56 protein-coding genes and 1 riboswitch (1 of these 57 running past the window's edge) are annotated in these 54,878 nt (G+C 73.2%); of the genes, 25 read left to right on the top strand and 31 right to left on the bottom strand.

Going from position 1 to position 54,878, the window contains the following annotated elements:
• The 8 genes from ACIRFL_RS33380 to ACIRFL_RS33345 form a co-directional block, all read right to left on the bottom strand.
• Positions 1-528 carry the 5' portion of an amino acid adenylation domain-containing protein gene (locus tag ACIRFL_RS33380; RefSeq protein WP_404036004.1) on the bottom strand. 2,751 nt of this gene lie to the left of the window's left edge, so 528 of the gene's 3,279 nt are visible here — the first part of the coding sequence; its start codon is at positions 526-528; its stop codon lies off the left edge, out of view.
• Positions 525-1,796, bottom strand: a complete 1,272-nt coding sequence (locus ACIRFL_RS33375) for an ATP-grasp domain-containing protein (RefSeq protein ID WP_404036001.1) — start codon at positions 1,794-1,796, stop codon at positions 525-527. The genes ACIRFL_RS33380 and ACIRFL_RS33375 overlap by 4 nt, the downstream gene beginning before the upstream one ends.
• On the bottom strand, positions 1,793-3,265 hold the full coding sequence (gene argH, locus ACIRFL_RS33370; protein WP_404035998.1) for an argininosuccinate lyase: 1,473 nt from the start codon (positions 3,263-3,265) through the stop codon (positions 1,793-1,795). The genes ACIRFL_RS33375 and argH overlap by 4 nt, the downstream gene beginning before the upstream one ends.
• Positions 3,262-4,335 (bottom strand): cysteine synthase family protein, encoded by a 1,074-nt coding sequence (locus tag ACIRFL_RS33365; RefSeq protein ID WP_404035995.1) that lies wholly within the window; start codon positions 4,333-4,335, stop codon positions 3,262-3,264. Before ACIRFL_RS33365 ends, argH begins: the two co-directional genes overlap by 4 nt.
• 225 nt (positions 4,336-4,560) lie before the next feature.
• Positions 4,561-5,514 carry an ATP-binding cassette domain-containing protein gene (locus ACIRFL_RS33360; protein ID WP_404035992.1) on the bottom strand — a complete coding sequence of 318 codons (954 nt, stop codon included), beginning with the start codon at positions 5,512-5,514 and terminating at the stop codon, positions 4,561-4,563.
• A gap of 151 nt (positions 5,515-5,665) precedes the next feature.
• Complete coding sequence (locus ACIRFL_RS33355; protein ID WP_404035989.1) at positions 5,666-6,508, bottom strand: response regulator transcription factor; 843 nt, start codon at positions 6,506-6,508, stop codon at positions 5,666-5,668.
• Between the two features lie 472 nt (positions 6,509-6,980).
• The gene (locus tag ACIRFL_RS33350; protein ID WP_404035986.1) at positions 6,981-7,622 is read right to left on the bottom strand and encodes an HAD family acid phosphatase; all 642 of its coding nucleotides are present in this window, start codon (positions 7,620-7,622) and stop codon (positions 6,981-6,983) included.
• Between the two features lie 366 nt (positions 7,623-7,988).
• Complete coding sequence (locus ACIRFL_RS33345; protein WP_404036042.1) at positions 7,989-8,396, bottom strand: CoA-binding protein; 408 nt, start codon at positions 8,394-8,396, stop codon at positions 7,989-7,991.
• Positions 8,397-8,586: 190 nt separating this feature from the next.
• Here ACIRFL_RS33345 and ACIRFL_RS33340 point away from each other — a divergent pair, with 190 nt between their 5' ends.
• The 5 genes from ACIRFL_RS33340 (at position 8,587) to ACIRFL_RS33320 (ending at position 14,844) form a co-directional block, all read left to right on the top strand.
• Entirely contained in the window at positions 8,587-9,345 is a 759-nt protein-coding gene (locus ACIRFL_RS33340; RefSeq protein WP_404035983.1) for a hypothetical protein, read from the top strand.
• Positions 9,342-9,884 (top strand): SixA phosphatase family protein, encoded by a 543-nt coding sequence (locus ACIRFL_RS33335; protein WP_404035981.1) that lies wholly within the window; start codon positions 9,342-9,344, stop codon positions 9,882-9,884. The genes ACIRFL_RS33340 and ACIRFL_RS33335 overlap by 4 nt, the downstream gene beginning before the upstream one ends.
• A gap of 51 nt (positions 9,885-9,935) precedes the next feature.
• Positions 9,936-10,562 carry a YigZ family protein gene (locus tag ACIRFL_RS33330; protein WP_404035978.1) on the top strand — a complete coding sequence of 209 codons (627 nt, stop codon included), beginning with the start codon at positions 9,936-9,938 and terminating at the stop codon, positions 10,560-10,562.
• 125 nt (positions 10,563-10,687) lie between these two features.
• On the top strand, positions 10,688-11,851 hold the full coding sequence (locus ACIRFL_RS33325; protein WP_404035975.1) for an exonuclease SbcCD subunit D: 1,164 nt from the start codon (positions 10,688-10,690) through the stop codon (positions 11,849-11,851).
• Positions 11,848-14,844: an AAA family ATPase gene (locus ACIRFL_RS33320; RefSeq protein ID WP_404035972.1), complete on the top strand. Its 2,997-nt coding sequence runs from the start codon at positions 11,848-11,850 to the stop codon at positions 14,842-14,844. The genes ACIRFL_RS33325 and ACIRFL_RS33320 overlap by 4 nt, the downstream gene beginning before the upstream one ends.
• Before the next feature lie 128 nt (positions 14,845-14,972).
• Here the strand turns inward: ACIRFL_RS33320 and ACIRFL_RS33315 are convergent, their stop codons facing one another.
• The gene (locus ACIRFL_RS33315) at positions 14,973-15,419 is read right to left on the bottom strand and encodes an Lrp/AsnC family transcriptional regulator (RefSeq protein ID WP_404035969.1); all 447 of its coding nucleotides are present in this window, start codon (positions 15,417-15,419) and stop codon (positions 14,973-14,975) included.
• A gap of 142 nt (positions 15,420-15,561) precedes the next feature.
• Between ACIRFL_RS33315 and ACIRFL_RS33310 the strand changes: the two genes are divergently transcribed.
• Both ACIRFL_RS33310 and ACIRFL_RS33305 read left to right on the top strand, forming a co-directional pair.
• Entirely contained in the window at positions 15,562-16,035 is a 474-nt protein-coding gene (locus ACIRFL_RS33310) for a rhodanese-like domain-containing protein (RefSeq protein ID WP_404035966.1), read from the top strand.
• Positions 16,036-16,111: 76 nt separating this feature from the next.
• On the top strand, positions 16,112-16,627 hold the full coding sequence (locus tag ACIRFL_RS33305; protein ID WP_404035963.1) for an immunity 21 family protein: 516 nt from the start codon (positions 16,112-16,114) through the stop codon (positions 16,625-16,627).
• A 106-nt stretch (positions 16,628-16,733) separates the two neighbouring features.
• On the opposite strand, the gene ACIRFL_RS33300 is transcribed toward ACIRFL_RS33305, so the two are convergent.
• The 4 genes from ACIRFL_RS33300 to ACIRFL_RS33285 form a co-directional block, all read right to left on the bottom strand.
• Positions 16,734-18,425 (bottom strand): DUF885 domain-containing protein, encoded by a 1,692-nt coding sequence (locus tag ACIRFL_RS33300; protein WP_404035960.1) that lies wholly within the window; start codon positions 18,423-18,425, stop codon positions 16,734-16,736.
• A gap of 140 nt (positions 18,426-18,565) precedes the next feature.
• The gene (locus tag ACIRFL_RS33295) at positions 18,566-20,014 is read right to left on the bottom strand and encodes a GNAT family N-acetyltransferase (protein ID WP_404035958.1); all 1,449 of its coding nucleotides are present in this window, start codon (positions 20,012-20,014) and stop codon (positions 18,566-18,568) included.
• 237 nt (positions 20,015-20,251) lie between these two features.
• Positions 20,252-21,838, bottom strand: a complete 1,587-nt coding sequence (locus tag ACIRFL_RS33290) for an alkaline phosphatase D family protein (protein WP_404035955.1) — start codon at positions 21,836-21,838, stop codon at positions 20,252-20,254.
• A gap of 285 nt (positions 21,839-22,123) precedes the next feature.
• Positions 22,124-22,966 carry an alpha/beta fold hydrolase gene (locus ACIRFL_RS33285; protein WP_404035952.1) on the bottom strand — a complete coding sequence of 281 codons (843 nt, stop codon included), beginning with the start codon at positions 22,964-22,966 and terminating at the stop codon, positions 22,124-22,126.
• Positions 22,967-23,147: 181 nt separating this feature from the next.
• Here ACIRFL_RS33285 and sigJ point away from each other — a divergent pair, with 181 nt between their 5' ends.
• Positions 23,148-24,032, top strand: a complete 885-nt coding sequence (sigJ, locus tag ACIRFL_RS33280) for an RNA polymerase sigma factor SigJ (protein WP_404035950.1) — start codon at positions 23,148-23,150, stop codon at positions 24,030-24,032.
• A gap of 235 nt (positions 24,033-24,267) precedes the next feature.
• Positions 24,268-25,029 (top strand): GntR family transcriptional regulator, encoded by a 762-nt coding sequence (locus tag ACIRFL_RS33275; protein ID WP_404035947.1) that lies wholly within the window; start codon positions 24,268-24,270, stop codon positions 25,027-25,029.
• Positions 25,030-25,053: 24 nt separating this feature from the next.
• On the opposite strand, the gene ACIRFL_RS33270 is transcribed toward ACIRFL_RS33275, so the two are convergent.
• The 3 genes from ACIRFL_RS33270 to ACIRFL_RS33260 form a co-directional block, all read right to left on the bottom strand.
• On the bottom strand, positions 25,054-26,211 hold the full coding sequence (locus tag ACIRFL_RS33270; RefSeq protein ID WP_404035944.1) for an ROK family transcriptional regulator: 1,158 nt from the start codon (positions 26,209-26,211) through the stop codon (positions 25,054-25,056).
• 100 nt (positions 26,212-26,311) lie between these two features.
• A complete protein-coding gene (locus ACIRFL_RS33265) occupies positions 26,312-26,977 on the bottom strand; it encodes a response regulator (protein WP_404035941.1) in 666 nt (221 codons plus the stop codon).
• 14 nt (positions 26,978-26,991) lie between these two features.
• Positions 26,992-28,146, bottom strand: coding sequence for a sensor histidine kinase (locus tag ACIRFL_RS33260; RefSeq protein ID WP_404035939.1), 1,155 nt, complete (start codon positions 28,144-28,146; stop codon positions 26,992-26,994).
• A gap of 106 nt (positions 28,147-28,252) precedes the next feature.
• On the opposite strand from ACIRFL_RS33260, the gene ACIRFL_RS33255 reads away from it, so the two are divergent.
• The 3 genes from ACIRFL_RS33255 to ACIRFL_RS33245 are packed head-to-tail and all read left to right on the top strand — an operon-like array spanning position 28,253 to position 30,389.
• Positions 28,253-29,173: an ATP-binding cassette domain-containing protein gene (locus ACIRFL_RS33255; RefSeq protein ID WP_404035936.1), complete on the top strand. Its 921-nt coding sequence runs from the start codon at positions 28,253-28,255 to the stop codon at positions 29,171-29,173.
• A gap of 2 nt (positions 29,174-29,175) precedes the next feature.
• Positions 29,176-29,904, top strand: a complete 729-nt coding sequence (locus tag ACIRFL_RS33250) for an ABC transporter permease subunit (RefSeq protein WP_404035932.1) — start codon at positions 29,176-29,178, stop codon at positions 29,902-29,904.
• 41 nt (positions 29,905-29,945) lie between these two features.
• Positions 29,946-30,389 (top strand): hypothetical protein, encoded by a 444-nt coding sequence (locus tag ACIRFL_RS33245; RefSeq protein WP_404035929.1) that lies wholly within the window; start codon positions 29,946-29,948, stop codon positions 30,387-30,389.
• Here ACIRFL_RS33245 and mug read toward each other — a convergent pair.
• From mug to ACIRFL_RS33210, 7 genes are all read right to left on the bottom strand, one after another.
• Positions 30,367-30,930, bottom strand: a complete 564-nt coding sequence (mug, locus tag ACIRFL_RS33240; RefSeq protein WP_404036039.1) for a G/U mismatch-specific DNA glycosylase — start codon at positions 30,928-30,930, stop codon at positions 30,367-30,369. The genes ACIRFL_RS33245 and mug overlap by 23 nt on opposite strands.
• Positions 30,931-30,974: 44 nt before the next feature.
• Entirely contained in the window at positions 30,975-32,417 is a 1,443-nt protein-coding gene (purB, locus tag ACIRFL_RS33235) for an adenylosuccinate lyase (RefSeq protein WP_404035926.1), read from the bottom strand.
• A 72-nt stretch (positions 32,418-32,489) separates the two neighbouring features.
• Complete coding sequence (locus ACIRFL_RS33230; RefSeq protein ID WP_404035923.1) at positions 32,490-32,831, bottom strand: DUF4326 domain-containing protein; 342 nt, start codon at positions 32,829-32,831, stop codon at positions 32,490-32,492.
• A gap of 10 nt (positions 32,832-32,841) precedes the next feature.
• The gene (locus tag ACIRFL_RS33225) at positions 32,842-33,651 is read right to left on the bottom strand and encodes an SGNH/GDSL hydrolase family protein (protein WP_404035920.1); all 810 of its coding nucleotides are present in this window, start codon (positions 33,649-33,651) and stop codon (positions 32,842-32,844) included.
• 64 nt (positions 33,652-33,715) lie between these two features.
• On the bottom strand, positions 33,716-34,729 hold the full coding sequence (locus ACIRFL_RS33220; RefSeq protein ID WP_404035917.1) for a hemolysin family protein: 1,014 nt from the start codon (positions 34,727-34,729) through the stop codon (positions 33,716-33,718).
• Positions 34,726-36,066, bottom strand: a complete 1,341-nt coding sequence (locus ACIRFL_RS33215; protein ID WP_404035914.1) for a hemolysin family protein — start codon at positions 36,064-36,066, stop codon at positions 34,726-34,728. The genes ACIRFL_RS33220 and ACIRFL_RS33215 overlap by 4 nt, the downstream gene beginning before the upstream one ends.
• A gap of 312 nt (positions 36,067-36,378) precedes the next feature.
• The gene (locus tag ACIRFL_RS33210; RefSeq protein WP_404035911.1) at positions 36,379-36,804 is read right to left on the bottom strand and encodes a GNAT family N-acetyltransferase; all 426 of its coding nucleotides are present in this window, start codon (positions 36,802-36,804) and stop codon (positions 36,379-36,381) included.
• 228 nt (positions 36,805-37,032) lie between these two features.
• On the opposite strand from ACIRFL_RS33210, the gene ACIRFL_RS33205 reads away from it, so the two are divergent.
• The 3 genes from ACIRFL_RS33205 (at position 37,033) to ACIRFL_RS33195 (ending at position 38,924) form a co-directional block, all read left to right on the top strand.
• On the top strand, positions 37,033-38,211 hold the full coding sequence (locus ACIRFL_RS33205; protein ID WP_404035908.1) for an acyltransferase family protein: 1,179 nt from the start codon (positions 37,033-37,035) through the stop codon (positions 38,209-38,211).
• 91 nt (positions 38,212-38,302) lie between these two features.
• Positions 38,303-38,545 (top strand): toxin-antitoxin system HicB family antitoxin, encoded by a 243-nt coding sequence (locus ACIRFL_RS33200; RefSeq protein WP_404035905.1) that lies wholly within the window; start codon positions 38,303-38,305, stop codon positions 38,543-38,545.
• A 4-nt stretch (positions 38,546-38,549) separates the two neighbouring features.
• Positions 38,550-38,924 carry a fic family toxin-antitoxin system, toxin component gene (locus ACIRFL_RS33195; protein WP_404035902.1) on the top strand — a complete coding sequence of 125 codons (375 nt, stop codon included), beginning with the start codon at positions 38,550-38,552 and terminating at the stop codon, positions 38,922-38,924.
• Positions 38,925-38,979: 55 nt separating this feature from the next.
• Here ACIRFL_RS33195 and bioD read toward each other — a convergent pair whose 3' ends face one another.
• From bioD to bioB, 3 genes are read right to left on the bottom strand one after another with little or no spacing between them, the layout of a single operon-like run.
• Complete coding sequence (bioD, locus tag ACIRFL_RS33190) at positions 38,980-39,714, bottom strand: dethiobiotin synthase (RefSeq protein WP_404035899.1); 735 nt, start codon at positions 39,712-39,714, stop codon at positions 38,980-38,982.
• A 1-nt stretch (position 39,715) separates the two neighbouring features.
• The gene (locus ACIRFL_RS33185; RefSeq protein ID WP_404035896.1) at positions 39,716-40,996 is read right to left on the bottom strand and encodes an adenosylmethionine--8-amino-7-oxononanoate transaminase; all 1,281 of its coding nucleotides are present in this window, start codon (positions 40,994-40,996) and stop codon (positions 39,716-39,718) included.
• Positions 40,989-42,176 carry a biotin synthase BioB gene (bioB, locus tag ACIRFL_RS33180; RefSeq protein WP_404035893.1) on the bottom strand — a complete coding sequence of 396 codons (1,188 nt, stop codon included), beginning with the start codon at positions 42,174-42,176 and terminating at the stop codon, positions 40,989-40,991. Before bioB ends, ACIRFL_RS33185 begins: the two co-directional genes overlap by 8 nt.
• Positions 42,177-42,322: 146 nt before the next feature.
• Between bioB and ACIRFL_RS33175 the strand changes: the two genes are divergently transcribed.
• Entirely contained in the window at positions 42,323-43,450 is a 1,128-nt protein-coding gene (locus ACIRFL_RS33175; RefSeq protein ID WP_404035890.1) for an 8-amino-7-oxononanoate synthase, read from the top strand.
• Positions 43,451-43,525: 75 nt separating this feature from the next.
• On the opposite strand, the gene ACIRFL_RS33170 is transcribed toward ACIRFL_RS33175, so the two are convergent.
• Both ACIRFL_RS33170 and ACIRFL_RS33165 read right to left on the bottom strand, forming a co-directional pair.
• Positions 43,526-43,750 (bottom strand): DUF397 domain-containing protein, encoded by a 225-nt coding sequence (locus ACIRFL_RS33170; protein WP_404035887.1) that lies wholly within the window; start codon positions 43,748-43,750, stop codon positions 43,526-43,528.
• Between the two features lie 9 nt (positions 43,751-43,759).
• On the bottom strand, positions 43,760-44,620 hold the full coding sequence (locus ACIRFL_RS33165; protein WP_404035884.1) for a helix-turn-helix domain-containing protein: 861 nt from the start codon (positions 44,618-44,620) through the stop codon (positions 43,760-43,762).
• Between the two features lie 212 nt (positions 44,621-44,832).
• On the opposite strand from ACIRFL_RS33165, the gene ACIRFL_RS33160 reads away from it, so the two are divergent.
• The gene (locus tag ACIRFL_RS33160; RefSeq protein ID WP_404035881.1) at positions 44,833-45,291 is read left to right on the top strand and encodes an ATP-binding protein; all 459 of its coding nucleotides are present in this window, start codon (positions 44,833-44,835) and stop codon (positions 45,289-45,291) included.
• Between the two features lie 107 nt (positions 45,292-45,398).
• Here the strand turns inward: ACIRFL_RS33160 and ACIRFL_RS33155 are convergent, their stop codons facing one another.
• From ACIRFL_RS33155 to ACIRFL_RS33145, 3 genes are all read right to left on the bottom strand, one after another.
• On the bottom strand, positions 45,399-45,872 hold the full coding sequence (locus ACIRFL_RS33155; RefSeq protein ID WP_404035878.1) for a C40 family peptidase: 474 nt from the start codon (positions 45,870-45,872) through the stop codon (positions 45,399-45,401).
• Between the two features lie 3 nt (positions 45,873-45,875).
• Positions 45,876-46,086: riboswitch (cyclic di-AMP (ydaO/yuaA leader) on the bottom strand.
• 339 nt (positions 46,087-46,425) lie between these two features.
• Complete coding sequence (locus tag ACIRFL_RS33150) at positions 46,426-46,734, bottom strand: hypothetical protein (RefSeq protein WP_404035876.1); 309 nt, start codon at positions 46,732-46,734, stop codon at positions 46,426-46,428.
• Positions 46,735-46,741: 7 nt separating this feature from the next.
• On the bottom strand, positions 46,742-47,374 hold the full coding sequence (locus ACIRFL_RS33145) for an ATP-dependent Clp protease proteolytic subunit (RefSeq protein ID WP_404035873.1): 633 nt from the start codon (positions 47,372-47,374) through the stop codon (positions 46,742-46,744).
• A 98-nt stretch (positions 47,375-47,472) separates the two neighbouring features.
• Here ACIRFL_RS33145 and ACIRFL_RS33140 point away from each other — a divergent pair, with 98 nt between their 5' ends.
• The 8 genes from ACIRFL_RS33140 to ACIRFL_RS33105 all read left to right on the top strand — a co-directional run bounded on the left by ACIRFL_RS33140 (position 47,473) and on the right by ACIRFL_RS33105 (position 54,739).
• Complete coding sequence (locus ACIRFL_RS33140) at positions 47,473-47,751, top strand: type II toxin-antitoxin system Phd/YefM family antitoxin (RefSeq protein ID WP_404035871.1); 279 nt, start codon at positions 47,473-47,475, stop codon at positions 47,749-47,751.
• Between the two features lie 672 nt (positions 47,752-48,423).
• Entirely contained in the window at positions 48,424-48,726 is a 303-nt protein-coding gene (locus ACIRFL_RS33135; RefSeq protein WP_404035868.1) for an urease subunit gamma, read from the top strand.
• A 13-nt stretch (positions 48,727-48,739) separates the two neighbouring features.
• Complete coding sequence (locus ACIRFL_RS33130) at positions 48,740-49,051, top strand: urease subunit beta (protein WP_404036036.1); 312 nt, start codon at positions 48,740-48,742, stop codon at positions 49,049-49,051.
• Positions 49,044-50,765: an urease subunit alpha gene (locus ACIRFL_RS33125; protein WP_404035865.1), complete on the top strand. Its 1,722-nt coding sequence runs from the start codon at positions 49,044-49,046 to the stop codon at positions 50,763-50,765. Before ACIRFL_RS33130 ends, ACIRFL_RS33125 begins: the two co-directional genes overlap by 8 nt.
• Positions 50,765-51,439 (top strand): urease accessory protein UreF, encoded by a 675-nt coding sequence (locus ACIRFL_RS33120; protein ID WP_404035862.1) that lies wholly within the window; start codon positions 50,765-50,767, stop codon positions 51,437-51,439. Before ACIRFL_RS33125 ends, ACIRFL_RS33120 begins: the two co-directional genes overlap by 1 nt.
• A 128-nt stretch (positions 51,440-51,567) precedes the next feature.
• Entirely contained in the window at positions 51,568-52,245 is a 678-nt protein-coding gene (gene ureG, locus ACIRFL_RS33115) for an urease accessory protein UreG (RefSeq protein WP_404035859.1), read from the top strand.
• Positions 52,233-53,024 carry an urease accessory protein UreD gene (locus ACIRFL_RS33110; RefSeq protein ID WP_404035856.1) on the top strand — a complete coding sequence of 264 codons (792 nt, stop codon included), beginning with the start codon at positions 52,233-52,235 and terminating at the stop codon, positions 53,022-53,024. Before ureG ends, ACIRFL_RS33110 begins: the two co-directional genes overlap by 13 nt.
• Positions 53,025-53,143: 119 nt before the next feature.
• Positions 53,144-54,739, top strand: a complete 1,596-nt coding sequence (locus ACIRFL_RS33105; protein ID WP_404035853.1) for an alpha/beta hydrolase — start codon at positions 53,144-53,146, stop codon at positions 54,737-54,739.
• The last annotated feature ends 139 nt before the right edge of the window (positions 54,740-54,878 follow it).

Below are 54,878 nucleotides of genomic sequence, written 5' to 3'. Positions count from 1 at the left end.
GAAGTGGGCCTGGTCGTAGACCAGCCGCAGCGCCAGTCCGGCGGGGTCCCGGTCGAAGGCCGCCTTCAGCACGACGCCGTCGTCGAGGCCGCCGTCCCCGGCAGCCGCGTCGGAGCGGTCGTCGCAGGACGCGGTGGCCGGCGGGGCGAGGCCCGACAGGTCGAACACCACCTCGGGGCGGGCCTCCGCGTGGTGCGCCGCGGCCAGCGCCTGACCGGCGAGGGCGGCGAGCTGGGCCCAGGAGGAGTCCGTGACGGTCAGGCGCAGCGGCGCCTCGGCCCGGTCGGCCGCCGGGACCAGGCCGATGAGCAGGTCGGGTTCGGCGGCCACCGTCGCCAGAACCCGGGCGTGCGCGGCGAGCAGCAGTGCCGGCAGTCCCGCGCCGGTGTCGGCGGCGCGCTCCATGAGGGCCCGGGTGAGCGAAGCGGGCAGCTCCTCCCGGTGCTCAGCCGCCCCGTGCTCGTCGCTGCCCGGCATGGTCCATCTGGGGATTCTGGTGTACGTCTGCTGAGTGCGGTGCCCGCTCATCGGCCCCCGTTCCCTTCCTCCGGCGTCGCCGGCTCCTCCAGTTCGATCCTGATCAGTCGTGCGGCCGGCTCCGCGCGGGACGCCGCCTGCGCGGCACTGGTGCCCGTGGCGACCACACAGCCCAGGCGGTCCTGGAACGAGTGCGTGATCCGCACCTGCCGGCCGATGACCGTGGTGGGCACGGCCACCACGACTCCCGGCGCCGCGCCGGCGTCCTGGACCCCGCTCACGGACGTGACCCGTCCCTCGCCGGTCGCCATGACGAACCGCACGGCGGCGTGGCCGGCCGCGGCTCCGGAGGCCGCGGGAGGCGCCGTGTCCTGGCCCGCGGCGCGGGCGATCACGGCGTCCACCAGGTCCGTCCCGGTCGCGGCCCGCACGGCGACGGGGATCATGCCGCCGGCGAGCCGGGGGTTGACCTCGATGATCACGGGACCGTCGGCGGACCGGCGGATCTCGGTGTGGGCGGCACCCCAGCCGAGCCCGAGGGCCTTGAGGGCCGCCAGCGCCGTGTCGCCGAGTTCGGCAGTGGTCCCGGGGTCCACGGGGGCGGGGACGTCGTGGCCCGTCTCCACGAAGTGCGGCGCGGGGCCGGTGCGTTTGGCGACGACGGTGACGACGTCGCCGTCGAAGGTCTCGACGGAGAACTCCGGCCCGTCGACGGCGGCCTCCACCAGAATGCGGCCCGGCACGGCGTTGCCCCGCTCGTCCGTCGCCCGGTCGAGCAGCCGGCGCGCCCACTCCTCGGTCTCCGCCCGGTCCCGGCACAGCCGTACGCCGAGGGATCCGGAGCCGCTCACCGGCTTGAGCACCACCGGATGCCCGATGGTCTCGGCCGCCTCCACCGCCGCGGCCACGTCACGGACCGCGGTCCAGGCGGGCACCGGCACCCCGTGGGCGGCGAGCGCCGCCCGCTGGAGGTCCTTGGCCCGGCAGCGGGCGATCGCGTCGCCGTCGGCTGCGGGCAGTCCGAGCCGGGCCGCCGTCCGGGCGGCGTCCGCCACGAAGTACTCGGAGCTGGAGATGACCCCGGCCAGTCCGGCGCCCTCCGCCAGACGCCGACAGGCCGCCACCACGGCCTCCAGGTCCGAGGTGTCCAGGACCAGGGTGTCGACGGCGTCCTCGGTGACGTAGGGATACCGGCCGGGGGCCCGGGTGAGCAGCACCGGCCGCAGCCCTCGGGCCCGTGCCGCCGCGCAGAACTCCCGTCCCGTCCCGGTGGTGTTGCTCTCCAGAAGGGCGAACCAGCGGACCGCCGTACCGTTCATCGCTCTGCTCCCTTGTCCCCTGCGCCGGTCACGGCGGCGACCGCCGTGTCGAGGGCGTGTTCCGCCCGCGCCAGCCGGGCACGGTACCGGGCGAGCCGCGCGGCGTGCTCCGTGCACCGCTCCCGGAGTTCGTGGACGACGCTGTCGCACGCCCCGGGGCCACCACCCCGGTCGTGCTCGGCGACGAGCTCGGAAAGCGGCGGAACGTCCGCGCTCACATCGGCCCGCAGGCCCTCCGGCAACGCGATCTTCGTCAGCTCGGACTCGCCGGCCTCGACGGCCTCGCGTACCGCGGCGCCCACCACATGGTGCGCGGTGCGGAACGGAATGCCCTGCCGCACCAGCCGGTTGGCGATCACGGTGGCCGTCACGAAGCCCTCCCGGGCCCGCTGCTCCATCCGCCGGCCGTCCGGGCGGGCACCGCTCACCAGCACCTGGGCCAGCAGCACACTGTCGCGCACGGTGGCCAGCGCCGACCAGGCGCCGCCGACCGCCTCGGTGCCGACCTCGATGGAGTTGGTGAACGGCGTCGACTTCATGGCGGCGGCCGAGGCGGCCCATGCCCCCACGGCGGTCGCCGACTTGGCCTTCACATGCTCAAGGAGGAACGCGTTGCGCTTCTGCGGCATGGCCGAACTGCCGCCCACCAGCCGCTCGGGGAACTCCACGAAGCCGAACTCCTGGGTGCTCCACAGCTGCAGATCGGTGGCGAGCCGGCTCAGGGTGAGCCCCGCACCGGCCGCCGCAGCGAGGGCACGCAGCAGCGTGTCCCGTGAGGCCACCGCGTCCATGGCGTGCAGCGGCGGCCCGTCGAAGCCGAGCAGTTCGGCCGTGCGGGCCGGATCGATGGGCAGGTCCGTGCCCGACACGGCGCCGGCGCCGAGCGGACAGCGGCTCTGCTCCTCGACGGTGTGCCGCAGCGCCACGATGTCCCGGTCAAGCGCGGTCGCGATCCCGGCGAGGTAGTAGCCGTAGGTGACGGGCATCGCCGGCTGGAAGTGGGTGTAGACCGGCATGACCACGTGCCGGTGGGCGCGGGCGCGGGAGAGCAGTACGCCCTGGAGGCGCAGCAGTTCGCCGAGCAGGTCCGTCAGGTCCTCGCGCAGCCGCATCGCGGTGATGGTCGCCTTGATGTCGTTGCGCGAGCGGCCGGTGTGCAGCTTGCCGCCGACGTCCGCGCCGAGCCGTTCGATGAGGTGGCTCTCGTACATCAGGTACAGGCCGCGCGGCGCGGGCCGGTCGTACAACTCCCGGAACCCGTCGGCGCGCAGTGCGGTGACGGCCCGCAGCAGGGCGGCGGCCGCGTCCCGGGGCAGCAGCCCGCACTCGGTGAGCATCACCACGTGCGCGAGGTCGATGACCGAGGTGTGGCCGAGTTCCCGGCGGATGTCGTCCGGCCCCGGTTCGCCGTAGACGACGCGGGCGGTGCGGGCGCCGAGCGTGCGGGTGAGCCGGCCCGTGCCGCTCATGACAGCACCGGGTCGGGCAGGGATCCGCCGGAGCGCGGCACGGTGCCGTGCACGTCCTCGTAGGTACGCCGCCCCCAGAGCATCCGGGTCCAGCTGTGGCCGGCGTCGGCCGGCGAGTCGACCAGGACCGGCTCGGCGGGCGGGTGGGGCAGCGCGTGGCCGTTCTCGGCGAGCCAGGCGTCGTCGTACACGGTCGCCTGGTAGCGGTAGCCCTCGTCGGGGAGCAGCACGACGCACAGTCCGTCGGGGTTGCGGTCGGCCCACCACCGGGCGGCCAGGTAGGCGGCGCCGCTGGTCGGCCCCTGGAACAGTGCGTGGGTGGCGTGCAGTCGCCTGGTGCAGGCGTACGCCTCGGGCGCCGAGCACCAGTGCACCTCGTCGAAGGTGGAGTGGTCGAGGTTGGCCGGCCACAGGCTGTTGCCGAGGCCGCGCAGGGCGCGGGGCCCGTCGGGCTGGCCGAAGAGGACGCTGCGGTGGCTGTCGACGCCGATGGCCTGAGTGTGCGGGGTCAGTTCGCGCAGTCCGCGGGTGGTGCCGCACATCGAGCCGCCCGAACCGACCGGCCCGACCAGGCAGTCCACGGTGCCGAGCGAGCGGGCGATCTGCTCGGCGACCACCCCGTAGGAGCGCGGGTTGTCGGGGTTGCTGTACTGCTCGGGGCAGAAGGTCGAGGGGAGTTCCGCGCGGAGCTCGGCGAGCCTGCGCAGCCGTGCCTCCTGGTAGCCGCCGACCGGCGCGGGCTCCTGGCAGATCTCCACCGCGGCGCCGAGATCGGTCAGTCTTCGGTAGAGGTTGGCGTCGATCGCGGGGTCGCTGACGAGGATCAGCTCACGCTCCATGAGGGCGGACTGCATCGCCAGCGCGAGGCCGAACGTCCCCGACGTGGTCTCCACGATCACCGTGCTGGCGTCCAGCTCGCCCCGGGTGCGGGCGCGCCGCAGGATGTAGCGCGCGGGCAGCAGCTTCATGAGGGAGAAGACCGCGCCGTACAGGTTGGGGCCGAGCCGGACGAGACGCGGCATCATCGTCGCCTCGGTGATCGAGTGGTACGTCGGCGTGATCGCCGTCATGAAGGGCTCCCTGGAGGATCAAGACCGTCAATGGTGGTGCGGGGTGAAGTCCCGTCGGGCGTCGCGCCGTTCGCGGATCCACCGCCGTACCCGCGCGGTCCACGGCAAGACGGCCCCGGGTGCGCCGGGCGGCGCGGCGGGGCTCGGGCGGGCGTCGGTCAGCCTGCTGATGGCCCACAGATTCACCGGTGCGGCTCTGATTCGAGGCGGGGGAGGCGCCGGGCCTCAGGAGGGGACCGGGACGCCGGTGCGCTGTTCGGCGAGCGCCAGATAGACCTCGTCCAGCGTCGGTTCGGACAGTGAGATGCCGGTGATCTCCACTCCCGCGGCGTCGAACGCCCGGACCGCGGCGGCCAGTCCGATGGATCCCTCCACGGCGGCGGTGACGGTGCCCGCGGGTTCGCCCGGACAGGGGTCGAGACCCGCCGTGCGCAGGGCGCTCAGTGCGGCGGAGGCGGCACCGGGGTCGGCGAGGGTGGCCCGGACCATGCTGCCGCCCAGTCGTTCCTTGAGCTGAGCGACCGAGCCGTCCGCGATGCACCGGCCCCGACCGAGCACCATGACACGGTCCGCCAGTTGCTCGGCCTCCTCCAGGTACTGGGTCGTCAGCAGCACGGTCGTGCCCATGCCGACCACCTCACGGACGAGGTCCCACAGGGCGTTGCGGCTGACCGGGTCGAGCCCCGTGGTGGGTTCGTCGAGGAAGAGCACCTGGGGGTGGCCCACGAAGCTGCTGGCGAGGTCGAGGCGCCGGCGCATGCCTCCCGAGTACGTGCCCGCGGCCCGGTCGGCCGCCTCGGTCAGCGCGAACATGTCCAGCAACTCCTCGGCCCGCGCCGCCGCCTCCCGCTTGCCGGCTCCCAGGAGCCGGGCCACCAGCAGCAGGTTGGCGCGGCCGGTGAGGCTCTCGTCCACCGCCGCGAACTGGCCGGTCAGACCGATGCGGCGGCGCACGTCCCGAGCCTCCCGCACCACGTCGAATCCGGAGACCCGCGCCGTGCCTTTTGTGGGCGGCAGCACGGTGGCGAGAATGCTCACCAGTGTGCTTTTACCCGCTCCGTTATGACCGAGCAGACAGAGCACACGCCCTTTTTCCATCCGAAAGCTGATGTCGTCGAGTGCCCGGGTGGCACCGAACATTCTGCCCAGCTCCATCGCTTCGATCATCACGTCACTCATCGATGCCGTTCCTCGCAGATAGCGGCCGAGACGCCTTTTGTGGAGGCAGGAAGATCCTGCAATCCCGACTGTCCGCACCACAAGGAGAGCTACAACAAGCTGCCAGCGACCTGAGGTTCTCCGCATGGTCAAAGGTCAGCCTGACAAGTTCTTACCCCGCCAACTGGCCGGTGCCCGTGGGCATCAGATCACCCGAGGGGGGAAGAAGTCCGAGCTCAACGGCGCGGGCGCCCGCCTGAAATCTTGAGCTCGCCCCCAGCTCACGAGTTATTTCCGCGACGTTGCGCCGGTAGGTGCGCACCGAAACGCCCAGTTCGCGGGCGGCGGCCTCGTCGGTGCGCCCCGAGCTGAGGGCCTGGAGGATGCTCCGGCCGAGCGCGCTGCGTGAGCGCTCGCTCAGCCGCCGGTGGTCGGCGAGGGTGGCGCTGCTCGACCAGGAGACGACGAACAGGGTGCGCAGGTTGCGCAGGACGGCCGGGGCGCGGACGAGCACCGCCTCGCGGACGGCGGCCCCGTTGCGGATCCACACCGCGCCGATGATGCCGTCGGCGAGGACCATTTCCTGTAAGGGAGCCCTGGCCAGGCGGGTTTCGACGCCGGGTGCGTATTTGTCGAGGTGCTCCAGGAAGCGGCGGTCCCGCAGGAGACCGACCCGGCCGAGCAGTTTGACGCCGACCCCGCGTGCGGTGGCCCGTCCCAGCTGGTCGATCAGCTGGTAGGTCTCGTCCTCGCCCTCACCGGAGAGGACGACGGCCAGGTGGTGACGGGCCGTGGCGATCATCTGCTCCGTGGCGACCCCGACCGAGTTCTCGTCCGGTTCCAGCGAGGCGACCAGCCGCTCCACGTTGCGGTGGCGGTCGACGGCGATCTCGACGAGTTTCCGGGCCTGTAGCAGAACGCCCTCTATTTCGTCGCTCGAAGGCCGCGATTCCGTAAGTTCTGCGGTGAGCCCGGAATCGTTGGCTATCTCGTAATTGACTGATGTATTTGGCACAGCTCCCCCTGAAGCTTGACCAATAGGAGTCCCCGTCCGCCGTGCTCGAAGGCTCTTTGGGATGCAAGGGCCCTGGCACGGGGCAATACTCGTGCAAACAGTCAGAGAAATAACCTAGAGGGGCGCCGTACAGGGCCCACGGAGGGGCGTACGACCCACAGATGCAACGCGGTAGACATCCCGCATGTCGAGCTCCATTCCCCCGCTAAGTCGACACAAGTGGCAAACCGGACATCCAGCTGGAGGATGGTCAACGGTGGCCTGCGTCGCTCCCGTTAGTTGAACGGTACCTAGCACAGCTTCGTAACGTCAAATACGCCTGTCCGAAACAATTACGGAAAACCTCATTGTGGCGAGGAGGCATCCTTATCCACCACCAAGGTCATTTCCGCGAGCACGCCCCCGACCTGCCGTCGGGGCCCCTCGGCCACGTCCGGGCCGGCCGGGCGAGGTGCCGGCCGGCCCGGTCCGGTCAGTCCAGCGCCCCGTCGTAGTCGGGCAGTTTGAAGGTCCGCTCCGCGTGGCCTCCCACCAGGTCCGACGTGTTGTTTCCGATGTTGGCGACGATGGTGTATCCGTCGGCCTCGATCTGTGCCCGCTTCGACGTCTTGAACTCGGCTGTGTCGCGGAAGAGATCAGCGAGGCTCCGCTGGTGCAGACCCGTCACCGGATACCCGACCGACTTGAGGTTCGCCTCGGTGATCCACGAGATCAGGTCGGGACGCGCGGTGACGAAGAATATGGCAGCGCCCCTGCCGTGCGCGTACTGGGCCAGTTCGAGAGTCGGCTCGACGGCGGGCGTCGGCGGGAATGGCTGGAAGTGTGTCTCCAGTGAGGTGTTGTCTATGTCGAGGACGATCGCCGGCTTCTCGCCGGAGCTGTCGTCCAGTCGCCGCTCGACATAAGGGCGGGCCTCGTCGATCACCTTCCGGACATCGCTCTGCCAGGTGTCGTAGTCCACCTCCGCCGCCGCGACGGCCTGGGCCCCTACGGCCGTCGTCGACCGCTCCTCGCCCGCCGGAGCGGCCACGGCCTGCGTCGCCCCCGCCGCCCCCAGCACAAGCGCCGCCGCGACGCTCGCCGCCGCGCGTCCTCCAGACGCGATCCCAGCCATACGTCCTCCCTCGTGTCCGATGCGCGACGGCCGTCCGGCCCCGCCCAGCCGAACCTAAAGGCCGATCCGAGCGGGTTGACGTGCGCGTGACCGGAACCGGAAGCGGAGTCCCGCACGACTGCTCCCGCACTCGTGAGCGGCTGCGACATTGCGCCACCCGGGCCGGATTGGTGACAGGTTGCTGCCATCAGGAGAGCGTGAGGCCGGCCGGACCACCGACCAGCGCACGAGGCGCGGCGCGCCGCCGACCGCGGCGTGCGAACGCCCGTGCCTGAGCCGGCAGTTCAAGGCGATGAAGAAGGAAGACGAAGAAGGAAGACGAAGAAGGAAATCGCAAGGCGCGTCGGAACCGCGCGCAGAGCCGAGCTATCGAAGTGCCCTGAGTTCGATCGCCGGGCAGCGGTCCATGACCATGTCGAGGCCGGCGGCCCGGGTCCGGTCGTAGGCGGCCTCGTCGATCACCCCGAGCTGGAACCAGACGGCCCGCGCGCCCTTGGCGACCGCCTCGTCGGCGACCTGCCCGGCGAGGTCGCTGTTCAGGAACACATCCACGACGTCCACCGGGAAGGGTATGTCCGCGAGCGAGGCGTATCCGCGCTCGCCGTGGACCGTCTCCGCCTTGGGATGCACCGGGACCACGCGCTTGCCGAACCGCTGCAGCACCTCGGCCACCCCGTAGGCGGCGCGCCGCCGGTTCGAGGACAGGCCCACGACGGCCCAGGTGTCGCCCAGCTCGGTCAGGATCCTGCGGGTCGTCGCTTCGTCGCCGTACACGGTCGCGGCCTCCTCGGGCGTGGCGCGGAACTGTCCTTCGCGCAACAGTGTCCGCCGGGCGGTGATTCCCGCGCCGGTCCGGCACGGCCCCGGGCGGGCCGGCGCGCGCCGCCTACCCCATCCGCCGCCACGGTGTCCGGTTTCGGCGCCAAGTCCTGCGTACGGGCTTCCGCCCGCCTACGCTCACCCCGTGCTGCGTATCATCGACGCCCGAACCGGCCGACCCGTCGACGTCGCCCCCGCCCGCCGGGGCCTGACCCGCATCGAGGCCCACACGTCGGGCTCGGACACCTCGGCCCTGCGGGTGCTGCTCGTCGCCGACGTGCTGGTCCGCGCCCTGGAACTCGGCGGCACGCCCGTGTGGTGCCTGCTCACCGGCGGGCGGCGGCAGGCCGAGCTGCGTGCGGCGGCCACCGCCCTGGGCATCCGGCCCTTCGAGGAGGGCCGCGACCTCGCCGCAGGCCTCGGCGAGGCGCAGATCGTGCATGTGGCCGCGGACAGCGGCGTGCTGCCCGAGGGCGGTGTCGTCGTCGGCGTCGCCCCCGCGATCCGCGCGGACCCTGCCGGTGAGGCTCCCGCCGTGGCCGGCGCCGCCTGCGCGGGAACGCCCGATCCCGCCGCGCTGCGCCTCGCGCTGCTCGCCACCCGCCGGGACACCCCCGTGCGCATCGACGCGGACGCGCTGGATGGGGCCGGGCGGAGGCTGGCGCGCTGGCGCCGGGCGGTCGCCCACTGGGCACGGCAGCCGTCCCGGCCGATCCCCGACGAGGTGCGCGGGCGGCTGCGCGCCGCCTGGGAGGACGATCTGGACGTGACCGGGGTACTGAACGTCCTGGACGGGGTCGCGGAGGCCGCCGACCTGCCGGACGGCGCCCGCTTCGAGACGTACGCCCACGCCGACCGGCTGCTCGGCCTCGACCTCGTCCGCGACCTCGGGAGCCCCGCATGAGCGCCGGAGCGGGCCCGCTGCGCCGGCTGGTCGTGCTGCGGCACGCCAAGTCCGCCTGGCCCGAAGGCGTCGCCGACCACGAACGCCCGCTCGCCCCGCGCGGCCGGCGCGACGCCCCGGCCGCGGGCCGCGCCCTCGCCGAGGCCGACTGCCTGCCCGACCTCGCCCTGTGCTCCACCGCGCTGCGCGCCCGGAGCACCTGGGAACTCGCCTCCGCCCAGTGGGGCACCCGGCCGCCCGCCCGGTTCGAGCCGCGGCTGTACGCGGCCGGCGCGCCGGACCTGCTGCGGGTCGTGCACGAGGTGTCGCCCGAGGTCGGGACGCTGCTCCTGGTCGGACACAACCCGGGTCTTGCGGAACTGGTCCTCGACCTGGCCGGGGACGGCCCGGACGACGCCCTGGAGGCGGTCCGCAGGAAGTTCCCGACGTCGGCCGTCGCGATCCTGACCTGGCACGGCACCGGCTGGCAGGCCCTGACCCCCGGCACCGCGCTCCTCACGTCGGTCACGGTCCCCCGCGGGAAGCGACAGGGGAAGTGACAGAGGAAGCCGAAGGGAAAGGCGAAGGGAAAGGCGGATTAGGCTGGCCGGATGCAGGACGAGTACCGCACCGTCGCCCGCGCGGGTGTGCACGAGACCGAGGTCAATCGCTCACGGTTCCTGTGCGCGCTCGCCCCGGCCGCCACCGAACGCGAGGCCCAGGAGTTCGTCGCCGCGGTCCGCAAGGAGCACGCCGACGCCACCCACAACTGCTGGGCGTACGTCATCGGCGCCGACGCGGCCGTCCAGAAGGCCAGCGACGACGGGGAACCCGGCGGCACCGCGGGCGTCCCGATGCTCCAGATGCTGCTGCGGCGCGACATGCGGTACGTCGTCGCCGTCGTCACCCGCTACTACGGCGGCGTCAAGCTCGGCGCGGGCGGACTGATCCGGGCGTACGGCGGCGCCGTCGGCGAGGCCCTGGACCAGCTCGGCACCCGCACCCGGCGCCGCTTCCGGCTGGGCACGGTGACCGTCGACCACCAGCGTGCGGGCAAGGTGCAGAACGACCTGCGCGCTACCGGCCGCACGGTGCGCGACGTCCGGTACGGGGAGGCGGTCGCCATCGAGATCGCCCTGCCGGACGCCGATGTGGACGCCTTCCGCGCCTGGCTGGCCGACGCCACCGCCGGGACGGCACGCTTCGAGGCGGGCGGCGAGGCGTACGGCGACGCATGACCCCCGGAGCCGACATGCCCCTCGGGGCCGGAGGGACCTGACGGGCCCGTGGGGCGCGGCCGGTGACGGGCCGGTACGGGAGTAACCGCCCGTGATGTCAGACCCGGCCGTTAGTCTCGGGGATCATGAGACTCCTGCACACCTCCGACTGGCATCTGGGCCGGGCGTTCCACCGGGTGAACCTGCTCGACGCCCAGGCCGAGTTCATCGGACACCTCGTCACCACCGTGCGCGAGCGCGACGTGGACGCGGTGGTCGTGTCGGGAGACGTGTACGACCGGGCGGTGCCCCCGCTCGCCGCCGTCGAGCTGTTCGACGACGCGCTGCACCGGCTCGCCGGCCTCGGCGTGCCCACGCTGATGATCTCCGGCAACCACGACTCGGCCCGCCGCCTCGGTGTCGGCGCCGGGCTCCTGGACCGCGCGGGCATCCATCTGCGTACCGATCCGGCCGGCTGCGGCACTCCGGTCGTGCTGTCCGACGCCCACGGGGACGTGGCCTTCTACGGCCTGCCCTACCTCGAACCCGCCCTGGTGAAGGACGCGTTCGGGGTCGACCGGGCGGGCCACGAGAGCGTCCTCGCCGCCGCCATGGACCGGGTGCGCGCCGACCTCGCCGCCCGCGCACCCGGCACCCGCTCCGTCGTCCTCGCGCACGCCTTCGTCACCGGCGGCGAGACCAGCGACAGCGAACGGGACATCACCGTGGGCGGGGTGGCCGCCGTCCCGGCCGCCGTCTTCGACGGCGTCGACTACGTGGCGCTCGGGCATCTGCACGGCTGCCAGACCCTCTCCCCGCGCGTGCGCTACTCGGGCTCCCCGCTGGCCTACTCCTTCTCCGAAGCCGGCCACCGCAAGAGCATGTGGCTCATCGACCTCGGCGCCGACGGCGCGGTCGCCGCCGAGCGCGTCGACTGCCCGGTGCCGCGCCCGCTCGCCCGGATCCGGGGCACACTGGACGACCTGCTCGCCGACCCCGCGCTCGCCCGCCACGAGACGGCCTGGGTCGAGGCCACGCTCACCGACCGGGTGCGGCCCGCCGACCCCATGGCCCGGCTCACCGGCCGCTTCCCGCACACCCTCAGCCTCGTCTTCGCCCCCGAGCGGGCCCCGGACGACCCCGACGTGTCGTACGCGCGGCGCCTCGCCGGCCGCGCCGACCAGCAGATCGCCCAGGACTTCGTGGCCCATGTGCGCGGCGCGGGCCCCGACGAGCGGGAACTGGCCGTGCTGCGGGAGGCGTTCGACGCCGTGCGCGCCGACGACGCGCTGCGCGAGGTGGCGCGATGAGGCTGCACCGGCTGGACGTGACCGCCTTCGGACCGTTCGGCGGTTCCCAGAGCGTCGACTTCGACGCGCTGTCCGCCGCGGGCCTGTTCCTGCTGCACGGACCGACCGGCGCGGGCAAGACGTCCGTCCTGGACGCGGTGTGCTACGCGCTCTACGGCTCCGTGCCGGGCGCCCGGCACGGCGGCCAGGGACTGTCCCTGCGCAGCGACCACGCCGACCCCGCAACCCGCACCGAGGTCCGCCTCGAACTGACCGTCGCCGGGCGGCGGTTGGAGATCACCCGGCAGCCGCCCTGGGAACGCCCCAAGAAGCGCGGTTCGGGCACGACCCTCGACAAGGCCCAGACCTGGCTGCGGGCCTACGACCCGGCCGCCGGCACCTGGCGGGACCTCAGCCGCTCGCACCAGGAGATCGGCGAGGAGATCACCCAACTGCTCGGCATGAGCCGGGAACAGTTCTGCCAGGTGGTCCTGCTGCCCCAGGGCGACTTCGCGCGTTTCCTGCGCGCCGACGCCGAGGCGCGGGCCAGGCTGCTCGGCCGCCTCTTCGACACCCGGCGCTTCGCCGACGTCGAAAAACGCCTCGCCGAACGGCGCCGCGCCACCGAGGCCCGGGTCCGCGAGGGCGACGCCGCGCTCCTCGCCGACGCGCACCGCATGCAGCAGGAAGCGGGCGACGCCATGGAACTGCCGGAACTCGCCCCGGGCGAGCCCGGCCTGGCCGAGGCCGTGCTGGGCGCCGCCGCCGTCGCCCGCAGCACCGCACGGGAACGGCTCACCGTCGCCCACTGCCGGCTCACCGCCGCCGAGTCCGCCCAGGCCACCGCCGAACAGGCCCTCGCCGGCGTACGCGAACTCGCCCGGCTCCAGGACCGGTTCGCTGAGGCGCGGCGGCGGGCCGTGCTCCTGGAGGAGCAGGCCGGCGCCCACCGGGAGGCGCAGGCCCGCATGGAACGGGGCCGCAAGGCCGAGACCGTGGCGCCCGCCCTGGAGCTGCGGGAGGCCGCCGAGGCCGAGCACCGGCGCAGCGCCGCCGCCGAGACACGCGCGCGTGGCCCGCTGTCGCAGAGCCTCGCGGACGCCGGTGCCGCCGGGCTCGCCGCCGCCGCTCGCCGGGCCGCCGAGGAACTGGGCGGCCTGGAGTCCGCGCGCCGCGCCGAACAGCGGCTCGCCGAACTCGTCGCCGAACGCGCCGGTCTGGACCGCCAGGAGCGCGCCGACGAGGAGGTGCTGCGGGAGGCCGGGACCTGGCTGGCCGGCTGGGACGCCACCCGCGCCGGCCTGCAGAACCGGCTGGAAGCAGCCCAGGAGGCGGCCACCCGCGCCGAACAGCTCGCCGTGCAGCGCGAACCGGCCCGGCGCCGGCTCGACGCGGCCCGGCTGCGGGATGAGCTGTCCCGGGACACCGAAGCCGCGCGGCAGCGGGCGCGCGAGGCGGAACGGGACGCCCTGGCGGCCCGCGCCCACTGGCTCGACCTCAAGGAACAGCGGCTGAACGGCATCGCCGCGGAACTCGCCGCGCACCTCACCGACGGCGAACCGTGCGCCGTCTGCGGCGCCACCGAACACCCCGCGCCCGCCCGCAGGGTCGCCGGGCACGTCGACCGCGAGGCGGAGGAGCGGGCGCTGGCGGCCCACCAGCGCGCCGAAGAACGGCGCGCCGAGTCCGAGCGCCGACTGGGCGTGGTGCGGGAGGCGCTGGCCGCCGCGACCGCCGAGGCGGGCGACACCCCCACCGAGCAACTGGCCGCACAGGCGGACGAGGTGGAGCGGGAGTACACGCGGGCGCGGCGGGCGGCGTCCGGGCTGCACGCCGCCCGCGAGGAGCTGCGGCGGGCCGAGCAGGAACGCGAGCGGCGCCTCACCGACCGTCAGCAGGCCGAGGTCAGGGCCGCCTCCCGGCTCACCCGGCGGGACACCCTCGACCAGGAACGCGCCCTTTTGGAGGAGGAGTTGGCGCAGGCGCGCGGCGACGCCGGCAGCGTGGCGGCCCGCGCCGCGCAACTGGAGCGGCAGACGGCCCTGCTCACCGAAGCCGCCGATGCCACGCGCGCCGCCGAGGACAGCGCCCGCCGGCTCAAGGACGCCGACGCCCGGCTGGCCGACGCCGCCTACCGCGCGGGCTTCGCCACCCCCCGGGACGCGGCGGACGCCCTGCTCGACGACGCGGCCCACCGCGAACTCCAGCACCTCCTCGACGCCCGGCAGTCCGAGGAGGCCGCCGTACGCGCGATCCTCGCCGAGGCCGACACGGCCGCCGCCGCCCGGCGACCACCCGCCGACGTCGAAGCGGCCGAGCGGGCCGCGGCCTCGGCGGCCGGACGGCTGCGCGAGGCCGCGTCCGCACGCGACGCCGCCGCCCGCTGCTGCGCCGAACTCGACCGTCTCTCCGCACGCGCCGCCGACGGCGTGCGCGGGCTGGCGCCGCTGCGCGAGGAGTACGACCGGGTGGCCCGGCTCGCCGCCCTCACCGCGGGCACCTCCGCCGACAACGAACGCCGGATGCGCCTGGAGTCGTACGTGCTGGCGGCCCGCCTGGAACAGGTCGCCGCCGCGGCGACGGCACGACTGCGCCGAATGTCCGCGGGCCGCTACACCCTGGTGCACTCCGACGACCGCACCGGACGGGGCCGCAGCGGGCTCGGACTGCATGTGGTCGACGCCTGGACCGGCCGCGAGCGCGACACGGCGACGCTGTCGGGCGGTGAGACGTTCTTCGCCTCCCTCGCGCTGGCCCTCGGCCTCGCCGACGTCGTCACCGACGAGGCGGGCGGGGTCCGGCTGGACACCCTCTTCATCGACGAGGGCTTCGGCAGCCTCGACGACCAGACCCTGGACGAGGTCCTGGACGTCCTCGACTCGTTGCGCGAACGCGACCGCAGTGTCGGCATCGTCAGCCATGTCGCCGATCTGCGGCGCCGCATCCACGCGCAGCTGGAGGTGGTGAAGGGGAGAGCGGGTTCTCGGCTGAGGGCTCAGCTGCAGGGATCCTGACCGCCGTCGTCGGCTGCGGCTGCGGCTGCGTCGTGGCTGGGCGCGCCCGCGCGGCGGAGCCGCATGTCGACACAGCCCCGCGCCCCTTCGGGGCGCTGCCGGACCGCGGCTGGGTCCGCTTGGTGCGGTCAGTGGCTCAGGGGGCGGTGGGGGAGGGGGGAGGAGTAGACGACGTTTGTGGTGATCGAGCCCAGGGTGCCGATCCGGCCCGCGATCTCCTCCAGGTGGGGCATCGAACGCGCGGCGACCTTGATGACGAAGCAGTCGTCGCCCGTGACATGGTGCGCCTCCAGGATCTCCGGCGTCACGGCGACCAGATCGTGGAACGGCTTGTAGTGGCCGTTCGGGTAGCGCAGGCGCACGAACGCCAGGATCGGCAGGCCCAGCCGCTCCGGATCCACGACGGCGGAATACCCCCGGATGACGCCCGCCTCCTCGAGGCGCCGCACCCGCTCGGTGACGGCACTCGCGGACATCGAGACAGCCCTGGCCAGCTCGGCGAAGCTCGCCCGGCCCTCGCGTTGCAGGACATCGAGGATGCGCCAGTCGGTGGCGTCGGGGGAAAACACGGTCATGGTCGAGGAATAACAGGGATTCCCCGGCCGGACAAGCTCCGCACCGCTGGATCCACCTTCAGACACCGGCGCGGCGACCGTAGATTTTCCGTCATGGATTCCCGCCGTGCACAAGCCCGGCGACCCGACGGAAAGGCTGCTCATGACCCTCGCGAACGCCGTCGACCCGGTGCTGCGCGTGCCCCCGGCCGCCCCGGCCGAGGCCGTCGCCCACTTCCGCGCCGCCCTCGCCTTCCACGCCGACGTCTCCGATGTGGCCGCCGCCCTCGCGGCCGGCGAGCCCGGCTTCGTCGTGCTGGACTCCCGTTCCGCCGACGCCTTCGACCAGGGCCATGTCCCGGGCGCCGTCCACCTGCCGACCGCGCTCGTCCCCGAGCGGGCCGGCCGGCTCCTGGACAGATCCGTGCCGGTGGTGACGTACTGCTGGGGCCCCGGCTGCAACGGCGCCACCCGCGCCGCTCTCGCCCTGGCCGAACTGGGCTACCAGGTCAAGGAGATGCTGGGCGGATTCGAGTACTGGGTGCGCGAGGGCTTCGCCTACGACACCCGGCGGGGCCGCGAGAGCCGTCCCGTCGACCCGCTGACCGCTCCGGTGGACGCCGACTGCGGCTGCTGACCGGGCAGTTCGGGGCGTAGCGGGCGGGTGGCCGGTCGGTGGGCCCGGCCGGTCGCTGTCCGTGTAGGTTCTGCCCATGGCGCGATACGCGGATCCAGGCGCGGTGGAGTGGGTGGAGTCGGGCGGGGGCCCGCTGATCGTGGTTCCGGAGGCGGTGCTGCCGTTCTGGGCCGGGGCCGACGGCGAGGACCTGGCCACGGACTACGACCGGGCGTGCGAGGTCGACGGATATGTCGGCCTGCTCCCGGTCGGCGACAGCGCGGCCCTCGTACTGGGCGACGAACCGGCCTCCACCTCCTTCCTGCCGGACCACGGCACGTTCGTACGGTGGAGCGCGGCCGGTTCCGAGGACGAACTGCTGGCGGGCGTCCCCGCGGCCCTCGATGCGGCGGAGTGGCAGAACGAGGTCAGCTGGCAGGTGCCCGGCCCGGTCGTGCTGTTCGACTCGGCCTGGCCCGGCACCGCGACCGACCGCACCGAGCACCTGCGGGTGGCGCTGGAACCGGGCCGGTACGCGGTGCGCGCGGCCCACGCCCAGCCGGGACCGGAGACCTGGCTCGGCCTGGTCCAGCTGCGCCGGCTGCCGGACTGAACCCGCCGGCCGCCCGCCGGTGGCGCCCGCGACGCACCCGTGCGCACCACCGGCGGTTCCGCACCGCGGCCGGCGCCCGCTCCCGGGTGCCGGCCCGTGCCGTCGGTCAGAGCGCGGACAGCTCGTCCACCAGGTCGTCCAGGCCCAGCGACCCCTGGGACAGGGCCGCCATGTGCCAGGTCTTGAGGTCGAAGGCGGCGCCGTGCCGCCTGCGCGCGTTCTCGCGGCCCAGCAGCCAGGCCCGCTCGCCGAGCTTGTAGCCGATCGCCTGCCCCGGAATCGTCAGATAGCGGGTCATCTCGCTCTCCACGAAGTCGGCGGGCCGGCTGGTGTGCGCGGCGAAGAACTCCTCGGCCAGCTCCGGCGTCCAGCGCTCACCGGAGTGGAACGGCGAGTCCGCCGGGATCTCCAGCTCCAGGTGCATGCCGATGTCGACGATCACCCGGGCCGCGCGCATCATCTGTGCGTCGAGGTAGCCGAGCCGGTGCTCCGGGTCGGTCAGATAGCCCAGCTCGTCCATGAGGCGCTCGGCGTACAGCGCCCAGCCCTCCGCGTTGGCGCTGACCCCGCCGATGGTCGCCTGGTAGCGGGAGAGGTTTTCGGCCACGTGTGCCCACTGCGCGAGCTGGAGGTGGTGCCCGGGCACGCCCTCGTGGTACCAGGTCGACACCAGGTCGTACTCCGGGAACCGGGTCTGCCCCATGGTCGGCAGCCAGGTGCGGCCGGGACGCGAGAAGTCCTCCGAAGGGGCCGTGTAGTACGGGGCCGCGGCGCCGCCGGGCGGGGCGATACGTGCCTCCACCTTCCGTACCCGCTCGGCGAGTTCGAAGTGCGTGCCGTCCAGTTCCTCGATCGCCCGGTCCATCAGGCCCTGCAGCCAGACCCGGACCTCCTCCACGCCCTCGATGTGCGCGCCGTGCTCGTCGAGGTGGGCGAGCGCCACCCATGGTGTCTCTGCACCGGGCAGGATCTTCTGGGCCTCCTGGCGCATCTCGCCGAGGATGCGGTGGTACTCGGCCCAGCCGTACGCGTAAGCCTCGTCCAGGTCCAGGTCCGTGCCGTTGAAGTAGCGTGACCAGCGCGCGTACCGCTCGCGGCCCACGGTGTTCGGGGCGCCCTCGACGGCCGGCGCGTACACGTCCCGCATCCAGTCCCGCAGCTCGACCACCGCGGCGGTCGCGGCACCCGCCGCCTCGTCCAGCTCGGCGCGCAGCGCCTCGGGCCCGGCCGAGGCGAAGTCCTCGAACCAGCCGCGCCCCGTGCCGTCCGTGTCCGCCCACTCGGTGAGCTGGTCGACGAACGTGGCGGTCGGACGCGGGGCCGCGTACAGCTTCCGCTCCAGGCCGAGGGTCAGCGACTCGCGGTAGCCCGCGAGCGCGGCCGGGACCGCGCGCAGCCGCTGCGCGACCGCCGCCCAGTCGTCCTCCGTCTGGGTGGGTGTCACGGTGAACACATCGCGCACGGCGTGCCCGGGGGTGTGCAGATTGCCGACCGCGCGCAGGCCCTCGTCGGCCTCGTGCACGGCGAGTTCGGCGGTGAGCCGTTCGCGCAGCAGCCGTGCGCAGCGCCGCTCCACGTCGCTGTCCGCCCCGGGCCGCCGCTCGGCCTGCGCGAGCGCGGCAAGGGTGTTCCGCGCCAGTTCCGCCAGGGCCTCCTGGCCCGCCGGTGAGAAGTCCGGCAGCCGACTGGAACTCTCCTTCACTCCGAGGTAGGTACCGGTGACCGGGTCCAGGGCGACGAGTGCGTCGACATAGGCGTCGGCCACCTCGCGGGGCAGCGGGCTCTTGGATTCAGACATGCCGTCCATCCTCATACGGCGATGATGTTCTCGTCACCCCCGGGCGAGCCGCCCGTACCGCCGAGCGGGCGCGGGCAGAGCCGCCGGCGGCGGCCCGCGGACCGCCGCCGGGCGAGCACCGGTCGCTCCCGGCCCCGCGGTCAGTCGCGGCCGGCCGGGCCGTCGGAGCGCCGCCGCGCGCAGTCGTACGGCGGTCGCGAGACGACCGGGGTGGCGTCCAGCCGGGCCGTGATGACGAGCGTGCCCTCCTCGATCTGGTAGTCGAGCGGCAGACCGAGACCGCGCATCGCGGCGACCATGCCGGTGTTGGACGCCTGGGTCACGGCGTACACGCTCTCGCAGCCCGCCTCGACGGCCATCGAGACGAGACGGCCGAGGAGTTCGCCGCCGATGCCGCGCCGCTGCCACTCGTCCTCGACGAGCAGCGCGACCTCCGTCTCGTCGCCGTCCCACAGCAGATGGCCGAGGCCGACGATGCGGCCCGAGGCGGTCTGCACGGCCAGTGTCCGCCCGAAGCGCGGGCCGAGCAGATGGCCGAGGTAGCGGTCGGCGTCCCGGACCGGCCCGTGGTACCGCAGGCCCAGGGTCCGCGACGAGCACCGGGCGTGCATCGCCTTCGCCGCCTCCAGGTCGCCCGGGTCGGCCCGCCGCACGGTGATCGCATTGCCCTCGGCCAGTGTCAGCACGTCCTGGCTGCGGGGGATCCGCGGGCCGAGCCGCGCGTCCAGTTCCACCAGTGCCCGCGCCCGGGCGAACTCGGCCGGGGTGAACGGCAGATAGGGCCGCTCCACGGTGATCACTCCGCCTTCCGGCGCGCGCAGCCGCAGCACGGTGTCCTCCAGCGCCCCCTCGGCCGGTACGGCCTCCGGTCCCCGTGCGTCGTCGGCCGCTGCGGCGGGCAGCGAGCGTATGGTGCAGCGGCCCAGCAACTGCCGTAGCGCCAGCGGGAGTTCCGCGGCATCCAGCGCGGTACGCGCGGCAAGGCCCAGGACCCGGGTGGGGGCGTCCACCAGATCGTGCGCGTCGGCCCGCTCGATCCAGGTGTGCGCGCCGCCGGCCACCGAGACCACCCGGGTGATCTCGGTGCCGGTGAGGTCCGCAGGGGAACGCAGCAGGAACTCGTCCACCGTGCCCGCGGCCAGCGGATGCGTCTGCAGGCTCAGGATGTCGACCTCGCGGCCTGCGAGGGCCGTGCACAGCGCGGCCAGCGAGCCGGGCCGGTCCTGCACCGTCGTCCGCATCCGCCACAGCACGCTCGCCCCGCCGACGGCGCCGGGTGTCGTCTCCGGCCGTTCGGCCGGCCCGGTCCGCCGCGGCTCGGCGGGCGGCCGGACGCCGGTATGGCTCGGGGGAGGTGCGTGACCGTGGCGCCGTGCCCACCAGGTGTGGAACCCCGCCGTGGCGATCAGCGCCGCAGCGGCGATCACCAGCAGGGCCGGGCCGTCGGGGCCGTGTCCGATCAGGTTGGCCACCACGTCCGCCACCGCGACGGCCGTGAAGAGGGCGGCGAGTTCCACGACGTCCCGCCGCCAGTGGTGCACGGGACGCCCGTGCCTCGCTCGTGTCACATCCGACAGGTCTCCAGTCATGCATCCACTGTGAAGGAACGGTGTTGCCTGATCACGAACACTCTGTGACTGATGGGTAAAGCATAGTTTTGTCCCTTTTGCCGCCTTTTTGCCTGAGGGAGTGTCAGGAGACGAAGAAGCGCGGCTCGGCGGGGTCGGCAGGCGTCGCCGATCGCGCCGCGCACCGGGGGATGACGCCGGTGCGCGGCACGCCATCGAGGGTACGGGAGCCGGCCGCCCGGCGGGCTCCCGCCGCGCCTACTGGCCGACCCGGCCCGGCTGCAGCCGCCGCGTGAACAGCACCGTGCCGTCCTGCTCGCGCAGCCGCACCGTCAGCTCACCGCTGTGGCCGTCGATGTCGACCTCGCCGAAGAACTGGTAGCCGCCTGCGGGGGAGACGTTCGACGCGGTCGGCGCCTTCACGAACACCCGTTCCGGTCCGAAGGTGCCGTCCAGTTCGCTGGCCGGGAAGGCACCCGCGTTGAGCGGTCCTGAGACGAACTCCCAGAACGGCTCGAAGTCGGTGAACGCGGCCCGCGACGGCTGGTAGTGCTGCGCCGAGGTGTGGTGCACATCGGCGGTCAGCCACACCGTGCCGGTGATCCGACGGTGCTTGATGTACCGCAGCAGCTCGGCGATCTGCAGCTCACGGCCCAGCGGAGCGCCGGGGTCGCCCTGCGCCACCGCCTCGATGTTCGGCCTGCCCTCGGTGGCGTCCGGCACGACGAGGCCGAGCGGCATGTCGGAGGCGATCACCTTCCACACCGCGCGCGAACGGGACAGCTCCCGCTTGAGCCACTCCAGCTGCTCGCGGCCGAGGATGCCCTGCGGGTCCACGGTCTGGTCGTCGGGCGAGTTGGCGTTGCGGTAGGTCCGCATGTCCAGGACGAACACATCGAGCAGCGGGCCGTAGCGCACCACGCGGTGGACGCGGCCGTCCTTCGCGCCCGGCCGCAGCGTCGGGATCGGGAAGTACTCGCTGAAGGCCCGCCGGGCGCGCGCCGCCAGCACGTCGACGCTCTTCTCGGTGTACCGGGCGTCCGTGTCCGCGATCACCTGGCCCGGGTACCAGTTGTTGCGCACCTCGTGGTCGTCCCACTGGATGATCGACGGGACCTGCGCGTTGAACCGCTTGAGGTTGTCGTCCAGCAGGTTGTAGCGGAAGTTGCCGCGGAACTCCGCCAGCGTCTCGGCGACCTTGGACTTCTCCTCGGTGGTGATGTTCCGCCAGGTCCGGCCGTCGGGCAGGGCCTGGGTGGCGCTGATCGGGCCGTCGGCGTAGATGTTGTCGCCGCTGCACAGGAAGAAGTCCGGGTCCAGCTTCGCCATGGCGTCATAGATCCGGTAGCCCCCGAGTTCGGGGTTGATGCCCCAGCCCTGGCCGGCCAGGTCGCCCGACCACAGGAACCGCACGCCGTCGCGGCGGCGCGCCGACACGGTGCGGAACGTGCCGGCCACCGGCTCGCCGGTGCGCCGCGGGTCGTCCGGGTCGGCGAGCAGCACACGGTAGTGGATCTGTTCGCCGGACGGCAGGCCGCGCAACCGGGTGGTGCCGGTGAAGTCGGTGCCCTGGCCCAGCAGCGGGCCGTGCCATCTGCGCGGGTTGCGGAACGACTCGGTGGCCGAGGTCTCCACCACCATCCGGGCCGGCCGGTCCGAGCGCACCCACACCAGTCCGGAGTCGGAGGTCACGTCGCCGACCTGCACGCCCCAGCCCGCCTTGGGGCGCCCCGACAGGGCGAACGCGGGTGCGGCGCCGGCGGCGGCCGGCAGGGCCAGGGCCGCGGACGCGGCGAGGGAGCCGCGCAGGACGCTGCGGCGGGCGGGGAAGGGACGGTGTGACATGACTGCGCCTCCGGGGTCGGGAACCGGACCGTGTGCAGTGCCACAACTACTGGTGTGCCGCAGCGGGCACGGAAACCACAAGTGAACAACTGGCCCGGCGGCCACGGAAACCGGAGGACACCTCCATGGCCCGGCGGGCCCCGCCACCACCAGGCATCGCCCACGGGCATCGCGCCGCGAGGCGAGCGCCCTGCGGGGTGTGAAGGCCGGTGGGCGGCTGCGGGGGTGGCGTGGCCGGTCGCGCAGTTCCCGCGCCCCTGTGGGGCGCCGTCGCCGGGGGTGCTTCTACTGGCCTGGTCGGCGGCTGCCGTCGAGGATGACGCGTGCGACGAGGGCCGGGTCGTCGTTCATCGGGCAGTGCCCGCAGCCGGGCAGACGCACCAGCCGGGCCCGGGGGATGATCTGCTTGGCGCGGATGCCCTGACGGCGCACCAGCACCAGGTCGCGGGTGCCCCAGGCGACCGTGACCGGGACGGTGGGGATGTCGTCGGTGAACCGGACGGCGCCGCCGGCCCGCAGGGTCGCGTCGAAGCCGGTGGCCCGGGCCAGCGCCAGCGTCTCGGCGACGACCGCCTGAGGTGAACGCCGGGCAGGCCGGGCGTAGATCGTGCTCGTCAGGGCGGTGCGGCCGGCCGCCGTCCGGGCCAGCCGCTCGACCAGGGGTTGCGGCAGCCGCCGTGAGGCCCGCCGCATCGCCGTCAGCACACCGAAGGCGTAACGCCGTTCGCTCGGCGACCAGAATCCGGCGGGGGACAGGGCGGTGACGGACCGTACAAGCTTCTCGCGGCCCAGTTCGAGGGCGAGCAGCCCGCCCAGCGAGTTCCCGGCCACGTGCGGGCGGTCCAGTTCCAGGGCCTCGAACAGCGCCCGGAGGACGACGTTGGTCGTCGGCAGGTCGTAGGCGAGGCCGTCCGGCAGGCCCGGGGAGGCGCCGAACCCGGGCAGGTCCACGGCGATCACGTCGCGTTCCACGGCGAGGATGTCCACCAACGGGTCCCACGCCTGCCGGTGGTGGCCGATGCCGTGCAGCAGGACCAGTGGTTCGCCGCGCCCCACGCGCGCGTAGGAGACGGTGACGTCCCGTGGGCCGTGCGCGGTGGGGACCTCGAAGGAGACGGTCGCGGACATGGAGTGCTCCTCGTCTGGGACGGGCCTGCGGACAGTGGTAGACAGCTTGTCAGCAATTACTACCCACGGGTAGCCCCCGGGGCCCGCGTGTCCCGCCGCCGCCCCGGTGCAACGCACCGCGCCCGCCCCGAAGTCCGTGCTCTCCTGGACAATCGCGGGGCGCATTGGATGGGATGGGGCCGTGAGCGCCGACACCCCGACCGACGTCTTCGAAGCGCACCGACCCGTCCTCATGGGAGTCGCCTACCGCATGCTCGGACGCGTGGCCGACGCGGAGGATGTCGTCCAGGACGCCTGGCTGCGCTGGTCCGGCGCGGACCACGGCCAGGTGCGCGAGCCGCGCGGGTACCTGGTGCGCATCACCACCCGGCTGGCCGTCGACCGGCTGCGCGAGATCCGCGCGCGAGGCGAGGCGTACGCCGGCCCCTGGCTCCCGGAGCCGTATGTCACCGACTTCGCGGACAGCGCCCCGGACGGCGCCGAACGCGCGGTGCTCGCCGACTCCGTCTCCTTCGCCGTACTCGTCGTCCTGGAGTCCCTGTCGCCCCTGGAACGCGCCGTGTTCGTCCTCCGGGAGGCCTTCGGCTATCCGTACGCCGAGATCGCGGCCGTACTCGACCGCGGCGAGGCGGCGGTGCGCCAACTCGCCGCGCGGGCCCGCCGGCACGTCGACGAGCGACGGCCGCGCTATACGGTCGACCCGGCCGAGCGGCGGGATCTGACGAAGCGGTTCCTCGCCGCCGCGGCCGACGGCGACCTCGCGGCGCTGATGTCGCTGCTCGCCCCGGACGTGCGCCTGGTGGGCGACAGCGGCGGCAAGGCGAAGGCGCCGCTGCGGGTCCTGGAGACGGCGGACAAGGTGGGCCGGTTCCTCGTCGCGGTCACGGCCGCGGAGGCGTCGAGGCTGTCCCTGCGTCTCCTGGAGGCCAACGGCGGCGTCGCGGTGCTCGCCCTCAGCGGCGGCAAGCCCGACACCGTCCTGCAGCTGGACGTGGCCGACGGCGTCGTCCACACGGTGTACCTCGTCCGCAACCCCGACAAGCTGCGGTCCCTGGCCGGTCGCTGATCCGCTCCGCCCCGAAGCCCCCTGCGACGGTGGTTTTGCCGGCATGTCACGACAGCGGCCGAGTGCGAACGGTCCGTGAACGCTCCGCTGCGGCGGGCCCCCGCGCCGCCCGAGGGATCGAGGATTGGTCTTGACCAAGGGTGAGCGCCGCCCTATCGTCGCAGATAAGTGCAACAACCTTTAATAAACAAGGGCGCTAAAACGCCGCCGGACCACGCCGATCGCGGAGGACAGGGTGGGGACCACGCAGCTGGAATCGGTGCCGGAACCGAAGTACTGGCATCTCAGGACCGTGCTCAGTGAGGCCTTGGACTCCGAGTTCTCGGTAGGTGAGATCCTGCCCAACGAGCGGGACCTCGCGGCCCGCTTCGGCGTGGCCCGCGCCACGCTCCGCCAGGCCCTCGAACAGCTCGAACTGGAAGGCCGGCTCCAGCGCCGCCGCGGTGTCGGCACGACCGTGGCCCCGCCGCGCGTCGGCGTCGCCGTCGGCACCGAACAGCACGCCTGGCCGGGCGCCGCGGAAGACGCCTGGCAGAGCACCGACTGCACGCAGGCGGTGCCGCCCGCGGCCGTCGCCACGGCCCTGGAGACCGGCGCCGACGAGCCCGTGCACACCGTGCGCCGCACCCGCGTCTCCCACGGCCGGCCGGTGGCCGCCGAACTGCTCTACGTCCCCGCGTCCTCGGTGCCCGACCTGTCGGCGATCGACGCCCCCGCCGGCCCGGCACGCGCGCGTGCCGTGCTGCGCGAACTGCAGCGCCTGCACCTGGAGGGCGAGGACCGCGCCGTGGAACTCGGCTCGGCAGGCGCGGACGACGCCAAGGAACTGGACCGGCTCCCCGGGGCGCCCGTGCTGGTCGTCACGACGCGCTTCTTCGCCGAGGGCCGCACGGCGGCGCTGTCCGTCGCCGTGTACCGCGCGGACACCTGCCGCCTCACCTTCGGTGACTCGGGCAAGGTGGAGATCCACCACGGACCCGAACGGCAGGCCTCGTAACCGCGAGACGCCGTGACCGACGGATCACCGCCGGGCCGTCGCCGTGCCCTCCACCGCGAACAGCTGCTCCTCCACGTGGTCGAGGGCGAGCCGCAGCGCGCCCATGGGCACGGCCGCCTCACCGAGCAGGGAAAGGGTGACCTTCGGCGGGCGCAGGCAGTAGCGGGCGAGTTCATGGCGCAGCGGTTCCAGGACGCCGTCCAGGCCGGCCGCCCAGCCGCCGATCACGACCAGCTCCGGGTCGAGCGCCAGGACCAGCGCCGCCACATCGTGCACGAGCCGCTGGATGAACCGGTCCACGGCGGCCCGCGCCCGCCGGTCGCCCTTGCGTGCCAGCGCGAACACCTCGGCGACCGCCTGCTCGTCCAGCGGATGCAGCGGCTGGTCCGTGGTGGACAGCAGCGTCTCCGGGGTCACCTCACGGCCCAGCAGATGCAGCGCGCCGATCTCCCCGGCCGCCCCGCCGAACCCACGGTGCAGCCGCCCGCCGATCAGCGCTCCGGCGCCCGGGCTCAGCCCGGCCAGCACGAACACCACGTCGTCCGAGTCGGTCGCCGCGCCCTTCCAGTGCTCGGCGACGGCGGCCGCGTTGGCGTCGTTCTCCACCAGCACCGGGCACTTGAAGGAACGGCTCAGCCGCTCGCCGAGCCGCAGGCCCGTCCACTGCGGCAGCGCCGTGCCCAGCCGTACGGTCCCGTCGGCCTCCACGATCCCCGGCGTGCCGACCCCGACGGCCCGCAGCGAGCTGCGCGCCACCCCGGCCCGCCGCAACAGCTCGGCCACGGCGGTCCGTAGCCGCTCCAGCCGCTCGTCCGCGTCGGCCCGCTCGTCGACGTCCTTGGCCTGCGCGCCCAGCACCCGGCCGTCCAGGTCGGACAGGAGCGCCGCGACGCGGTGCGCGCCGATCTCCAGGCCCAGCAGATGGCCGGCCTCGGCCCGGAACCGGAACCGCCGCGCGGGGCGCCCCTGACGGCGTGCGGCGCCCTCCTCGGCCGCCGTCTCCACCACGAGGCCGGCTTCGATGAGCCCTTCGACGACCCCTTCGACGGTCGGCCGGGACAGCCCGGTCACCCGGGTGATCTCCGTGAGCGTCGCGCAGTCCGTGGCACGCATCGCGTGCAGCACCACCGCGGAATTGATCCTTCGCAGCAGCGAGGGATCGCCGCCGGTCAGCCGCCCCACCGTCCGTCCTCCCAGCTCGTGCGCGTGTTGGGCGGATCGTACTCGGCGCCGCGGGGCCCGGCGAGTGCCGGGCGCCGACTGCCGTGCGCTGCGCGGGCGTTCAGCCCGGCGCGACGAAGCCCGACTCGAACGCCGCGATCACCGCCTGGGTGCGGTCCCGCGCCCCGAGCTTCGCCAGGACGGCGCTCACATGCGACTTGACCGTCTCCGTCCCGACGACCAGCCGGGCGGCGATCTCCGCGTTGGACAGCCCACGAGCCATCAACCGCAGCACCTCGGCCTCCCGTTCGGTCAGCCGGGCCCGCTCCAGCGCGGCCCGCGCCGCCCGGTTGCCGTGCCCGTCGTCGCCGTAGCGCGCGGCGAGCTGCCGCACCGACGCCGGGAACAGCAGCGACTCGCCCTCGGCGACCAGCCGCACCGCGTGCGCGATCTCCGTGGGCCGGGCCCGCTTCAGCAAGAACCCGTCGGCACCGGCACGCAGCGCCTCGTACACGTACTCGTCGTTCTCGAATGTGGTCACCACCAGGATCTTCGGCGGATCGGCCACGGTGCGCAGCACCGCGCGCGTGGCCTCGATCCCGTCCAGGAGCGGCATCCTGACGTCCATGGCGACCACGTCCGGCCGCAGCCGCCGCACCAGAGGGATCACCGCCGCGCCGTCGGCCGCCTCCCCGACCACCTCGATGTCGGGCTGCGCATCGAGGACCGCGCGCAGCCCCGCGCGGACCAGGGGTTCGTCATCGACGATCAGAACGGTGACCGGCATCCGGCCAGCCTAGATCAGTGCACCGGCAGCTCCACGCGCACCTGCCAGTCGCCCGCGTCCGGACCCGTGTGCGCGCTGCCCCCGAGCAGGGCCGCGCGCTCGCGTATGCCGCGCAGGCCGCTGCCCCGGCCGGCACCGGACACCGCGGCCGTCAGCGGATTGCGCACCTCCAGGGCGAGCGCGCCGTCCGCCACCGTGACCCGGACCAGGACCGGCACGGCCCCCGCGTGCCGCAGCACATTGGTCAGCGCCTCCTGGAGGATGCGGTAGCCCTCCCGGGAGACCGGACCCGGGACCGTCTCCAGGGGACCGGTCATCTCCGCGTCGACCTTGGCACCCGAGGCGCGCGCCGACTCCAGGAGCCGGTCGGCGTCGGCCAGCGTCGGACGGGCGCTCGCCGGCCGCTGCGTCTCGCGGAGCACGCCCAGCACCCGCTCCAGGTCCTCCAGGGCGGCCCGGCCCGTCTCCTCGATGGCGCCGAGGGCCCGGTCGGTGAACTCCGCATCGCCCGCTGCCCGCGCCGCCCCGGCCTGCACCACCGCCACCGTCAGGGCGTGCCCGATGGAGTCGTGCAGTTCGCGCGCGATGCGGGTGCGCTCCAGGAGTTGTTCGGTCTGTTCCTCCAGCGCGGCCAGACGCTCCGCCGCGGACGGGCCGAGCAGCCGCCGCGCGAGGGCGGTGGCCAGCGCGCCGAGGCCCACCACCACGCCGTACAGGGCGATCAGGGGGAGCGGGGCGAGCAGTCCGTAGGCCCAGTGCGGCTGCGCCCGGTCCAGTACCGGCACCTCGGGCACGGTGTGCCCCGAGGCGAGCCGGATCAGCAGATAGGTCAGGGCCGGCAGCCACACGGTGGCGACGGCCGCCGGCACCGTGAGGGCCATCCGGACCTCCAGCCACAGCACGGTGCGCAGCCTGTCCCGCCATGTCGCCGCCGACGCCACCGAGATGCCCGGCTCCTCCTCGCCGGGTGTCAGCAGCAGCCGCGCCTGCACCCCCTCGCCGGTCCGCACCGCCCCGATGAGCCCCACCGGGATCAGGACGGCCGCCGGCACCCACGGGGTCGACGGGGAGACGAACAGCCACACGCTGACGATCAGCGCGGGCACCCACAGGTGCAGGAAGCGCGTGTACGTCGTCCCCCGCAGCAGCGGGCTGAGGAAGCGGGCCATCCGGACATCCTGGCAGGTGCCACCGACAACGGGCTCCCCCGGGCGGGGGAGACGGTCCGCACCGGCGGGGGAGGAACGGGCGCCCGCGAACGGCCAGGATGGCGCCATGACCTGCATCGACGTACGAGACCTCAGCAAGGAGTACGGCGCCCGGCGGGCCGTGGACCATGTCACCTTCAGCGTCCGCCCCGGCCTGGTGACCGGTTTCCTCGGCCCCAACGGCGCCGGGAAGTCCACCACCATGCGGCTCGTCCTGGGCCTTGACCGGCCGACCTCCGGGACCGCGACGGTCGGCGGCCGTGCCTACGCCGAACTCCGTGAGCCTCTGCGTCATGTGGGCGCGCTGCTCGACGCGCAGGCCGCGCACGGCTCCCGCACCGGGCGCGACCACCTGCGCGCCCTGGCGGCGAGCAACCGGATCGCCGAGCGCCGGGTCGACGCCGTGCTGGAGGAGACGGGGCTCGCGGCGGTGGCGCGGCACCGGGTCAGGACGTACTCCCTGGGCATGCGGCAGCGGCTCGGGATCGCCGCCGCGCTGCTCGGCGATCCCGGGGTCGTCCTCCTCGACGAGCCGTCGAACGGCCTCGATCCTGAAGGCATCGTCTGGATCCGCGCCTTGCTGCGCCGGCTGGCGGGCGAGGGCCGCACCGTCCTGGTCTCCAGCCACCTCATGAACGAGACCGCGGCCTTCGCCGACCACCTCGTCGTCCTGGGCCGCGGACGCCTCCTGGCGGACACCCCGCTGCAGGACTTCATCCACGCGCGCGTACGGCCCGGCGTGCGGGTCCGCACGACCGACGGGACGGCGCTCGCCGGCCTGCTCGCCCGGCACGGCTACGACGCCGCCTCGACCGACAGCGGTCAGTGGACCGTGCGGGACGCGCGCGTGGAGGACATCGGGCGCCTCATGGCCGACGCGGGCGTCCCCGCCCTTGAACTCGCCGCCGAGGAGGCCACGTTGGAGCAGGCGTATTTCGATCTGACGTCGGCAGAGGCCGAGTTCACCGCCCAGCCGCAGGAGGTATGACCGTGTCGTCCCCTTCCACGTTCCAGCCCGCCCTCCACGCCGAGTGGATCAAGATCCGTACGCTGCGCTCGCTCGTCGCCGGCCTGGGCGCGGTGCTCGTCGCGACCGTCGCCTTCGGCGCGCTCGCCTCCGCCGACGGCGACGACAACGACCCGCTGTTCGCCGTGTTCTTCGGCATCTCCTTCGGGCAGATCGCGGCGATCGCGTTCGGCGCGACGGCCGTGTCGTCCGAGTTCCGGGGCGGCGCGCTGCGCCTGACGCTGGCCGCGGTGCCCGACCGGCGGCGGTGGTTCGCGGCGAAGGCCACCGCGATCGCGCTGCCCGTCCTCGCCGTCGGCCTGGTCACCGGGGCGGCGACCCTGCTCGTCGGCCGCGCCGCGCTCGGGGCCTCATCGGACCGGCCGGCCTGGGCCGAGGGACTGCGGGCCGCGGTCGGCTGCGGCATCTACCTGACGCTGATCGCGCTGTTCGCGGCCGGGATCGCGGCCGTGCTGCGCAGCGGAGCGGCCACGCTGGGCCTGCTGATCCCGCTGCTCCTGATCATCTCCTTCGTCGTCGGCGACCTGTCCGGCAACGCCGCCGACTACCTGCCCGACCGGGCCGGTCAAGTGATCCTGCACAGCGACTGGGACGGCGGCCTCGGCCCGTGGACCGGACTGGCGGTGACCGCGCTGTGGACGGCGGCAGCACTGCTCGCCGGAGCGTGGTGCGTGCACCGGCGGGACGCCTGACACAGCGCCAATTGTCAGTGGTGCCCGCTTTACTGGCTCCCATGGACATCGCGCGGCACCTGGCCCTCATCGACCTGCTGTGCACCCGGGGATTCCCCGCGGAGCACGGCAGGACGGAGCACGGCGAGAGCGGGCCCGGCTACCACATAGCGGAATTACAGACCAGCGGCGACTTCTGGGAGGACGGCGGCGCGCAGCGGGCGGAGACCGAGACGCAGTACGAGGCCGACCGGGACGGGCTCGGTGCGCGGCTCACCGAGCGGTGGGGGCCGCCGGAGCGCATCAGCCTGTACAGCGTGTTCGAACGGACCACGCGGGGCGAGGACACCGGCCGGCCGTGGGCCGCGCTCAGCGGGCATGTGCCCGACCTCGACCTGTGGCGGGCGCCCGGCGCGGACCGCTGGGTCGCCCTCGGCGTCTCCCAGTGGGACGGGGAGCTGCCCTTCCAGCTCCTGGCCGTCGTCACGAACCTGGACCCGCCGTGACCCGCCCCGGATCCAGCACGGCATCGGCCGCCGCGACCCGGCTCCGGTCGTACGCGGCCTCCCGCAGCCGCCCGAACTCCTCGGCCATCGTCTCCGCCGTCCAATGCGCGTTCAGACCGCTGGGGTTGGGCAGCACCCATACGCGGGTGTCCCCGATGCGCCGTTCCTGCGGCCCCACCTGCGCCCGCCGGTCGTCGAACGCCGCACGGTACGCGGTCACTCCGACCACGGCCAGCCACCTCGGCCGCAGCCGCGTCACCTTCGCGGCGAGCAGCCGCCCGCCCTCGGCGTACTCCGCGGCGGACAGCTCGTCGGCCCGCGCCGTCGCCCGTGCCACCACGTTGGTGATGCCCAGCCCGTACGACAGCAACTCCCGCTGCTCCGACGGCTTCAGCAGCCGCGGTGTGAACCCGGACCGATGCAGCACCGGCCAGAACCGGTTGCCGGGGCGCGCGAAGTGGTGGCCCGTCGCGGCCGTCATCAGACCGGGGTTGATGCCGCAGAACAGCACGCGAAGACCGTCCGCGACCACGTCCGGCACCAGACGGTCGCGGGCGGCCTCCAGCTCCGCCCGGGTCAAGCGGGTCAGAGGATCGCTCCGGGGACGTAGCCCGCGGCCTGCGGGTGCTGCTTGACGATCTCCTCGATCCGGCCGACGACCACGCCGACCTGGTCGGCCGCGGCACCCGTGAAGGACAGCTTGTCGGCCATGAGCGTCCGCAACGCCTCCCGGTCCAGCGGCAGCCGCTCGTCGGCGGCCAGCTTGTCGAGCAGGTCGTTGCGCTCGGCGCCCTGCTCACGCATGGCGAGCGCCGTGGCGACCGCGTTCTCCTTGATGGCCTCGTGGGCCACCTCACGGCCGACACCGGCCCGCACGGCACCCATCAGGACCTTGGTCGTGGCGAGGAACGGAAGATAGCGGTCCAGCTCGCGGGCGATGACGGCGGGGAAGGCACCGAACTCGTCGAGCACGGTCAGGAAGGTCTCCAGCAGGCCGTCCAGCGCGAAGAAGGCGTCCGGCAGCGCGACCCGGCGCACCACCGAGCAGGACACGTCGCCCTCGTTCCACTGGTCGCCCGCGAGTTCGCCGGTCATCGAGGCGTAGCCGCGCAGGACCACCATCAGGCCGTTGACGCGCTCGCAGGAGCGGGTGTTCATCTTGTGCGGCATCGCGGAGGAGCCGACCTGGCCCGGCTTGAAGCCCTCGGTGACCAGCTCGTGCCCGGCCATCAGCCGGATCGTCTTGGCCAGCGACGACGGCGCCGCCGCCAGCTGCACCAGCGCGGTCACCACCTCGTAGTCCAGCGAACGCGGATAGACCTGGCCGACGGAGGTGAAGGCGTGCGCGAAGCCGAGGTGCCCGGCGATCCGCTCCTCCAGCTCGGCGAGCTTCGACGCGTCGCCGCCCAGCAGGTCCAGCATGTCCTGCGCCGTGCCGACCGGGCCCTTGATGCCGCGCAGCGGATAGCGGCGGAGCAGTTCCTCGACGCGGCCGTGGGCGACGAGCAGTTCGTCGGCGGCGGTCGCGAAGCGCTTGCCGAGCGTGGTGGCCTGCGCGGCGACGTTGTGGGAGCGGCCCGCCATGACCAGCTCGGCGTACTCGCCTGCCAGCCTGCCCAGGCGTGCCAGGACGGCCACCGTGCGGTCGCGCATCAGCTCAAGGGAGAGCCGGATCTGCAACTGCTCGACGTTCTCCGTCAGATCGCGGGAGGTCATGCCCTTGTGCACGTGCTCGTGCCCGGCGAGGGAGTTGAACTCCTCGATCCGCGCCTTCACGTCGTGCCGCGTGACCTTCTCGCGCTCCGCGATCGAGGCCAGGTCGACGGTGTCGAGGACCCGCTCGTAGTCGGCGATCGCCTCTTCCGGCACCTCGATCCCGAGGTCCTTCTGGGCCCGCAGCACGGCGAGCCAGAGCTGCCGCTCCAGCCTCACCTTCTGCTCGGGCGACCAGAGCGTGGCCAGTTCGGCGGAGGCGTAGCGTCCGGCGAGGACGTTCGGGATGCGGGGCTTGGCGGGAGCGGAAGTCACGTGTACGGAGCATACCGGCTGTCCGGACCCGCTCCGGAGCGCGCATACGCCCACGGACCTGGTGGGGCGGGGTCATGCCACGGTGTCCGCCAGCTCCGCCAGGACCTGGGCGTGGCACATCTCGGGCGCGCACCAGCAGGCGAGGGTCCGGCCGCGCAGCCCCGGCACCAGCTCCAGCAGCCCGGGTCGCTCCAGCAGATACGCCCGGTACATCGCCATGACCTCGGCCCGGGTGCCGTCCCGTCGCTTCGCCGCGGTGTGGTGGGCGAACGGGTTGTACAGCGGATGCCGGGGCAGGTCCCAGCCGCCCAGGGTCCAGCGGCGGCCCACGTACACGACGTCCGCGGGGGCGTTCTCCAGGCGGGGGCCGAAGTCGTGGATCCGGCCCCTGAGGTTGATCACCCGGGTGGTCATGGCCGCGACGCTACGCCGTGGGGCCCTCGTAGGGGAGCAGCTCGGGGCGCTTGGCCGGGCGGCCGTCGCCGGAGGAACGCCCGGTCAGCCTGCGCCCGATCCAGGGCAGCAGGTGCTGCCGGGCGAACCGCACGTCCGCGGTTCGCCGGGTGACCCAGCCCGGCGGCGCCTCGGCGGGCAGCGGAACGTGCCATTCGGTGTCCTCGGCGGCGTAGCCGAGCCTCTGCCAGACGGCCTCGGCGACCCGGCGGTGCCCGTCCGCCGTCAGATGCAGCCGGTCCGCGTGCCACATCCGCGGGTCGGCCAGCGACGGCGCCCCGTACAGGTCCACGACCAGGGCGCCGTGGCGTTCGGCGAGCGCGTCGACGCAGGCGTACAGCTCCTCCATGCGCGGCCGGAACCGCTCGAGGACGGGTCCGCGGCGCCCCGGGCTGCGCATCAGCACGAGCTGCTTGCAGGAGGGCGCCAGCCGTTCCACCGCCTCCGTCAGCAGCCCCCGCACCCGCCCCATGTCGCACCCGGGCCGCAGCGTGTCGTTCAGCCCGCCGACCAGCGTGACCACGTCGGCGTTCATACCGGCCGCCACGTCGACCTGCTCGTCGACGATCTGCCCGATCAGCTTGCCGCGCACCGCGAGATTGGCGTACCGGAACCCGGGGCTCCGGGCGGCCATCCGTGCCGCGAGCAGATCGGCCCAGCCCCGGTAGGAGCCGTCCGGCAGCAGGTCCGACATGCCTTCGGTGAAGGAGTCGCCGACCGCGACCAGGCTGGTGTGCGAGGGATGCGGGGCGGGCGGGGGAGGCACGGGGATCGTCTGCATGGCGTCAGCGATGGTATCCCGCGCACGTACCCGCCGGTCGGTCGGGCCGGGGCCCCGCCGGGCCTCAGGCGTGCTGGCCGAACAGCTCCCGCAGCACGTCCTCCATCGTCACCAGGCCGGCCAGCCGCCCGTCGGTCCCGATGACGGCCGCCAGATGCGTACGGCTGCCCCGCATCGCGGTGAGCACGTCGTCCAGCGGTGTGCTCTCCCGCACGCGCGCGACGGACCGCATGTCCCGCAGCCGCAGCGGCATGTCCCGCGGCGAGGCGTCCAGCGCGTCCTTGACGTGCAGATAGCCGACGATGCGGCGCCCCTCGTCCACGACCGGGAAGCGGGAGAAGCCCGACTGCGCGGACAGCTGCTCCAGTTGCTCGGGGGTGACGCCCACGCGCGCGTAGACCACGTCCGCCAGCGGTACCACCACGTCGCGCACCGGACGCCGACCCAGCTCCAGGGCGTCGTGCAGCCGCTCCTGCGCCCGGTCGTCGATCAGGCCCGCCGCGCCGGCGTCCTTCACGATCTGGGCCAGTTCCGCGTCCGAGAACGTCGCCGTGACCTCGTCCTTCGCCTCGACCCTGAGCAGCTTGAGCAGGGCGTTCGCGAAGGCGTTGACCGCGAAGATCACCGGGCGCAGCGCCCGGGACAGCGCGACCAGGGGCGGACCGAGCAGCAGCGCGCTGCGCACGGGCTCGGCGAGGGCGATGTTCTTGGGCACCATCTCGCCGAGCAGCATGTGCAGATACGTCGCCAGCGCCAGCGCGATCACGAAGGACACGGCGTGGCCCGCGCCCTTGGGCACACCCACCGCGTGGAAGACCGGCTCCAGCAGATGGGCGATGGCGGGCTCCGCGACCACGCCCAGGACCAGCGTGCACAGGGTGATGCCCAGTTGGGCGGCGGCCATCAGCACGGACACGTGCTCAAGGCCCCACAGCACGATCTTCGCGCGCCGTTCGCCCGACTCGGCGTGCGGTTCGATCTGCGAGCGCCGCACGGAGATCAGGGCGAACTCGGCACCCACGAAGAAGGCGTTGACGACGAGGGTCGCCAGACCGATCAGCAGCTGTACGGCGGTCACTTCTCGTCCTCCGCGCTCGCGTCGGTCCCGGTGTCGAGCGGTGCGTGCAGCCGCACCCGGGCGGCCCGGTGCCCGGCGGCGTCGACCACGTCGAGCCGCCACCCGGCGACCTCGATGCGGTCGCCGACCGCGGGAATCCGGCCCAGCTCGGTGGCGACCAGACCGGCCAGGGTCTCGTACGGGCCCTCGGGCGCCCGCAGGCCCACGCGGGCGAGCTGGTCGGTGCGGGCGGCGCCGTCGGCCGAGTAGACGGCCCTGCCCTCCTCGTCGGCCCCGGCGGGGGCGAGGTCGGGCGTCTCGTGCGGGTCGTGCTCGTCGCGCACCTCGCCGACGACCTCCTCGACGATGTCCTCCAGGGTCGCCACGCCCGCCGTGCCGCCGTACTCGTCGATGACGACCGCCATCGTGCGCTTGCCGGAGAGCCGGTCCAGCAGCCGGTCCACGGTCAGCGACTCGGGGACGAGCAGCGGCTCGCGCATCACCTGCGCGACGCCGCAGCGGGCCCGCTCCTCGCCGGGCACTGCCAGCACGTCCTTGATGTGCGCGACCCCGACCACCGTGTCCAGGCCGCCGCGGTAGACCGGGAACCGTGACAGCCCGGTCGCCCGGGTCGCGTTCGCCACGTCCTCGCAGGTCGCCTGGACGTCGAGGGCGACGACCTGGACCCGCGGGGTCATCACGTTCTCCGCGGTGAGGTCGGCGAGGTTCAGGGTCCGTACGAACAGTTCGGCGGTGTCCGCCTCCAGGGCGCCCTGCTTGGCGGAGTGGCGGGCCAGCGCCGCCAGCTCCTGCGGTCCGCGCGCGGAGGCCAGCTCCTCGGCCGGCTCCACGCCGAAGCGGCGCACCACGCGGTTGGCGGTGTTGTTCAGATGCGTGATGAAGGGGCGGAAGGCGGCGCTGAACCAGCGCTGCGGACTGCCCACCCGCCGGGCGACGGCCAGCGGCGAGGAGATCGCCCAGTTCTTGGGCACCAGCTCGCCGACGACCATCAGGAACACCGTGGACAGCGCGGTGCCGATGACCAGCGCGATGGAGCCGGACGCGGAGGACGGGACGCCGAGGGCCCTGAGCGGGCCCGCGATCAGCCGGGCGATGGACGGCTCGGAGAGCATGCCGACCACCAGGTTGGTGACCGTGATGCCGAGCTGCGCCCCGGAGAGCTGGAACGTCAGATTCCGTACGGCCTTGAGGGCGCCGGCCGCGCCCCGCTCGCCGCGCTCGGCGGCGCGCTCCAGTTCGCCGCGTTCCACCGTGGTCAGCGAGAACTCGGCGGCGACGAAGGCGCCGCAGGCGAGCGAGAGCAGGACCGCCACCAGCAGGAGGAGCACTTCGGTCATCGGTTCACCTCCGTCCCATGATCGGCCAGGGCAGGGAGGATCGCTCGATGTCGCGGACTGGGAGGCTCGTCCATGGGCGGACGCTCACACCTTTCGTCACCGGGGCAGGGGGGCCGGGCGGCCCCATGATCCTTCAATAGTAAAGGACGAGCAAAGGGTGCCGGTCGGCGAGAGGGGCCCCGGCCGCCGCCCGCGCCCTTGCGGTGAGTACCCGGCGACCCGCCGCGCATGCCGCGCGTACCGGGCCGGGGTCTGCTCTCGGTGTGGCTGAGGCGCGGGTCGGGGTTTGTCACCGTGGGCCGAGGCGCCTGCTCACAGCGGTTTGACCCAGCGGCGCCAGTGGTCCTCGCGGTGGTAGCCGGCCGCGCCCCAGGGGCGATGGGCCCGCTCGTTGGCCTCCAGGACCATGGCGTCGACCCGTCGGCCGCCGAGGGCGGCGAAGCGCTGTTCGGCCGCTTCGAGCAGGGTGGTGGCGATGCCCTGCCGACGGTGCGCCGGGTGCACGGCAAGCCGGTACGCGGAGCACCGCCATCCGTCGAAGCCCGCGATCACCGTGCCGACGAGGAGCCCGTCGCGCTCGCGCTCGGCGAGGAGCAGCGCCTCGGGGTCCCGTGCGATGAGGCGGCCGACTCCGTCGTGGTCGTCGCTGATGCTGGTGCCTTCCGCGGCCTCGCGCCAGAACCGCAGCACGGTGTCGATGTCGGCCGGGCTGGCGTGGCGGATGTGGAGATCACTCATGCGGCGAGCCAAGCAGAGCGCCCGCCCGCCTGGCGAACCGTTTCCGCGGGCGCGCCGCCCGCGCAGTGAGACGAAGTGAAGCAATGGAGAACGTTGCGCGTCCGGCAGATGAGAGATGCGGTAACTCTCTGTCACGGCGTGCGTGATTTATTCGCTCCTGCCCCGATGGCGCGGAAGGCGTGGACGTAGCGTGAGCCGTCCGTGGGCCACAAGGCCCGAGGTTGCCTCATGAGGGATGGCTTAGCCCTGATGCACGCTGTGGACGGCAGCTCGTCGACATCCACCGGCGGCGTCGCACTCGCCGAGCGTTCGCCCCGACCGGAGTCCGCTTCGAAGCGCGCGACCGCCGGGCGGGGCCGCCCCCGGCTGTACGTCGTCGACGGCATCCGCCTGGTCGCCGCCCTGATGGTGGTCCTGCACCACTACGCCGGCACCAAGCGGGTCGACCGGCCGGGCAACGCGATCTGGGACCGGCCGGTGTCCGACCTGATGCCCACGGTGTTCCGGTTCGCCTCCTTCGGCTGGATAGGCGTCGAGATCTTCTTCGTGATCAGCGGCTTCGTCATCTGCATGTCCTGCTGGGGCCGCACCCCCCGGCAGTTCTTCGTCTCGCGGGTGATCCGCCTGTACCCCGCCTACTGGTTCGGCGTCGTCTTCACCACGGGCGTGCTGGTGGCGCTGCCCGGCGTGTGGGACCGGCTCGCCCTGCGCGACGTCCTGTTCAACCTCACGATGCTCCAGGCCGGCTCGGGCGTGCCGAACGTCGATCCCGTCTACTGGACCCTCTGGTCGGAGCTGCGCTTCTACCTCCTGTTCCTGGTCGTCGTCGCCATGGGTCTGACGTACCGCAGGGTCGTGGTGTTCTGCTGTGTGTGGGGCGCGGCGGCGATGCTCGCGCCGGTCGCCAAGCTGCCGCTGCTGAGTCTGGTGGCCGACCCGAGCGGCGCCTGGTACTTCATCGCCGGTCTCGCCCTCTACCTCATGCACCGCTTCGGCCAGGACCTGATGCTGTGGGGCATCCTGGCCATGGCGTGGCTGATGGGCCAGCGGGAGCTGGGGATGCGCGTGGAGTACGAGGGTGTCTCAAGCTGGCGCGGAGCCGTACTGATCTTCACCGTGTTCATGCTGGTCATGGTGGCCGTCGCGCTCGGCCTCACCGACCGCATCCGCTGGAAGTGGCTGGTCACCGCCGGCTTCCTGACCTACCCGCTCTATCTGATGCACTACGTGGCCGGTACGACGCTGATCCACCGCCTGCGCGACACGATGGACGCCCGGCTGGTGGTCGCGGTCGTGATCGCGGCCTTCCTGGTGCTGAGCTGGCTGGTGCACCGGTTCGTCGAGCGCCCGGTCGCCAAGCTCCTGAAGACCGGACTCGACACCGCGTTCACAAGAGCCGCCCGCTAGGCCCACGTCCGGTCCCCGATACCGGTGTAAGGGGCAATCTCCGGGGTGGCCCGCTTGCCGACGCTAGCGGTCCGGCGCTAGCGTCAGGGGTATGGCCAAGACCCAGCTGAACGTACGGGTGGACGAGGACACCGCCCGGGCCGCCCGCGAGCGCGCCCAGGCCCGCGGCATGAGTGTCAACCGCTACATCGAAGAGCTGGTCCGGCAGGACACCGGGGAGGCCGGCCGCACCTTCGTGGAGGCAGCCGCCGACTTCATGAAGCAGTACGAAGGCGTGTTCGCGGAGGAGTTCGGCGAGGACCGCGGCACCGGCCGCAGCGAAGGCCGGCGCTGATCCGTTGAACGACCTGAGCATCGATCTCGCCTGGCTCCTCATGCTCGCGGAGCAGAAGACCCCGGGGGACCCCCAGGTCACCGACTGGGGCGCGCTGGTCGCAGCGGTCGCCCGGCACCGGGCCGAGATATTCGACGTCCCCGTCTACGAGGGCCCGCACTCCCGGGCCGCCGCCCTGCTCCAACTGCTGATCCACGTGCCCGCGCTGGAGCGCTCCAACGCCCTGTTCGCCTCCGCCGTCGCCTACGCCTATCTCGTCGCCAGCGGTCTGAAGGTCACCACCTCGCCGGAACAGGTCCGGGATCTGGCCCGGCTGGTCAAGGACGGGGAGGCGTCGGTGTCCGACATCGCACGGCGGCTGCACCAGTGGACCCTGTGACCCTGCCCGGCCGACGCCCGCCCGAGCGTGCCCGCTGTGTGCGGACGCCGCTCGGTCACCGCGGCGGGCCCGCGGGCGGGGCCTGCCGGGTCTGGAAGGACGCCGCGTCCCAGGTGCCCTGAAGGCGCGGGGCCAGCCACGTCGGGGCCGCCCTGCGGAACTCGGGCGGTGGCAGGGCGCCGGCTCCGGCCGGCAGGGCACCGAGCAGCGGCGCGCCTGCCACCTGAGGCAGGTCCGCGAGATTGCACCGCGCGGCGAGATCGGCGGACCGGGGCCAGCTGCCGATCACCACCCCCAGCAATTCGACGGCACGCAGGTGCAGTTCACGCGCCGTCAGCTCGGTCGTGTTCAGCGTGCCCAGGCCGGCCGACGCGACCACCAGCACCGGCGCCGCGAGCAGCCCGGCCACGTCCGCCAGGGTGCCGCCCGCCGCGTCGAACCGCACGAGCAGCCCGCCCGCGCCCTCGACCAGCACCAGATCGTGCTCGGTGGCCAGCTTGGCGGCGGCGTCGGCGACCTCGTGCGGGCGCACGGGGGCGAGGCCGGACCGTCTGGCCGCCGTCCACGGTGCCAACGGCTCCGGGTAGCGGGCCAGTTCGGCCGCCGTCACCGGGCCCGCGAGCCGCGCCGCCTCGTCCGCGTCCCCGCGCTCGCCCGGGCCCAGCCCCGTCTGCGCCGCCTTCAGCACGGCCACCGACCGGCCGGCGGCCAGCGCGGCGGCGGCCACCGCCGCGGTGGTGACCGTCTTGCCGACCTCCGTGCCCGTGCCCGTGATCACCAGAACCGGCATCTCAGCCCTCCCGCGCCGCCGCGCACACCGCGGCCGCGATCCGTGCCACGTCCTCGTCACCGGTGACGTACGGCGGCATCGTGTACACCAGATCGCGGAACGGCCGCAGCCACACGCCCGCCCGCATGGCCGCCGCGGTGGCCGCCGCCAGGTCCACCTCGTGGTCGAGCTGCACCACGCCGATGGCGCCCAGGACCCTTACGTCACGCACCCCGGGCAGGTCCGAGGCCGGGGCGAGACCGGCCAAGAGGCCCGTTTCGATCCGCTTGACCTCCGCGTGCCAGTCCTGCCCCAGCAGCAGCTCGATCGAAGCGCAGGCCACGGCCGCGGCCAGCGGATTGCCCATGAACGTCGGGCCGTGCGCGAGGACCGGGACCTCGCCCCGGGAGATCCCCGCCGCCACCCGCGCGGTGCACAACGTTGCCGCCATCGTCAGATACCCGCCGGTCAGCGCCTTGCCCACGCACATCACGTCCGGCGTCACCGCCGCGTGCTCCGCGGCGAACAGCGTGCCCGTCCGGCCGAATCCGGTCGCGATCTCGTCGAACACCAGCAGCACGTCATGCGCGTCGCACGCCTCGCGCAGCACCCGCAGATACCGGGGCGAGTGGAACCGCATCCCGCCCGCGCCCTGCACCACCGGCTCCACGATCACGGCGGCCAGGTCGTCGGCGTGCCGCCCGATCAGCTCGCGCAACCGCTCGGCGTACGCCTCCTCGTACCCGGCCGGCGGCGGATCGGCGAAGACCTGGCGCGGCAGCACCCCGGCCCACAGCCCGTGCATCCCGCCCTCGGGGTCGCACACGGACATCGGCTGCCAGGTGTCGCCGTGGTAGCCGCCCCGCCAGGTCAGCAGCCGGCGCTTGTGAGGGCGGCCGAGCGAGCGCCAGTACTGCAGGCACATCTTGACCGCGACCTCGACCGAGACCGAGCCGGAGTCGGCGAGGAAGACATGTTCAAGCCCGTTGGGCGACATGTCGACAAGGAGCTTCGCCAGCCGGACGGCGGGCTCGTGCGTGAGCCCGCCGAACATCACATGGCTCATCCGCTCCAGCTGGCCCCGCGCGGCCTCGTTGAGCACCGGGTGGTTGTAGCCGTGGATCGCCGACCACCAGGACGCCATGCCGTCGACCAACTCGCCCGAGCCGTCGGCCAGTCGCAGCCGGACCCCGCTCGCCGACGCCACGACGAGCGGTTCGGCGCGCCCGGGCATCGGGCCGTACGGATGCCACACATGCCGCCGGTCCAGTTCCAGCAGCGCGGGGACGTCGAGGTCAGGCATTGGGCGCGAGGTCCGTTCCGGGGCCGCGGCGGCGGACGGCGACCAGGTCGGTGCGCGCCTCGCTCTCCCGTGGCGCGGAGACGGCCGCACCGCACGCGCCCCCGCCCTCGTGCGCCCGGCAGCCCTGCTCGGTGTCCGACCCGTGGCCCTGCTCGGCGTGCGACCCGCAGCCGCCCGCCCGGTGCTCCGGCAGCGTCACCTCGTCGGCGCCCTCCACCACGAACCCGGCGTCCGCGATCATCTCCAGGTCGGCCCTGCCCGCCTGCCCCTCGCTGGTGAGGTAGTCGCCGAGGAAGACGGAGTTGGCCAAGTGCAGCGCGAGCGGTTGCAGGGTGCGCAGATGCACCTCGCGACCGCCGGCCACCCGGACCTCGACGTCGGGGCAGACGAACCGGACCATCGCGAGGATGCGCAGACAGCGCTGCGGCGTCAGGTTCCACTCCTTGGCCAGCGGGGTGCCCTCGAACGGGATCAGGAAGTTCACCGGCACCGAGTCCGGGTCCAGCGCGCGCAGCGCGAAGACCACGTCGACCAGGTCCGCGTCGCTCTCTCCCATGCCCGCGATCAGTCCGGAGCACGGGGACAGCCCCGCCGCGTGCGCCTTGTGCACCGTGTCCACCCGATCGGCGTACGTGTGCGTCGTCGTGATGTCCGCGTACGTTCCCTCGGAGGTGTTGAGGTTGTGGTTGTAGGCGTCGGCGCCGGCCGCGCGCAGCCGCTCGGCCTGGCCGTCGGAGAGCAGACCGAGGCACGCGCAGACCTCGACGCCCTCGTTGCGTTCCTTGATGGTCCTGATCGTCTCGGACACCCGGTCCACGTCCCGGTCCGTCGGGCCCCGGCCGCTGGCCACCAGGCACACCCGCTTGGCACCGCCCGCGAGGCCCGCGGCGGCGGCCTTCGACGCCTCGTCCGGCTTGAGCCAGGTGTACTTCAGGATGCCGGCCGTCGAACCCAGCCGCTGCGAGCAGTAGGAGCAGTCCTCGGGACAGAGACCGGACTTGAGATTGACCAGATAGTTGAGTTTCACGCGCCGGCCGAACCAGTGCCGGCGCACCCGGCCGGCCGCGGCCACCACGTCGAGCAGGTCGTCGTCGGAGGTGGCGAGCACGGCGAGTGCCTCGTCGCGGGTCGGCGGCTCGCGCCGCAGACCCTTGTCCACGAGCGTGTTCAGGAGGTCCATGGGGTCCGATCCTGCCCTGCGGGAGCGGTCCGGGCCAAGGAGGGTTCATACAACGCGGACGGTTCGACGTGTGGGTATGGCCACACAATGGACGGCAGGCGGCCCGAATAGGGTCTGTTCACTGCCTACAAATCACCGGAGGAGCCATGGCGTTCGGCTGGATCGACGAGGAGGCCGAGCTGCGCCGCGGGGCCGGACTCGTACGCACGCTGCGCCCCCGTGCCGCCGACTCGCCGCTCCTCGACCTCGCGAGCAACGACTACCTGGGCCTGGCCCGGCACCCGGAGGTCATCGCGGGCGCCGCCGACGCGGCGCGGGCCTGGGGCGGCGGCGCCACCGGCTCGCGACTGGTCACCGGCAGCACGGAGCTGCACGGCGAACTGGAGCGCGAGCTGGCCGCCTTCTGCGGCTTCGAGGCGGCCCTGGTCTTCTCCTCCGGATACGCCGCGAATCTCGCCGCGGTCACCGCGCTGGGACCGCACGGCTGCCTGATCGTCTCCGACGCGGGCAACCACGCGTCCCTCATCGACGGCTGCCGACTGGCCCGCGGTGTCACCCAGGTGGTCGGTCACGCCCACCCGGACGCGGTGCGCAAGGCGCTGGGCCCGCACGAGGGGCCCGCGGTCGTCGTCTCGGACACGGTCTTCTCGGTCGACGGGGACGCCGCGCCGCTCACCGCCCTCGCCGAGGCGTGCCGGGAGCACGGCGCGGGGCTGCTGGTGGACGATGCCCACGGGCTGGGCGTGCTGGGCGACGGCGGCAGGGGAGCCCCGCACGCGGCCGGTCTCGCGGGCGCCGACGACGTCGTCGTCACGGCCACGCTGTCCAAGTCGCTGGGCAGTCAGGGCGGCGCCGTGCTCGGGCCGGCGCGGGTGATCGACCACCTGGTCAACGCGGCCCGCACCTTCATCTTCGACACGGGCCTCGCGCCCGCGGCGGCGGGCGCGGCGCTCGCGGCCCTGCGTCTGCTGCGCCGCGAACCGCAGCGGGCGGCACGCGCGCGTCAGGTCGCCGCCGAACTGCACGCACGACTGACCGCCGCGGGCCTCCAGGCGGTGCGCCCGGACGCCGCGGTCGTCTCCGTGCGCGCGCCGTCCCCGGAGGAGGCCCTCCGCTGGGCGGACGACTGCCGTGCGGCCGGCCTCGCCGTGGGCTGTTTCCGTCCGCCTTCCGTGCCCGACGGTGTCTCACGGCTCAGGCTCACCGCCCGTGCGGACCTCTCCGGGGCGGACATCGAACGCGCTGTACGGGTGATCGGCGGGGCGCGACCATGAGTCGGCGTGACACGGTCGTGCGCCGCCCGGGCGGAATCGGTCGGTAGCGGTCGGTCGGACGGGGCGGTACGGGGGTCAGCGCAACGCGGCGAGGAAGCCCGCCCAGCTCTCGGGGGAGAAGAGCAGCGCGGGCCCGGCCGGGTCCTTGGAGTCGCGCACGGCGAGCAGTCCGGTTTGCGGACCGGAACGCGGCCGTGCCGTCTCCACGCAGTTGTTGGCTCCCGTGCTGTAGCTGCTGCGCAGCCAGCGCACAGCGGGCAGTTGAGCAGTGGAAGGTACGTTCCGAGGCAGTGCGGTCATGGTGCCTCCTTACGCGCCGTCACCTATCGCGGCGATGTAATCCAACGAGTCCTCGGGCGAAAGGGCGTGGATCTGAAGGGAGTTGAAGGCCTCCGTGTAGGCCTGGAGGTCTTCTTTCCGTTCGAGGTAGAGGCTACTCGTCAGCTGGTCAAGAACTACAACATCCAGATCAGAAGTGCTCCGAAATGAGAAGATAACGAAAGGCCCGGTGATGCCGATGTGCGCTCCGGCGGCAAAAGGCAGCACCTGGAGCCTTACCTGCGGCAGCCGCGCCGCCTCCGTGAGCCGTTGCAACTGCCGTGCCATGACGCCCGGTCCGCCGACCTCCCGGCGCAGCACCGCCTCGTCCAGTACGGCGCTCAGCTCCAGCGGCGGCTCGGAACGCAGCACGTGCTGCCGGGCGAGCCGCACCTCCACCAGCGCGTCCAGCCGGTCCTCGTCCAGGGCGTCCACCGCGGCCCGGGTCACCGCGCGGGCGTACTCGGGCGTCTGCAGCAGCCCGGGCACGACCGACGTCTCCAGCGTGCGCATCCCGCTGGCCTGCGACTCCAGGCTGATGAAGTCCCGGTAGGTGGGCGGCAGCACCCCGCGGTAGGCGTGCCACCAGCGGTGCCGGTCGCCGACGTCCTCGGAACCCGCCAACACCAGCAGCAACTCGCGCAGTTGGGCGTCCCGCACGTCGTACGCGTCGAGCAGCAGCCGCACATCGGTCGGTTTCACGCCACTCGCGCCCGTCTCGACGCGGCTCACCTTCGACTGGTGCCAGCCCACCAACCTGGCCGCCTCACCGCTCGTGAGACCGGCGCCGGTGCGCAGGGCGCGCAGTTCGGCGCCCAGTTTCCGGCGGCGTACCGCGGGACCGTGCTGCATGGGCAACTCCTTACTCCTTACGAGCCGCCCAAATACGGTCTGCCGTCGCAGAGTTCACCGCTTCGAGCGACAGATATATGCATATCTCGGTGGATGCCCCGCGTGACCGGCGCGCTGATGGCAGTCTGGCGGCGAAGCACCAGTCCGGGACCGTACTCGAACCATCCGCTCCGTGTCGGACTGCGGTCCCGTGGGAAAGGGACGACATCGCCATGGCAGACCATCTGGAAGCATCCATCACTCTGCCGAGCGATCCCGCCTCGGTCTCCGCGGCCCGCGCGCATGTGCTGAGCACCCTCGTGGAGTGGGGCCTGCCGGCGGACACGGACGCCGCCGAGACGATCCGCCTCATCGTCTCCGAACTGGCCACCAACGCCGTGCAGCACACCTTCGGCCAGTCACCCACCTTCACGGTCGACCTCGTGCTCGACCGCGACGCGCATCTGCGCATCGGTGTCACCGACAGTCATCCGCGCTTCCCGAAGAGACTCCCCGCGGCCGTCCAGCAGGACAACGGCCGCGGCATGGTCATCATCCGCTGGCTCACCGCCGAAAGCGGCGGCAAGCTGCGCGTCCGGCCCACCCGCGAGGGCGGCAAGACCATCACCGTGGAACTGCCCTGGACCGTGCCGGCCCACCCGGTGACGGCGGTGGGCCGGCAGGAGCCGTAGCCGATCGGGCACGGAGCGGTGCGCAGCCCCGCATGACGTCCGGTCAGCCCCGGCCGGCTATGTGGGGGCTGCGGCGCGGCGGGGGCGGCGGCACCCGCTCCGCCGGGTCAGCCGACCCGGCCGTACCAGACGCTCCGCGTCCAGATCTTCTGCAGCCGCACCACGTCCCCGGTCTTCGGGGCGTGCCAGATCTTCCCATGACCCGCATAGATGCCCACGTGGTAGACGTTGGAGCCCGAATGGAAGAACACCAGGTCCCCGGCCTTGCGGCTCTTGGCCGAGATATGGCGCGACTTGTTGTACTGCTGGGCGGCCGTGCGCGGCAGGCTCTTGCCCGCCTTCTTGAACGAGTACAGCGTGAGCCCGGAGCAGTCGAACCTGCGCGGACCGGTGGCGCCCCACTTGTACGGGGACCCCTTCTTGGACGCCGCGATCCGCAGCGCCTTCGTCGCCGTGGTCGCGGCCTCCGCGTCGGACGCGAGGCCGGGGGCCACGATCGAGCCGCCCACGGCGGCGATGGTCAGTGCCGAGGCCGTACCGGCCCGGGCCATCAGCGACGGGACACGATTGAGCGCAGTCATGCGCAACCCTTCGTCAGCCGCCTGTGAAGGATGACCTGTCGGATTCGGGCTGGCGAAGTTGCCCGGCCGCGTTGCCACGGCTTCACCCCAAGGGCTGCTCGGAGCGGAACAGCGTCCGCTCCGGCGACCCGTCTTGCTCGGGTCCTCCACTCCTGCCGATCCACTCCTGTCGACCGGTCATCCGGGCGGCGGCAGGACTCGGCGTCCGCCCGGACCGCCCCGCCGCGGTGGCGGGGGCTTGTCGTCAGACAGGGATCTTCACTCACAACTGTCCGAAAATCCCAACGGAACCGGGGATGTGTGGCGTTGTTCACCACTCAGCCGTTCGGCTGGACAGTGCTCTGTTCGATACCCGGCCGAGGGGGCTGCGCACCCCCGGACCAGCGCCGAAGCACCTCGGCGCGGCTGTCGACCACTCGCCGTACCCAACTCTTCCGCGCCCGAAAAAGGAAGCCGGGCTACGCCGAACAGGGGTAGACCGTTTGGACCGTTTCAGCCCGTTCTATGACGGCTCGTCGGCTCGTCGGCCCGCCGGAGGCCCAGTGTGCCCGCGTCAGCCCGCGCCGTCGGGCGGCAAGGCGACCCGGGCGGCGCGCCGCTCGCCGTCCAGTACCCGCAGTGCCCGCGCCAGGGTGGCCGTGTGCACCTCGATCTCGCCTCGCGTGTGCATCAGGGCCAGCGCGTCCCGCAGCTCCATCGCGGTGCGCACCAGGGCCTGGGCGGCCCGCAGCCCGTGGTAGGTGTGCTCGGCCCGCGCCGGATTGATCCGGCCGAGCAGGTCGACCGCCTCCAGGTAACGGTCGATCAGCTCGCTCTCGGCCCGGGTCAGCGCGGGCAGCGGCGGCAGTTCCGGCGGCAGCATCCGCGGCTCACCCCGCGTCAGCCGGGCGCGCGGCCCTGCGGCTCGGGATGACCGCGTCCACCAGCCCGTACTCCAGCGCGCCCCGGGCGTCCAGGACCAGGTCTCGCTCCAGGTCCTCGTGGACCTGCTCCGGGGTGCGGCCCGTGTGGCGCGCCAGCATCTCTTCCTGGAGCACGCGTACGCGCGCCAGTTCCGCGGCCTCGATGACCAGATCGCTCGGCTGGCCCCGCACCGGCCGCGCCAGCGAGGGCTGCTGGAGCAGCAGGCGCGCGCCCGGCAGCGTGAACCGCTTGCCCGCGGTGCCGGCCGCGATCAGCACCGCCGCCGAGGAGCCGGCCTGCCCGAGGCAGATCGTCTCCACGTCACAGGTGACGTACCGCATGGTGTCGTAGATGGCCGTCATCGCGCTGAACGAGCCGCCGGGGGAGTTGACGTACAGCGAGATGTCCTGGTCCGGGGCGCGGTGTTCCAGGTGCATGAACTGTGCCATCACGTCGTTCGCCGCGGTGTCGTCGATCGGCGTGCCCAGGAAGACGATCCGCTCCTCAAGCAGCTTCGCGTACGGGTCGAGCGTGCGGGTCCCCGTGCTCGTGCGTTCGGTGAACTCGGGCAGGACGTGGCGGGCGGACGGTCCGGACATGGCATACCCCTCCTCGCGGCGCGGCCGCTTGCGGCGACGCCCTCTGTGGGAAATGTACAGGACGTACAGAGTCCGGGGGAGCCCCGTAAGCTGGGGTCATGGCCTACGAGATTCCGGTGACGCAAGCCAGGGCTGAACTCGCCGACCTGATCAACCGGGTGGTGTACGGCGGTGAACGCGTCGTCGTGACGCGCCACGGCAAGCCTCTCGTCGCCCTCGTCTCCGCCGCCGACCTGGAGCGGCTCGAAGAACTCCCGGAGCCCGCGGACGAGCAGGTCGTCAGCTCGGTCTCCAGCATCCGCGAGGCCGCGGGCACGCCCCGTGAACAGCGCCGCTTCGGCATCGCGGCCGAACACAGGGGCCCAACCGGCTCCTGACCACACTCCTCCGCCGCAGCCCACCCGCCCGGCCGGCGGAGCCAGGCGCCGGCCGAGGACGCCGACTGGCTCCGCCGGCGGTTGCGGGGTGGAGGGGGCGGCGGAGAGCGGATGGCCGAGCGGTATCACCGCGCCCGCGCCGGCAATCGGCTGCTTGCGGGGCACCTCGCGCCGATACCGGCTGCCCGCGCGGCCCGGGCGTCACCGCGCCCGGGCCGGCCCTGGCTGCTCGTGGGTCGTGCGGCGCCGTGGGAGCGGACACGGGTGCGTTCGCGGTCGGTGTTCTCCGGTCGAGTGTCGTGGTCTGCGTCCCCCGTGATCACTCCGGCGGCTGTCCGCGATCCCGGCCGCCGTCAGGTCGCCAGGGCGGCGGCAGACGGGAGTGCGGCCACCGTATGCGGTCCGCTCGGGGTCGGCAGGGTTGGCGCGGAGTCCGTCGTGATGCCGGCCGGGGCGCGTGGCGGCGTCGACGGTGCTGACCGGTGCGCCCGTACGGTCCGGTTAACGTCGTGGAAACTCCGGCGAACTAACCTGCCGGTCCACGCCGTCAGAGGTTCTTGTGTCCCGATTGGGTAAGCTCGCCCCATCTGACCCCGTGTGAGATTCATCCCTGTCGCGGTGGCTGCGGCAACCGGACCCGCACGGTCCGGAGCGAGGACTGTGAGGTGGGACGTGCAACTGACCCCGCACGAGCAAGAGAGGCTGCTGATCCACGTGGCGGCCGACGTGGCCGAGCGGCGCCGGGCCCGCGGGCTGAGGCTCAACCACCCCGAGGCGGTCGCGCTCATCACGTCGCACGTCCTCGAAGGCGCGCGCGACGGACGCGGCGTCGCCGAACTGATGGCCTCCGGCCGCAAGGTGCTCACCCGGGACGACGTCATGGAGGGCGTCCCCGAGATGATCCACGACGTCCAGGTGGAGGCCACCTTCCCGGACGGCACCAAGCTGGTCACCGTCCATGACCCGATCGTCTGAGCGGGGCACGGCCATGATTCCCGGAGAGATCCTGTTCGCCGACGACCCCGTCGTCTGCAACGAGGGCCGCGAGGTCACCCGGCTCACCGTCCTCAACGCCGCCGACCGGCCCGTCCAGGTCGGCTCCCACTACCACTTCGCCGAGGCCAACCCCGGCCTGGAGTTCGACCGCGGCGCCGCACACGGAAAGCGGCTGAACATCGCCGCCGGCACCGCCGTGCGCTTCGAGCCCGGCATCCCCGTCGACGTCGAACTCGTCCCGCTCACCGGCGCCCGCGTCGTGCCGGGCCTGCGCGGGCAGACCGGAGGCCCCCTCGATGCCTGAGATCCCGCGTGCCGCGTACGCCGACCTGTTCGGCCCGACCACCGGCGACCGGATCCGGCTCGCCGACACCGACCTGCTGATCGAGATCGAGGAGGACCGTTCGGGCGGGCCGGGACGCGCCGGTGACGAGGCGGTCTTCGGCGGCGGCAAGGTCATCCGCGAATCCATGGGCCAGTCGCGTGCCACCCGCGCGGACGGCACCCCCGACACCGTGATCACCGGCGCCGTCGTCGTCGACCACTGGGGCATCGTCAAGGCCGACATCGGCATCCGCGACGGCCGGATCACCGGGATCGGCAAGGCGGGCAACCCGGACACGATGGACGGCGTGCACCCCGACCTGGTCATCGGCCCGGAGACCGAGGTGATCGCGGGCAACGGGCGCATCCTGACGGCCGGCGGGATCGACGCGCACGTCCACTTCATCTGCCCGCAGACCGCCGACGAGGCGCTGGCCGCAGGCATCACCACGCTGGTCGGCGGCGGCACCGGACCGGCCGAGGGCTCCAAGGCGACCACCGTGACGCCCGGCCCCTGGCACCTCGCCCGGATGTTCCAGGCGATGGAGCACTACCCGGTCAACGTCGGCCTGCTCGGCAAGGGCAACACCGTCTCCGACGAGGCGATGATGTCGCAGATCCGCGGCGGCGCGCTGGGCCTGAAACTGCACGAGGACTGGGGCTCCACCCCGGCCGTCATCGACGCCTCGCTCACCGTCGCCGACCGGACCGGCATCCAGGTCGCCATTCACACGGACACCCTCAACGAGGCCGGCTTCGTCGGCGACACGCTCGCCGCGATCGCCGGGCGCGGCATCCACGCGTACCACACCGAGGGGGCCGGCGGCGGGCACGCGCCCGACATCATGACCGTGGTCTCCGAGCCGCACGTGCTGCCCAGCTCGACCAATCCGACCCGGCCGTTCACCGTCAACACCGCCGAGGAACACCTCGACATGCTGATGGTGTGCCACCACCTCAACCCCGCGGTCCCGGAGGACCTGGCGTTCGCCGAGTCCCGGATCAGGCCGTCGACGATCGGCGCCGAGGACATCCTGCACGACCTGGGCGCCATCTCGATCATCTCCTCCGACGCCCAGGCCATGGGGCGCATCGGCGAGGTCGTGCTGCGGACCTGGCAGACGGCGCATGTGATGAAGCGCCGCCGGGGCGCGCTGCCCGGTGACGGCCGCGCGGACAACCGGCGGGTACGGCGCTATGTCGCCAAGTACACCATCAACCCGGCGCTCGCCCAGGGCCTCGCCCGGGACATCGGGTCCGTGGAGCGCGGAAAGCTCGCCGACCTGGTGCTCTGGGAGCCCGCGTTCTTCGGTGTGAAACCGCACCTGGTCATCAAGGGCGGGCAGATCGCGTACGCGCAGATGGGCGACGCCAACGCCTCCATCCCCACCCCGCAGCCGATCCTCCCGCGCCCCATGTACGGCGCGATCGGACGGGCTCCCGGCGCCAACTCGGTCAACTTCGTCGCCCCGGCGGCCATCGAGGACGGGCTGCCCGAACGGCTCGAGCTGGGCAAGCGCTGCGTCGCCATCGAGTCGACGCGCGGTGTGACCAAGGCGGACATGAGGGAGAACGACGCACGGCCGCTGGTCCGGATCGACCCCGACAGCTTCGCCGTGCACATCGACGGCGAACTGGTCGAGGCCGCCCCGGCCGCCGAACTGCCCATGGCCCAGCGCTACTTCCTCTTCTGATGTCCAGGGCAGCGCTCCTCGTCCTGGCCGACGGCCGCTTTCCCGCCGGAGGGCACGCGCACTCCGGCGGGGCGGAGGCCGCCGTCACGGCCGGGCGGATCACCGATGCCGTGAGCCTGGCCGACTTCTGCCGGGGGCGGTTGCACACAGCGGGGCTCGTGGCCGCCGCGCTCGCCGCGGCGGCGGTGCTCGGCGCGGAGCTTGCCGCCCTGGACGCGGCGGCGGACGCGCGCACACCGTCGCCCGCGCTGCGTGGCGCCGCGCGCAGGCTCGGCCGGCAGTTGCTGCGGGCTGCCCGGGCGACCTGGCCGTGCGCCGAACTCGACGCCCTGGCCCGGCGGTTCCCCAAGGGGGTGCACCAGCCGGTGGTGCTCGGCCTCGTGGCGCGGGCGGCCGGTCTGGAGGCGGCGGACGCGGCGTACTGCGCGGCGTACGAGAGCGTGAGCGGGCCGGCGACGGCCACCGTGCGGCTGCTGAGCCTGGATCCGTTCGAGGCGACCGGGGTACTGGCCCGGCTGGCGCCGGAGCTGGACCAGGTGGTCGGGCGGGCGGTGGAGGCGGCCTGGCGCGCCGTCGCCGACGGCGTCGACGCCCTGCCGGCGGCGTCCGCGCCGCTGCTGGAGATCATGGCCGAGGCCCACGCCACCCGACCGGTACGGCTGTTCGCGACCTGACCGCGCCCGCTCCAAGCGCCGCTGTGGTGGCCGGTAGCCCGTCCCGGTCCTTTCCGGCCGGGTGTGGTCCCGCGCCGAATCCCCGCCGAAACCGGCACCGTGAAGGCAGTTCTGAAGGAGAGTCGTTCATGCATCTCGATCACACCCAGCACGGCCCGGCCGCCGTCGGGGCCGATGCCCGGCGGGCGGACGGATCGCGGCGGGCACTGCGGATCGGTCTCGGCGGGCCCGTCGGCTCGGGCAAGACCGCCACCGTCGCCGCCCTGTGCCGGACCCTGCGGGACGAACTGTCGCTCGCCGTCGTCACCAACGACATCTACACCCGGGAGGACGCCGAGTTCCTGCTGCGTGAGGCCGTACTGCCGCCGGAGCGGATCACCGCCGTGGAGACGGGAGCCTGCCCGCACACCGCGATCAGGGACGACATCTCCGCCAACCTCGAAGCGGTCGAGGAACTGGAGGACGAGGTGGGGCCGCTGGACCTCGTCCTCGTCGAGTCGGGCGGCGACAACCTCACCGCGACCTTCTCCAAGGGGCTCGTCGACGCGCAGGTCTTCGTCATCGACGTGGCCGGCGGGGACGACATCCCGCGCAAGGGAGGCCCCGGCGTCACCACCGCCGATCTGCTCGTGGTCAACAAGACCGACCTCGCGCCGTACGTCGGCTCCGACCTCACGCGGATGGCCGCCGACGCGAAGGCGCAGCGGGCCGGACTGCCCGTCGTGTTCCAGTCGTTGCGCTCCGAGGAGGGCGTCGCCGAGGTCGCCGCCTGGGTGCGGGAACGGCTCGCCGCGTGGACGGCGTGACCGTGAGCGGGGTGCGGGCCGCCGCGCGGATCGTCGCCAGGCCGGACGGCCGCGGCGGCACGGCGCTGCCCGTGCTGGAGGGGCGGGGCCCGCTGGCGCCGCGGCGCACCCGGGGCAGCGGCACACAGGCCCGGGTCGTGCTCGTCGGGGCGATGAGCGGGCCGCTCGGTGGCGACCGGTTCGCCGTCGAGACACGGGTGGCCCGGGGCGCCCGGCTGCACGTCGGGTCGGCCGCCGCGACCATCGCGCTGCCGGGCCAGACGAAGGGCGAGGCACACTACGACGTGCGGATCAGGGTCGACGACGGGGGCGAACTGCACTGGCTGCCCGAGCCGTTGATCTCCGCGGCCGGCAGCGAGCTGTATGTCACCACCCGGGTCGACCTCGCCGCCGGGGCCCGTCTCGTGCTGCGCGAGGAGCAGGTGCTCGGCCGGGCCGGCGAGGAACCGGGGCGGCTCGGCAGCCGGCTGACGGTGCGGCTCGACGGGCGCGGCGTGCTCGACCAGGAGTTGGCCTGCGGGCCCGGCGCGCCGGGCGGCTGGGACGGTCCCGCCGTCCTCGCGGGACATCGCGCTGTGGGTCAACTGGTCGTCGTACGACCTGAGTTCGCCGGCGACATGCCGGCGGCCCGGCTGCTGGGGGAGGGGGCGGCCGTCATCCCGCTCGCCGGGCCCGCCGTGCTGGTGAGCGCCGTGGCCGCCGACGGACTGCGGCTGCGGCGGGTGCTGGACGAGGCGTCGGCGCTGCTCGACCGGGGCTCTCCGCTCAGCGGGACCTGATCGTCCGGCTATCGGATTGGCAAAGAAGGTCAACGACCCCTGTTCGCGGGCTCCTCACAGGGACGAGGATCTTCCTGACATTCGCATGACATTCACAGCGATGCAGGGGGAGGGCCCACTTGAGGGAGAACAGACCGAAGAACCGTGTGCTCGCGCTCGGTTCGGCCGGAGCGCTCGTCACCGCGACCCTGATAGCCGGCGCCGTATCGGCGCCCACGGCCGCCGCCACCTCGGGACACGGCCAGGACCGCGAGGCCCAGGGCGCCGCGATCGCCGCCGAGCGGGCCGCGAAGGCGGGCATCGACTGGCGGGACTGCCCCGCCGACTGGGGGCTCGTCAAGCCGATCCAGTGCGGCTGGGTCACCGTGCCGCTCGACTACGCCAAGCCGAACGGCAAGCAGATCAAGCTCGCCGTCGACCGCATCGGCAACACGGGCACCCCGCAGGAGCGCCAGGGCGCGCTCGTCTACAACCCCGGCGGCCCGGGCGGCTCCGGGCTGCGCTTCCCGACCCGGGTCACCAACAAGAACGCCGTGTGGGCGAAGGCGGCCAAGGCGTACGACTTCGTGGGCTTCGACCCGCGCGGCGTCGGCCACTCCGCGCCCATCTCCTGCATCGACCCGCAGGAGTTCGTCAAGGCGCCCAAGGCCGACCCGGTGCCCGACTCCGAGGCCGACAAGCTCGCCCAGCGCAAGCTGGCCCGCGAGTACGCGGACGGCTGCTACGAACGCAGCGGCACCATGCTGCCGCACATGACCACGCCGAACACCGCTCGCGACCTGGACGTCATCCGGGCCGCGCTCGGCGAGCGGAAGATCAACTACCTCGGTGTCTCCTACGGCACCTACCTGGGCGCCGTCTACGGCACGCTGTTCCCCGGGCACGTCCGCCGCATGGTCGTCGACAGCGTGGTCGACCCGGCCCGGGACAACATCTGGTACCAGGCCAACCTCAACCAGGACATCGCCTTCGAGGGCCGCTGGCGGGACTGGCAGGACTGGGTCGCCGCCAACGACGCCGCCTTCCACCTCGGCACCACCCGCGCCGCCGTCCAGGCCAAGTGGCTCCAGTTGCGCGCCACCGCCAAGAAGAATCCCATCGGCGGTGTCGTCGGCCCGGCCGAACTGCTCTCCTTCTTCCAGAGCGCCCCGTACTACGACTCCTCGTGGGTGCCGGTCGCCACGGTGTTCAGCAAGTACGTCGCCGGTGACACCCAGGCACTGGTGGACGCCGCCGCCCCGGACCTGTCCGACACCGCGGGGAACATCGCCTCGGAGAACGGCAACGCCGTCTACACGGCCGTCGAGTGCACCGACGCCAAGTGGCCCACCAGCTGGCAGCGATGGGACCGGGACAACACCCGGCTGCACCGCGACTACCCGTTCCTGACCTGGTCCAACGCCTGGATGAACCTGCCGTGCGCGACCTGGCCGGTCAAGCAGCAGACCCCCGTGGACGTGAGGACCGGCAAGGGGCTGCCGCCGGTGCTCATCGTGCAGTCGACCCGGGATGCCGCCACCCCGTACCCGGGCGCCGTCGAACTGCACAAGCGCTTCAAGGGCTCCCGTCTGATCACCGAGCGGGACGCGGGCTCGCACGGCGTGACCGGGCTGGTCAACCCGTGTGTCAACGACCGGGTGGACAGTTACCTGCTCACCGGCAAGGTCGACGCGGCGGACGTGACCTGCGCACCGCACGCCACGCCCAAGCCGTGACCGGCTGAGGGGCGGGGGGGGGGGGGGGCCCGCCCCCCCCCCGCGCGCCGCGCCCCCCCCCCCCCCGGCCGCGCGCGGGTTTGGGAAAACGGCGGGGTGACCCCCCCCCCCCACCGCCAACGCGCCGGGGGCCAGCGCC

The sequence above is a fragment of the Streptomyces sp. NPDC102462 genome, assembly GCF_044765425.1.
Taxonomy (GTDB): Bacteria; Actinomycetota; Actinomycetes; order Streptomycetales; family Streptomycetaceae; genus Streptomyces.
This window is presented reverse-complemented; position numbering and strand designations above follow the sequence as displayed.

Excerpts from the sequence above, each read along its gene's own strand:
- ACIRFL_RS33375 (WP_404036001.1), bottom strand. The coding sequence starts at position 1,796 with ATGAACGGTACGGCGGTCCGCTGGTTCGCCCTTCTGGAGAGCAACACC.
- argH (WP_404035998.1), bottom strand. The coding sequence starts at position 3,265 with ATGAGCGGCACGGGCCGGCTCACCCGCACGCTCGGCGCCCGCACCGCC.
- ACIRFL_RS33365 (WP_404035995.1), bottom strand. The coding sequence starts at position 4,335 with ATGACGGCGATCACGCCGACGTACCACTCGATCACCGAGGCGACGATG.
- ACIRFL_RS33360 (WP_404035992.1), bottom strand. The coding sequence starts at position 5,514 with ATGAGTGACGTGATGATCGAAGCGATGGAGCTGGGCAGAATGTTCGGT.
- ACIRFL_RS33350 (WP_404035986.1), bottom strand. The coding sequence starts at position 7,622 with ATGGCTGGGATCGCGTCTGGAGGACGCGCGGCGGCGAGCGTCGCGGCG.
- ACIRFL_RS33335 (WP_404035981.1), top strand. The coding sequence starts at position 9,342 with ATGAGCGCCGGAGCGGGCCCGCTGCGCCGGCTGGTCGTGCTGCGGCAC.
- ACIRFL_RS33330 (WP_404035978.1), top strand. The coding sequence starts at position 9,936 with ATGCAGGACGAGTACCGCACCGTCGCCCGCGCGGGTGTGCACGAGACC.
- ACIRFL_RS33325 (WP_404035975.1), top strand. The coding sequence starts at position 10,688 with ATGAGACTCCTGCACACCTCCGACTGGCATCTGGGCCGGGCGTTCCAC.
- ACIRFL_RS33320 (WP_404035972.1), top strand. The coding sequence starts at position 11,848 with ATGAGGCTGCACCGGCTGGACGTGACCGCCTTCGGACCGTTCGGCGGT.
- ACIRFL_RS33315 (WP_404035969.1), bottom strand. The coding sequence starts at position 15,419 with ATGACCGTGTTTTCCCCCGACGCCACCGACTGGCGCATCCTCGATGTC.
- ACIRFL_RS33310 (WP_404035966.1), top strand. The coding sequence starts at position 15,562 with ATGACCCTCGCGAACGCCGTCGACCCGGTGCTGCGCGTGCCCCCGGCC.
- ACIRFL_RS33305 (WP_404035963.1), top strand. The coding sequence starts at position 16,112 with ATGGCGCGATACGCGGATCCAGGCGCGGTGGAGTGGGTGGAGTCGGGC.
- ACIRFL_RS33300 (WP_404035960.1), bottom strand. The coding sequence starts at position 18,425 with ATGTCTGAATCCAAGAGCCCGCTGCCCCGCGAGGTGGCCGACGCCTAT.
- ACIRFL_RS33295 (WP_404035958.1), bottom strand. The coding sequence starts at position 20,014 with ATGACTGGAGACCTGTCGGATGTGACACGAGCGAGGCACGGGCGTCCC.
- ACIRFL_RS33290 (WP_404035955.1), bottom strand. The coding sequence starts at position 21,838 with ATGTCACACCGTCCCTTCCCCGCCCGCCGCAGCGTCCTGCGCGGCTCC.
- ACIRFL_RS33285 (WP_404035952.1), bottom strand. The coding sequence starts at position 22,966 with ATGTCCGCGACCGTCTCCTTCGAGGTCCCCACCGCGCACGGCCCACGG.
- ACIRFL_RS33265 (WP_404035941.1), bottom strand. The coding sequence starts at position 26,977 with ATGCCGGTCACCGTTCTGATCGTCGATGACGAACCCCTGGTCCGCGCG.
- ACIRFL_RS33260 (WP_404035939.1), bottom strand. The coding sequence starts at position 28,146 with ATGGCCCGCTTCCTCAGCCCGCTGCTGCGGGGGACGACGTACACGCGC.
- ACIRFL_RS33255 (WP_404035936.1), top strand. The coding sequence starts at position 28,253 with ATGACCTGCATCGACGTACGAGACCTCAGCAAGGAGTACGGCGCCCGG.
- ACIRFL_RS33245 (WP_404035929.1), top strand. The coding sequence starts at position 29,946 with ATGGACATCGCGCGGCACCTGGCCCTCATCGACCTGCTGTGCACCCGG.
- ACIRFL_RS33230 (WP_404035923.1), bottom strand. The coding sequence starts at position 32,831 with ATGACCACCCGGGTGATCAACCTCAGGGGCCGGATCCACGACTTCGGC.
- ACIRFL_RS33225 (WP_404035920.1), bottom strand. The coding sequence starts at position 33,651 with ATGCAGACGATCCCCGTGCCTCCCCCGCCCGCCCCGCATCCCTCGCAC.
- ACIRFL_RS33215 (WP_404035914.1), bottom strand. The coding sequence starts at position 36,066 with ATGACCGAAGTGCTCCTCCTGCTGGTGGCGGTCCTGCTCTCGCTCGCC.
- ACIRFL_RS33210 (WP_404035911.1), bottom strand. The coding sequence starts at position 36,804 with ATGAGTGATCTCCACATCCGCCACGCCAGCCCGGCCGACATCGACACC.
- ACIRFL_RS33205 (WP_404035908.1), top strand. The coding sequence starts at position 37,033 with ATGAGGGATGGCTTAGCCCTGATGCACGCTGTGGACGGCAGCTCGTCG.
- ACIRFL_RS33200 (WP_404035905.1), top strand. The coding sequence starts at position 38,303 with ATGGCCAAGACCCAGCTGAACGTACGGGTGGACGAGGACACCGCCCGG.
- bioD (WP_404035899.1), bottom strand. The coding sequence starts at position 39,714 with ATGCCGGTTCTGGTGATCACGGGCACGGGCACGGAGGTCGGCAAGACG.
- ACIRFL_RS33185 (WP_404035896.1), bottom strand. The coding sequence starts at position 40,996 with ATGCCTGACCTCGACGTCCCCGCGCTGCTGGAACTGGACCGGCGGCAT.
- bioB (WP_404035893.1), bottom strand. The coding sequence starts at position 42,176 with ATGGACCTCCTGAACACGCTCGTGGACAAGGGTCTGCGGCGCGAGCCG.
- ACIRFL_RS33175 (WP_404035890.1), top strand. The coding sequence starts at position 42,323 with ATGGCGTTCGGCTGGATCGACGAGGAGGCCGAGCTGCGCCGCGGGGCC.
- ACIRFL_RS33170 (WP_404035887.1), bottom strand. The coding sequence starts at position 43,750 with ATGACCGCACTGCCTCGGAACGTACCTTCCACTGCTCAACTGCCCGCT.
- ACIRFL_RS33165 (WP_404035884.1), bottom strand. The coding sequence starts at position 44,620 with ATGCAGCACGGTCCCGCGGTACGCCGCCGGAAACTGGGCGCCGAACTG.
- ACIRFL_RS33160 (WP_404035881.1), top strand. The coding sequence starts at position 44,833 with ATGGCAGACCATCTGGAAGCATCCATCACTCTGCCGAGCGATCCCGCC.
- ACIRFL_RS33155 (WP_404035878.1), bottom strand. The coding sequence starts at position 45,872 with ATGACTGCGCTCAATCGTGTCCCGTCGCTGATGGCCCGGGCCGGTACG.
- ACIRFL_RS33150 (WP_404035876.1), bottom strand. The coding sequence starts at position 46,734 with ATGCTGCCGCCGGAACTGCCGCCGCTGCCCGCGCTGACCCGGGCCGAG.
- ACIRFL_RS33145 (WP_404035873.1), bottom strand. The coding sequence starts at position 47,374 with ATGTCCGGACCGTCCGCCCGCCACGTCCTGCCCGAGTTCACCGAACGC.
- ACIRFL_RS33140 (WP_404035871.1), top strand. The coding sequence starts at position 47,473 with ATGGCCTACGAGATTCCGGTGACGCAAGCCAGGGCTGAACTCGCCGAC.
- ACIRFL_RS33130 (WP_404036036.1), top strand. The coding sequence starts at position 48,740 with ATGATTCCCGGAGAGATCCTGTTCGCCGACGACCCCGTCGTCTGCAAC.
- ACIRFL_RS33125 (WP_404035865.1), top strand. The coding sequence starts at position 49,044 with ATGCCTGAGATCCCGCGTGCCGCGTACGCCGACCTGTTCGGCCCGACC.
- ACIRFL_RS33120 (WP_404035862.1), top strand. The coding sequence starts at position 50,765 with ATGTCCAGGGCAGCGCTCCTCGTCCTGGCCGACGGCCGCTTTCCCGCC.
- ureG (WP_404035859.1), top strand. The coding sequence starts at position 51,568 with ATGCATCTCGATCACACCCAGCACGGCCCGGCCGCCGTCGGGGCCGAT.